The organism is Streptomyces sp. NPDC006283 (assembly GCF_040613325.1).
In the GTDB taxonomy this organism is placed as follows: domain Bacteria; phylum Actinomycetota; class Actinomycetes; order Streptomycetales; family Streptomycetaceae; genus Streptomyces.
Genome location: NZ_JBEXRZ010000008.1, coordinates 1 through 57,235, shown reverse-complemented (window position 1 = coordinate 57,235; position 57,235 = coordinate 1). Strand labels below are relative to the sequence as shown.

Sequence of the window (57,235 nt, the reverse complement as noted above, 5' to 3'; positions counted from 1 at the left end):
GGAACTCCTGACGGCACAGCGGGCCGCACCGTATCCGGTGGCCGTGCCGGAGGGGCTGGGCAAGGAGTGGCGGGCGACCTCGGTCACGTTCCGGCGCGAGCAGGCCCACGCGTGGCACCTCGGCTTCCTCGACCCAAGTGATCAGTACGTGGCGATCGAGCAGTCCACCGCGAAGCCCGCCGACAAGTACGTCCGCAAGGTCACCCACCAGGCGGCCAGGACGGAGCAGACCCGCCAGGTGGCGGGTGAGGCCTGGCAGGTGTGGAAGGGCCCCAAGTACAACGCCCTGGTGCTGACGGCCGACGGCGCGACGACGGTGATCACCGGCACGGCGACGCAGGACCGGCTGGCGGAGATGGCCGAGTCGCTCACGTCGCAGGAGCCCGGTGCTGCGGCGTCGGCGACCCCGTCGGTGAAGCCGTCCGCTTCCTGACCCCTGGCCGGCTCCGCCGGTTCCTGACCCCGGCCGGAAGGTCCCGGCCGGGCCCTGACCCCCGGCCGGTGAAGCCCTCCGCCGGCTTTCTCGGCTCTCTTCCGTCATGCGCGCGACTCCGGCGTACCTGCCGCCCGGGGGAGCGTCGGAAGTACGGCGAAGGCCGCCGCGCCCTTTCGGGTGCGGCGGCCTTTCGCGTGGGCGCGTGGGCGCGTGGGCGCCTGGGCGCGCGGCGCTCAGACGGTGGTGACGACCTCGTCGTACGACAGGCGCGGGGAGCGCGGGAACCAGGCGTCGTCGCCGGGCTTGCCGATGTTGACGACCATCAGCGGAGCGTGGTCGTCATCCAGGAACTCCTTCTGGATGCCGGCGGCGTCGTAGCCCGTCATCGGGCCGGCGGCCAGACCGGCGGCGCGGACGCCGACGATGAAGTACGCGGCCTGCAGGGCGGCGTTCAGGCCGGCGGCCTGCTCGCGGACCGGGCGCTCGCTGAAGAACATGTCCTTGGCCTGGGGGAAGTGCGGCAGCAGGGCCGGGAGCTCCTGGTGGAACTCGTTGTCGGCGGCCAGGATCGCGACCAGCGGCGCGGAGGCGGTCTTGGCCTGGTTGCCCTCGGCCATGTGACCGACGAGGCGCTCGCGGGCCTCGGCGGAGCGGACGAGCACGACGCGCAGCGGGGACTGGTTGAAAGCGGTCGGGCCGTACTTGACCAGGTCGTAGATCGCCTGAACCTGCTCCTCGGTCACCGGCTCGTCGGTGAACGTGTTGGCGGTGCGGGCCTCACGGAAGAGGAGGTCCTGGGCGGTGGGGTCAAGAACGAGGGACATCAGACGAGCCTTCCGTAGTGCAAAGGGGGTCGGTGCTATGAGCAACGACTTCACCGTACGACGGTTTAGGTTAACGTTCAACTAAATCCGTCCCTCGGTGATCCGACTCACAGTCCCGCCCATTACGCCGATCCCCGCCCGGCTCGCCTACGCGTCGTCCTCGGCCTCGTCCTGCGCCTCCGGCTTCGCCAGCGCCGCGTCCAGCCGCGCGCGTGCCCCCTCGAGCCAGTGACGGCACACCTTCGCCAGCTCCTCGCCGCGCTCCCACAGCGCCAGCGACTCCTCCAGCGTCGTGCCGCCCGCCTCCAGGCGTCGTACGACCTCGATCAGCTCGTCCCGGGCCTGCTCGTAACCGAGCGCGGCCTCTTCCGTCTTGGCAGCCATGCATTCCACCCTATGTAGGAGATACGACAACAAAACCGGCGATCGCCATGGGCGTCACTCGGCGACCCGCACCGCGAACTCGCCCTCCGCGACCCGCGCCCGCAGCCCCTCTCCGGCATCGACCTCGTCCGGGGAGCGCACCACCGTCCCGTCGGCGCGCTGCAGCACCGCGTACCCGCGCTCCAGCGTCGCCGCCGGAGAGAGCGAGACCACGCGCGCCCGGGTGTGCGCCAGCTCCGAGTCGGCCCGGTCCAGCAGATGCCCCAGCACCCGCCGGCTCCGGGCCACCAGCGCGTCCACCTCCGCCTCGCGCTCCTCGACCATCCGCTGCGGATGCTCCATGCACGGCCGGGCCAGCGCGTGGGCGAGGCCCCGCTCCTCCCGGTCCAGCAGGCCCTGGACGGTCCGCAGTGCCCGGTCCCGCAGCTGCCGCACCCGGTCCAGCTCCTCGCCCACGTCGGGCACGACCTTCTTCGCGGCGTCCGTCGGCGTCGAGGCGCGCAGATCGGCGACCAGGTCCAGCAGCGGGGAGTCCGGCTCGTGCCCGATCGCCGACACCACCGGCGTCGCGCACGCCGAGACCGCCCGCACCAACTGCTCGTCCGAGAACGGCAATAGGTCCTCCACGCTGCCGCCGCCGCGCGCCACGATGATCACGTCGACGTCGTCCAGCTCGTCCAGCTCCTTGACGGCCTGGACGACCTGCGCCACGGCGTGCACGCCCTGCACCGCCACGTTCCGCACCTCGAAGCGGACGTGCGGCCAGCGCCTGCGCGCGTTCTCCAGCACGTCGCGCTCGGCCGCGGACGCCCGCCCGCACACCAGGCCCACCCGGTGCGGCAGGAACGGCAGCGGCTTCTTGCGCTCCGGCGCGAACAGCCCCTCAGCGCCGAGCGTCCGCTTCAACTGCTCCAGCCTGGCGAGCAGTTCACCGATGCCCACCGGCCTTATCTCCACCGCCCGCAGCGACAGCTGCCCCCGGGGCGCGTACCACTCCGGTTTGGCGTGGACCACCACCCGGGCGCCCTCCGCCACCACGTCGGCGACCGCGTCGAAGACCTGCCGGAAGCAGGTGACGCTCACGGAGATGTCGTACGACGGATCGCGCAGCGTCATGAAGACGACGCCGGCGCCCGGCCGGCGCGACAGCTGAGTGATCTGCCCCTCCACCCAGACGACCCCGAGCCGATCGATCCAGCCACCGATGAGCCGTGACACCTCGCCGACCGGCAGAGGGGATTCCGGGGACGTGTTGAGAGCCATACGGGCGAGCGTAACGGCCACATCCGACAACCCGGCCACGGCGCGAAGCCACCATGGCCGGCCCGGCTTCCACCGATCCGCTGCCGGCCTGACTCCTACCGATCCGCGCCCGGCAGTCCGTCGCGCCGCCCCCACTGCACCGCCAGCACAATCAGCCCCACCCCCAGCCACACCACGCCCACCATCTGCGCCGACCCCGCCGCCTCCACGATCACCGCGAGGAGCACGCCCATGCCCAGCACCGGCACCACCAGATGCCGCAGCCTGTCGGGCGTGCCGCCCATCCGGCGGACCACGAACCAGCCGATCACGCTCGCGTGCAGCAGCACGAACGCGCTGAGCGCGCCGATGTCGACCACCGAGACCAGATGGTCCAGGCCGTCGTCCCGCTGCGCCGCCCACACCGCCGCGATCATGGTCACCGTCGCCGCCAGCAGCAGCGCGAGCCGCGGCACGCCCGAGTCCGTGCGGGCCAGTACGTGGGGCAGCCGCCGGTCCCGCGCCATCGCGAACAGCAGCCGCCCGGCTGCCGCCTGACCGGCCAGCGCCGCGAACGCCGCTCCGACCGCCTTGCTCGCCGCCACGAGGTCGTGCAGCCACGTGCCGACGGACGCGTCGACGGCGTCGTAGAACGCCGAGCCCTGCCGAGCCGGTTCCGCGGCCAGCTGCGCGGAGGGGACCGGCTCCAGCAGTGCCACCAGATATGTCTGCGCCACGAACAGCACGCCCGCCAGCGCCAGACAGAACAGCACCGCCCGAGCCACCTGCCGCGAACCGCCGGTCACCTCCTCGGCGAACGAGGCGATCGCGTCGAAACCGAGGTACGACAGCACCGCCACGGACACCGCGCCGAGCACCGCCGCCGTCGAGAAGCCGCTGTCACCGGTCAGCGGCGTCAGCCAGCCCCGCTGGGCCCCGTCCCGTGCCAGCACCGTGATCGCGGACACCAGGAACACCAGCAGCACCACGATCTCCATCGCGAGCACCGCGAAGCCGACCCGGGCCGCCGCCCGCACGCCCCACAGGTTCAGCAGCGTCGTCACCACGACCGCGATCCCGGTCCACACCCACCGGTCGACCTGCGGAACCAGGGCCTCCATCGCGATACCGGAAAAGAGATAGGCGACGGCGGGGATCAGCAGGTAGTCGAGCATCGCCATCCACCCGGCGACGAACCCGGGCCCCTCACCGAGCCCTTTGCGCGCGTAGGCGAACACCGAACCGGCCTGCGGCGCGACCCGCACCATCTGCGCATAGCTCGAAGCGGTGAAGGCCATGGCGATCGTGGCAACGAGGTAGACGAGGGCGACAGCACCGCCCGACTTGGCGTCGAGCGTCCCGAACACTCCGACCGGCGCCATGGGCGCGATGAACAGCAGCCCGTAGACGACGAGATCACGGAAGCCGAGCGTGCGCCGCAGCCCGGTGTGGTCCCCCACCCCCTCGCGGCGGCGGTCCTGGGCGGCGGCTCGCCTCACTGCGTCCTCCCTCGCTCGCGTAGCGCCCAGTCTGCTGCCGGTGGCTGATCAAGCGGCTCATCGACGCGGCCTTACGATGGGGGGCATGACTGCTACGCCTCCTGCCCGACGCGTCCTCCTCGCCGCCCCCCGCGGTTACTGCGCAGGTGTGGACCGTGCCGTGATCGCCGTGGAGAAGGCCCTGGAGCAGTACGGGTCGCCCATCTACGTCCGCCACGAGATCGTCCACAACAAATATGTCGTGCAGACCCTCGAGCGGAAGGGCGCGATCTTCGTCGACGAGACCGCGGAGGTCCCCGAGGGATCGATCGTCATGTTCTCCGCGCACGGCGTGGCGCCGACCGTGCACCAGGAGGCCGCCGAGCGGAAGCTCGCGACGATCGACGCGACCTGCCCGCTGGTCACCAAGGTCCACAAGGAAGCCGTGCGGTTCGCGAACGAGGACTACGACATCCTCCTGATCGGACACGAGGGCCACGAGGAGGTCATCGGCACGTCGGGGGAGGCCCCCGACCACATCACGCTGGTCGACGGCCCGGACGACGTGGCGAACGTCGAGGTCCGCAATCCCGACAAGGTCGTCTGGCTCTCCCAGACCACCCTCTCCGTCGACGAGACGATGGAGACCGTCGACGCCCTCAAGACCAAGTTCCCCGGCCTTGTCTCGCCCCCGAGCGACGACATCTGCTACGCCACGCAGAACCGCCAGATCGCCGTCAAGCAGATGGGCGCGGAGGCGGACCTGGTCATCGTCGTCGGCTCCAAGAACTCCTCGAACTCGGTCCGTCTCGTCGAGGTCGCTCTCGGCGCCGGCGCCCGCGACGCGCACCTCGTCGACTTCGCCGAGGAGATCGACGAGGCCTGGCTCGACGGCGTCTCCACGGTCGGCGTCACGTCGGGCGCGTCCGTGCCGGAGGTCCTGGTCGAGGGCGTGCTGGAATGGCTGTCGCAGCGCGGCTTCGAGGACGTCGAGATCGTGAAGGCGGCCGAGGAGTCGATCACCTTCTCTCTGCCGAAGGAGCTCCGCAGGGACCTGCGCGCGGAGGCCGCCGCGCTGTCCGCGAAGCCGTCCGAGCAGTAGCCGCCGCGCTGTCCGGCAAGCCGTCCGGGCAGTAACGGTCAGTTCCTCCCTTTCACGCCGGGCACCTCTAACGTGGTGTCCATGAACGTCTTCGGAGTGGACATCGGCGGATCCGGGATCAAGGGCGCTCCCGTGGATCTGGAGCGCGGCGATCTCGCACAGGAGCGCCACAAGGTCCTGACACCGCACCCCTCGACGCCGGACGCCGTGGCCGACGGCGTCGCGGAAGTGATCGCTCACTTCGGCTGGACCGGTCCGGTCGGCATCACGTTCCCCGGAGTGGTCACCAGCGGCATCACCCGCACCGCGGCCAACGTCGACAAGGGATGGATCGACAAGGACGCCGCCTCGCTGCTCGGCGACCGCCTCGGCGGCCTGCCCGTCACGATCCTGAACGACGCCGACGCGGCGGGTGTGGCGGAGATGACGTTCGGGGCGGGGCGCGGCCGCAAGGGCACCGTCATCCTCCTGACGTTCGGGACGGGCATCGGCAGCGCCGTCTTCATCGACGGCCGCCTGGTCCCCAACACCGAGCTCGGCCACCTCGAGCTGAACGGCCACGACGCGGAGACGCGCGCGTCGACGAAGGCCAAGGAGGACGAGGACCTCAGCTGGACGCACTGGGCACGGCGGGTGCAGAAGTACCTGGCGCACGTGGAGATGCTGTTCTCGCCCGAGCTGTTCATCGTCGGCGGCGGCGTGAGCCGCAAGGCGGAGAAGTTCCTGCCGCTGATCGAGGACGTGCGCGCGGAGATCGTCCCGGCGGAGCTGCAGAACAACGCGGGCATCGTGGGCGCGGCGATGGCGGCGGCGAGCCGCTAGACCAAGGCCCGGGGCGACCCGCTCGACCTGCGGACCCGGCCGGGCCCCTTCGGCCCGAGGTGCTCAGTCGCGACGGGTGGTCCCGGCGGGGCCCTGCGGTCCTCGCCTCCGGCGATGCCGCCGGGCCATCGTCCGCACCTTCCGTACGCAGGTGATGAGCCCGGCCACCAGCGTCCCGCCGTACAGCCAGCCCGCGTGCACGGCCAGCGACGTCACCACGGCCATCGTCTGGCCTCCGACGCCGCCGGTGCCGCCGGAGATCGGCACGATCCCGATGGCGAAGGCGATCGGCACGATGATCGGTGCGATGACCACGTCGGCCTCGCGCACCCAGAGCGCCGTCAGCGCGCTGACCGGCAGGAACAGCAGCCCGTAGACGATCGCGGACCCGTCGAGCAGCAGCTGGTCCAGACTGCCCAGCCCCAGCATCGTCGCCGCCCCGAACAGCCCGGCGCCGAGCCCCGTCAGCCGTGGGTTCGGCAGCCGGCGCAGGGCGAGGACCAGCGGCGGAACGGGCCGAGGCGGGCGGGCCGGCACCGGATAGACGGTGGCGTCGGCAAGCGTGCTCGGCGCGGTTACGGGGGTCTGCGGCCGCTGCCGCGGTTCGGGCGGGCCTGTCCTGTGCTGCTCCACCCGCACAACGTAGGTCGCGGGGAGGGAGGAAACCGGCACTAGACACGCCCTTTGGACGACCTTGGGGCTGCGTTCGACCCCGGGCGGCCGTAGCGGGGCTTCGTGGGCCGTCGCAGGTCCGCTCGGCCCGCCCGTAAACTGGTGGATCGGCCCCCACCCTCACCGGGCTGTACGGCCCGCCAGTCCTTCACTCTCTCCACTCTCCACGTCAGGAAGTCGCCAACGTGTCGCTCACGATCGGAATCGTCGGTCTGCCGAATGTCGGCAAGTCGACCCTGTTCAACGCCCTGACCAAGAACGACGTGCTGGCGGCCAACTACCCGTTCGCCACCATCGAGCCGAACGTGGGCGTCGTCGGGGTGCCCGACTCCCGCCTCGCCGTCCTCGCGGACATCTTCGGCTCCCAGCGGGTCCTCCCGGCCACGGTCGACTTCGTCGACATCGCCGGCATCGTGCGCGGCGCGAGCGAGGGCGAGGGCCTCGGGAACAAGTTCCTGGCGAACATCCGCGAGTCGGACGCGATCTGCCAGGTCATCCGCGCCTTCAAGGACGAGAACGTCGTGCACGTCGACGGCAAGGTCTCGCCGAAGGACGACATCGAGACGATCAACACGGAGCTGATCCTCGCGGACCTGCAGTCGGTGGAGAAGGCCGTCCCGCGCCTGACCAAGGAGTCCCGCCTCCAGAAGGACAAGGTCGCCGTCCTCGCGGCGGTCGAGTCGGCCCAGAAGATCCTCGAGTCCGGCCAGACCCTGTTCTCGGCGGGCATTACCAAGGGAACCGAGCAGGGCGACCTGCTCCACGAGCTCCACCTGCTGACCACCAAGCCCTTCCTCTACGTCTTCAACGTCGACGAGGACGAGCTGGTCGACGAGGACTTCAAGAACGAGCAGCGCGCCCTGGTCGCCCCGGCGGAGGCGATCTTCCTCAACGCGAAGATCGAGTCCGAGCTGATCGAGCTGGACGACGACGAGGCTCTGGAACTCCTCCAGTCGATGGGCCAGGAAGAGCCCGGCCTCGCCACCCTGGGCCGCGTCGGCTTCGACACCCTGGGCCTCCAGACCTACCTCACGGCAGGCCCGAAGGAGACCCGCGCCTGGACCATCAAGAAGGGCGCGACGGCTCCCGAGGCGGCCGGTGTGATCCACACCGACTTCCAGAAGGGCTTCATCAAGGCCGAGGTCATCTCCTTCGCCGAGCTGGTCGAGACCGGCTCGGTGGCGGAGGCCCGCGCGAAGGGCAAGGCGCGCATGGAGGGCAAGGACTACGTCATGCAGGACGGGGACGTGGTGGAGTTCCGCTTCAACGTCTAATCCGTCCGGCCAAAGGCCGTCTGACCTGCGGCGGAGCGGGTCGGGCGGCCTTTGCGGTCCGCGCGGAGTCCGCAGCGTGCTGACTTCGGTCAGCGCGCGGGGGAGCGGTTATGCCGCTTCGTCGACCTGTGGCCGGGCATCGGCGGACTGGTCCGCGTACGCCTTGTCGACCGCGGCCCGGGTCCGCTCCTCGGAGTCGGGCCACAGGAGGGTGTAGATGTTCAGCGTCATGGCCGCGTTGGTGTGGCCGAGGCGCTCGGAGACGGTCTTCACCGACTCGCCGTGCTTGATCAGCAGGCCGGCGTAGTGATGCCGGAGGGCGTGGGGACCGGTGCCCTTCGGTATGCCGGCCTTCGCACAGGCGGGCCGCCAGGATCCGTCCATGAAGTGCGGGTAGACCACGGGCCCGCCTTGGGGCGCCGTGAAGATCCAGCTCCCGGGCCCATCGGCGGGGAAGTGCCACAGGTGGGCCTTCATCGCATCCACCGCCATGCGGGGGAGCGGGACCGTGCGGTGCGAGCGAGCGGTCTTGGGCGGGCAGACGTACACGCCGTGCTTGGCAGTCTGCTGGATCTGCCGCTCGACCGAGACGGTCGCGTGCAGCAGGTCCACGTGCCGGAGCCGGAGGCCGAACAGCTCGACTCTTCTGCTGCTGGTGAGGCGGGCCCGGGCCTGTCCTGCTGTCGTTCCACCGTCACTCAATCCGCCGTGCGTTCGCCGGTGCCAGCAGGCGGCGCAAGGCGGTCGGGGTGTGGCCGAGGTGGCGGCGGAAGGTGCGGGTGAGGTGGGCCTGGTCGGCGTAGCCGAGGTCGGCGGCGAGGGTGCTGAGGCTGGTCTCGCCGCCCTCCAGACGGTCCAGGGCGCGGCCGATGCGGACGCGGTGGCGGTAGTGGGTCAATGAGACACCCAGTTCGCGCGGGAAGGCGCGGCTCAGGCGGTAGGGAGAGCTGCCCAGGAATTCGGCGAGGGAGAAGAGGGTGGCGGAGGCGGGGTGTTCGTCGGTGATCGCTTCGCGGGCCGCCGCGACGAGGGCGCGGTCGCGGGCGGCGGGTCCGCCGCCCGCGGGTGTCGGCCCAGGCATCGTACTGGTGACGGCGGTCGCCAGCAGGGCCAGCAGTTCCTCGGTGGTGGCGTAGTCGACGTCCTGGGAGCGGGCGGCCGCGAGCAGGCGTCGGTGGGCCAGGTCGAGCGCGGGGTCGACGTAGATCGTCCCTGTCGCTGCCGCGGGCCCGTCTCCGGCCAGGGAGCGCCAGAGCGCGGGGGTGACGCTGATCGACGTGCAGTGGTCGCCGCCGCATGGGTGGGCGAAGCTCTCCTCCTCGCCTGGGGTTCCGAGGTAGGCGAGGCTCGTGTCCAGGTCGACGGCCGATCTGGCGGTACGGCGGCGGAAGCAGCCGCGCCGCACCAGCACCACGCGGTAGGAGCCGCAGATCTCGGGAGCCGACCAGAGGGTGTGGTCGCTGCGGCAGGCGACCGCGCTGATGTCGAAGTCCGGTCGGGTGGCGACGGGTTCGGCGGAGAGCATGGTTCGCACCGTACGCGGCGGGTCCGACAGTCCTGTCGCCGCAAGGATGTTCAAGACCGGGGCGGGACGACAAGGGCAGGCTCTTCACCGAAGCCGATGAGGCTTTCGGTCATTCACGAATTTGGGGAGTCCGCTCATGCCCGTTCTCGAACAGCTCACCACCGTGGTCGTCGACTGCGCCGACCCGGTCGCGCTCGCCGCGTTCTACCAGAAGGCCACCGGTTGGGAGCTCACCTACAGCGCCGAGGACTTCGCCTCCCTCAGCGCGGACAGCAGGGGGCCGGGACTGGCCTTCGTTCGCGTCGAGGGCTACCAGGCACCGAAGTGGCCTGAAGGGGACAAGCATCTGCACCTCGACTTCACCGTCCCCGACCTGGACCGCGCGGTCGAGGAACTGCTCGCCCTCGGAGCCTCCAGGCCCGTCTTCCAGCCGGGCGAGGGCCAGTGGGTCGTCCTCACCGATCCCCAGGGCCACCCGTTCTGTCTGATCCCGGCCACGACCGCCACTAACTGACCATCCGAGAGAAACGGAGAGCCGTCCATGGCAACTGTTCATCGAGATGTCCTGATCGATGCCGATCCCGAAGAGGTCTGGGCGGCGATCCACGACTGGGGCCAGGTCCACCGCAGACTCGCCCCGGGCTTCGTCGTCGACACCCGTGTCGAAGGCGACGTCCGGGTGGTCACCTTCGCGGACGGCACGGTGGTGCACGAGCTCATCGTGTCGCTGGACGACGACGCCCGGCGCATCGCCTACTCGGTGGTGGGCGGATCCCTGGACGTCGTCCACCACCACGCCTCCATGCAGGTGTTCGCCGAGGGCAGCGGTCGCAGCCGCTTCGTCTGGATCATCGACGTACAGCCGCACAGCCTGGCGGAGCCCATCGCCGCGATGGTCGACCAGGGGACACAGGTGATCCGGCGGACCCTGAGCACCGCAGCCGCCCCCGCTTCCTGACTCCTTCGAGGGCCTGGAATCACGACTACGGCCGACCCGGGTGACGGAACTCGACCGTCCGCCCTACGAGTTCGACACGCAGCCGGCGACCCGTCCGCGGGCCCGAATCCGGGTCCGCGGCGCGGTGTTCGCGCGAACGGCCTGACAGTCAGTTCCAGCGCAGCAGGTACGTCAGGTGATGAGGAGCGTCGGCGGGCTCCTCCACGTCGGCGATCTTCACCGGCTCGCCGCCGGGGACGAAGTCGGCACGGAACAGTCCCGTCCTGCCGTTCTCTCCCTCGGAGAGGAACGCGAAGCTCTTGCCGTCGGGGGCGAGGACCGGGTCCGAGTTGGAGCGGTCGTTCGCCGGGATCAGCTGCTCGGTCTCCACGACCTTCTTGTAGTCGGCCGAGAAGGTGACCTGCTGGAACTCGTCGCAGACCAGGGTGGTGGCGTCCCGCCAGAAGACCGGCTTGCAGCCGAGCTCCGGGGCGTCGAGGCCCACCGTCTCGATCGGTTCCAGGAAGTCGTTCGCGCCGACGCGGCCCTCGGCCTTGACGCGGGAGAGCCACATGCCGTCCCCCGACCCCGCCGGCCACGATCCCCCGTCCGGGGCGGCCACGTAGTCGCCGTCATCGGTGGCCAGCACGGTCGTCGCGGTGGGCCCGTCCTGCTTCATCAGATCGCCGAGCTTCTCATAGGCGACCCTCTCCTCGGACGTCAGGCCCGCCTTCGGGTCGTGGGAGGCGACGTCGTCGCTGGACTGGTAGTCATGCTCCCCCATGTCGTACCAGAGCCGGCCGGTGACCGGGTGGAAGGCCACCCCCCGGTTCTCCGGGCGCTTGCTGAAGGCGTCCGGGTCGGGCGCGCCGACCTCCTTGCCGGTCTCGATGTCCCAGGCGCCGGCCCGCGACATGCCCTTCATCCCGGCGACGAGCGTGTAGTCCTTGTTGAAGGCGAGGGTGACCTGGTGCTGCGGACCCCCGCTCTCGCTGGTGGGGCAGCCACGCGCCGGCTCCACGCCGTTCGGCAGGACGGTGCTGCGCGTGGCCACGATCGAGCCGTCCTTGAGGGAGAGCGACTCCACGGTCAGCGCGTAGTCCCACCCGCCGCCGCCGTACTCGATCTTGTGGCAGAAGGAGAGGGTGACGGTGTTCGGCTGCGCCAGCGACGCCGTCTTGACGTCGCCGCCCCCGGCCTCGCCCTTCCCACCCCCGGCGCCGCCGGAACCGGAACTTCCGGCCGTGGTCGGGTCCGTGCCTCCGCCGCAGGCGGCGAGCAGCAGCGCGGCACTCGCCGCGAGTCCGGCCTTGGCTATACGTCGTCCCATGTCAGGAACCCCCGTGCAGGTCGCAGCGCCGGGTCGAACCCGGCCTCGCAGTCGAACTCGGGGAACGCCCGCCGCCGTTGACAGTGTCTTATCAACAAGCTGAAGCAGACGATCAGCAAACAGGATGGGTCGGCGCTACCGAATCCGGTGTCCGGGGCCCCCTCCGGTGAACAGCTCGGCACGGGCCAGGAGATCACGCCGCCCGACCCGGACGCCTTCACCGAGCGCGTGAAGAAGACGGGTGCCGCCATCGACCCGGTCAAGGGTCGGCTCTGGTATGCGGAGCAGCCCCATGGCTTCGAGTCGAACGACCCCGTCGTCTCGCGTGACCCGAAGGCCGGCTACGCGACCGCTCACCAACATCGCCCGCGCGGCCGGCGGCATCGGGGCGACCCCGCTGCAGCGAGCGCTGGAGCTGCTGGCGGACAAGCGGATCGTCGCCGGGGAGCTACCCGTGTCGCTGCGCCCGTCGAAGGACCGCCGCTACCGGGTGACAGATCCCTACCTGCGCTTTTGGCTGCACCTGCTCGGTCCGTCCATGGAGGAGATCGAGCGGGGGCGGGGTGATCTGACCTTGGCGCGCATCCGGGAGAACTGGACCAGCTGGCGCGGCCGAGCCGTCGAGCCCCTTGTCCGCGAGGCCTTGGGGCGGCTACTGCCTGACGACCGGCTCCCCGCGGCGCCCGCGATGGGCGGCTACTGGACCCGCACCAACGACGTCGAAATCGACATCGTCGGGGCCGAGCGCGCCCCCATTGCCAAGGAGCTGCTCTTCGTCGGCTCCATCAAGTGGCTGGAGCAGTCGCCCTTCGACCGGCACGACCTGGCGGCCCTCCATCGCCACCGGGCTGCGCTCACCACCGAACCCGTCCCCGTGGTGGCGGTCTCGCGCAGTGGAGTCGACTGTCCGGGCCTCGACACCGCCTACGGCCCAGACGATCTGCTGGCCGCATGGTCGCTGTGAACAGCGTTTGGGAGTGGCACCACGGTTGACGCTGGGACGAGCGACTCGGCGACCGGGGCAGTCGCATGAGGACCTGCGCCGAGGTTTCCCCGGGGTGCTGGGACGGAACACCCGTGCTGGGATGCCGGGCGGTGCCCCGTGCCGCGCCGTGCACCGTGCGGTGCTTGGGGAGGGGCGGGGCGTCGACGACGTTTGCGGCGATACCCCTACCCGCCGCGGACTGCACGGCGGAGCTTCGTGAGGCGCTCGTGCAGGGTGCGTTCCCCGCCGTGCTGCGTGGGACGGTAGTAGTCCTTCCCCACCAGTGCGTCCGGCGGGTACTGCTGCTCCAGGACTCCGTCGGACACGGCGTGCGGGTAGCGGTAACCGACCCCGTTGCCCAGCTCCGCGGCGCCTGCGTAGCGGCTGTGTCGCAGGTGAGCGGGCACCTCGCCGACGGCGCCCGCTCGGACGTCGGCCATGGCCGCGTCGATACCGGCGATCACCGCGTTCGACTTCGGCGCCAGGGCCAGATGCACGGTGGCCTGCGCCAGGGCGAGGCGGGCCTCGGGCATCCCGATCAGCTGGACCGTCTGCGCCGCGGCGACGGCGGCCTGCAGCGCTGTCGGGTCGGCCAGCCCGACGTCCTCACTGGCGTGCACCAGAAGCCGCCGCGCGACGAACCGCGGGTCCTCCCCGGCCACGAGCATGCGGGCCAGGTAATGCAGCGCGGCGTCGGGATCCGAGCCGCGGATGGACTTGATGAACGCGCTGATGACGTCGTAGTGCTGGTCGCCCTGCCGGTCGTAGCGCACAGTGGCCTCGGCGACGGCCCGCTCCACGGCCGGCACGTCAATCACCGTGCCGCCCGTGTCGGCCACCCCGTCGGCACTCGCCTCCAGCGCGGTCAGCGCGCTACGGGCATCGCCGGCGGAAAGACGCGCCAGGGCGTCCTCGGCCTCGGCCGACAGCGAGACCGAACCGTCGAGGCCGCGCTGATCCGTCACCGCCCGCCGCAGCAGCTCGCGGACCTCGTCCTCGCTCAGGCACTGGAGCTGCAACACCAGCAACCGCGAGAGCAGCGGCGAGACCACCGAGAACGACGGGTTCTCCGTGGTGGCGGCAACGAGCAGCACAAGCCTGTCCTCGACAGCCCCGAGCAACGCATCCTGCTGGGTCTTGGAGAAGCGGTGCACCTCGTCGATGAACAGCACGGTTTGCCGGTTCTGGCGGTCGTGGCGACGGCGCGCGTCGCTGATCACCTCGCGCAGTTCCTTGACTCCGCTGGACAGCGCCGAGAGGGCGACGAAGTACCGGGTGTCGGCGGTGGCCAGCAGGCGCGCAATCGTGGTCTTCCCGGTGCCGGGCGGGCCGTAGAGCAACACCGACGCCGCCTCGCCGCCCTCCACCAGCCGTCGCAGCGGCGCGCCGGGACGCAGCAAGTGCGCCTGGCCGACGACCTCGTCGAGCGTGCGCGGCCGCATCCGCACCGCCAGCGGCGCGGTGGCCCGCACGGGCTCAGCGGGCGGGGTGTCGGACAGAGTGCCGGACGTCGGTAACTCGAACAGTCCCTCCTCCGCGGCAGTCATGCCTCCACCCCGCCATCGACACGGAACACACCGTGGTGTCGGAGTGGGCCGCGAGTCCGAGGACCTCGGTCGCCTCGGCCCACCGCGGTATGAACGATCAGTCGTGCCCCGAGACGATCGGCGGCAGATGCTCCGCTTGACACGCGCGGTGGCCCTTCCTCTGTGGGTCGGCAACTCATGAACGGGACCCTATGTCTGCCGCTACGACTACGCGTACAGCGTTCCCCGGGCGACGACGACGGCGGACCCCGCCACCTGGACCGACTCGATCCGTTCCGACGTACCCATGACCCGGGCGCGCATCGTCGAAGGACGGCCGATCTCGACACCCTGGCGGATCTCGATCCATTTGCCGAAAGGGATCAGACCGTGCCGGGCCAGGTGCACCGCGAGCGAACCGGCGGCCGAGCCGGTGGCCGCGTCCTCCACTACGCCATAGGCGGGCGAGAACATGCGCAGCCTCCATCGCGAGCCCGATCCCGCGAAGCAGTTGGCGGCCATGTCGGGCAGCCTGGCGAGAATCCTCTGGTCCGGCTCCACACCGGAGAGCGCAGCCACGCTGTCCAGGCCGACGAACACGTGCCGCGGTCCGTTGCAGTAGACCTCGACCGGCAGGGTGCAGTCGGACGCCGCCAGATCGAGACCGGCGAGCAACTCGTCCGCGTGGTCGTAGAGCTCCCAGGTCGGGACGGGTTGCCACATGCGAGCCGCGCCGGCCCGGCCGTCGCCGGCACGCTCGAGATCGAACGGGACGGTGCCCATCGCGGTCTCCATCCGGATCGTCTCCGCCGCGTTCGACTCGCCGAGCACAATGGCGGTACCCAGGGTGGGATGCCCGGCGAACGGCAACTCGTTCACCGGGGTGAAGATGCGGACCCGCACATCACCGTCGTCTTCCGCGGGGAGGACAAAAACGGTCTCCGAAAGGTGCATCTCCTGCGCGATCTGCTGCATGCGCGCGGGGGAGATACCGGCGGAATCCACGAAGACCGCGGTCGGGTTGCCTTCCAGCGGGACGTCGGTGAAGACGTCGGCCACCACGTAGTCATAAGTACCCATGGGTATCCGTTCTCGACGTTGGGCAATCGCGGCTCATGCGTTGAATTTCGGACGGGGATCGCGCCGGTCACGCCGCCGACTCGGCGGACCGGTATCGGGTCAGTGGGTGTCGAACAGGGTCTGGTACCGAGCGACTGCTTGTTCTGTGGCCGCACGCTCGTCGGAGGTGGGGGCGAACGGATCGGCGGCAGGGGGCAGTGCGCCGAGTTTGAGCAGCGCGGCCATGAGAAGCATGCGCGCTTTCGTCGCTGTGAGGTTGTTGCCCGAGATGAACGTCGGGTCGGTCCGGTATGCCATGCCTCCGGTGTTGCCGCGGCCGGTGCGGACCACCGGCATGCCGGCGAAGACGGCGACGCTCAATGCCGCGTTCCTCGTCGGGTCGGCCATCCCGAACGGCGACATGCCTTCACATACGAAACCGGCCAGTGGGGCCCCGGCAAGGTTGGCTGTGATCCGTGCAAGGATCTCGACTTCGTCGTCAGGGACGGGCGGACTGTCGGTGCGGGTCCCCGTTGCTGCGTACCGGCTGTACTTGGTGATCGTGACGTGCGGCATGGCGGCGGGTACGAGTCCGTCGGTGTCCCTGGTCGAAACGTCGACCAGGGACACGCCCGTGTCCAAGGTCCCAGCGACGCCGCTCACCTGCTCGGGAAGAACGGTGAGGCGCAGATCCGAGCAATGAGTGTGTTTACGGGCGGGGAGGTACGTGAGTTGAGGGGGACCGTAGCCACCCAGGTCGGCAACAACGCCCCCATGGCCGCCGGTGACTTCGTAACCCCCGGGTCGGGCGTCGACCTTGGTCACGTCCCGGGCTGCGTAGACGAGTTCGTCGACGATCACGCAGGCACCGACGCGGTCTTCGCCCCTTTCGTTCAGGGCGACGCCCGACGCGATGTACTTGACGCCGTCCAGCACGTTGCGGTCGCCGTCGGCGCTCGACGACTGGTGACGGCGTTGGGCCGCGTGTCCGACGAGTGGCACTGTCGTATCGACAACCAGTCCGAGCCAGTACAACGTCTCGTCGACGGTCGGACTCCCCTCCAGCCATTGGACGCCGGCGTGTTCTCCCGTGGCCAGGACGGCCTGGACCTGGTTGGTCGCCTGGGCGAGGTTCGTCAGGCCGGGTTCGCTCTGCAGGTGGTACGGGTAGTAGACGAAGAAGTCCTGCCCATGGCGCTCGGAATCGGGGTCCGCGGTGTATCCGCCCGACGGAGCAGCGCGGAAGAAGTCGAAGTCGGCGATCGACCCCAGCTCAACGGGAGTGCCGTGGTCGGCAAGGCCGAACCGCTCGATCTCCTCGTAGAGGCGGCGAGCATCGGGGTAGAACGTCTGTCGAGCGGCTCCCGGTGGTGCGAACGGTGCGCTCGCGGTTTCCTCCCAAGCGGACCCATCAGCCTGTCTGGCCATGTAGGGGAGGGGATAGAGACCGTCGTCGGGATGCAGTTCGACGACATGCACCGGTGTGGCGTCGTCGCACGGCTGCTCATCGTGGAATGTGCCGTCTTTGTCGATCCAGCCGTCCGCGGGGGCGTACAAGCGGGCTGCGTCTCGTTCGAGCGGGTGCGCGCTGAACGCTTCGATGTATACCGTCACAGGTGCCGCGAGCCGCTGAGGGCGTAGGACGTCGAAGTGAGAGGGCCGGAGTGGGAGTCCGTGACGTGTGCGTGCCTTGTTCGATGTAATCAGGTCCGGTGAGTTCAGAATCGTCGCCGTCGGCCCGGCGAACACAGCTATCCGCGGTCGCGGCGCGCCGCCCGGATGAATTTCACGCATCACAGCGGGCGAAGGTGCTCGACGGTGACGTGGTACCGCTCGGCCAGCCGCTGTGCGACCAACGACCGGTGGCAGGCCTCAGGGTCGCGCTCGACACAGAACAGCGCTGCGATCCCGCTGGTCGGCAGCGCCGACACGATCGGCGCGAGGTCGGCGCGGTCGAGGATCTCGTTCGTGTAGCGGCGGGTGTACTCGGCAGCGAGCTCGCGGCGCGAGCGCTTACCGACCCCGCGGCGGTCGTCCTCGGCGTACTGGAGCTGACGCAACTCGGTTGTCGGGGCGAGTTCGGGGTGGTGCTCGTAGGCGATTCCGGCATCGGCGAGGGCCGCCTGCAGCCGGCGTGAGTTCGCCCAGGCGTACTCCGGTCCGCGGACGCCGCGGCGCTGGCGTACATCGAGCAGCAGGCGAACGTTCGCCTGCCGCAGTCGTTGCAGGTAGGAATCGCCGTCGAAGCCGTAGACGCCGATTGTTGCCATCTTGAGCACCGGAGATCTCCCGTCCGCCTCATACTCGTGCCCCATCCGACGGTTGTGCATCGCCAGGTGATTACGGATGTTTCTGATGTTGCGACGGGGTGCGTGGCGCAGCGATCAGGGCGGTTGTCTCCATGGGCAACTCGCCGATCCGCTTGATGTCCAGGCCCGCCCGGTCCAGCAGCGCTGTGATGCGGTCAAGGGTGCGGTGCTCGCCGCCGGTTGTCATCAGCAGGTGCAGATCCCACAGTGCGGGCAGCACGGTGGAGTTCTCGTCCTCGACAAAACGATCGAGGACGAGCAGTCGCGACGAGGCCGCCATGGCGCGGCGGCAGTTCTCGAAGACGTTGACGACCGCGTCGTCGTCCCAGCCGGCCAGGACTCGGCAGAGGATGTAGACGTCCCCGCCCGCCGGGACGTCTTTGAACATGTCGCCCCCGACGAGTTGGACGCGGTCCGGTCCGACTGCGGCGGTCAGGTGCTCACGCGCTTTGGGCATCATGTGTTCGCGGTCGAAGAGCGTGCCTCTGGCATCTGGTGCGGCGCCGAGAATCGTCGCGAGCAGGTGCCCGCCCCCTCCGCCCACGTCCACGACCATCTTGCCGCCGGAGAAGTCGAAGATCTCGGGAACCTGGTGGAAGAACATGCTTCCGGCGTTCATGGTGTGCTGGAACCGCCTGGCGGTGGCCGCGTCCTGACTGAGATAGTCGTAGAACGACTGACCGTAGGCGACTTCGAAACCCGAGCTTGCCGTGGTGATGGCGTGGTGGGCGTGCCCCCAGGCGGAGTAGAACTCCTCGCCGTACAGCAGGCACATGTCGCGTAGGGACTGGGGGCCGTCGCTGAGTGCTTCGCTCACACGCGTACTTCGGTAACCGGTCGACTCGTTGCCCTTGAATATGCCCATGGCCACCAGAAGGCGCATCAGGCGGTGAATGCCCCTTTCATTCGCCCCGGTCGATGCGGCGAGTTCGGCGCAGGTGGTCCGCCCGGCCTCTATATGGTCCGGCAACCCGAGTTTGACGGCGGTGTAGAGGGCCTGCGCCCTCCATCCACCGGTGATGATGTCGACCACGTCTCGAGTGGCCCGCACGTCGACTGTCATTGAGACCTCCCCATCCCGACCTCGCAACCGCTCGGCCCACTTCGTCGCGGTCTTCCACGGCACGGCACAACGGTCCGCGACACGACTGCCTCCTTGTTCCCTCACGACGAGGCGGCCGGTCACTTCCGCGCGAGGCGTCAGCGCAGCACTCGCACGAGCACCGGGGCCCGAAGGCGCCCCGGTGTGCAGCGGAGCCATCAGACGGGCTCCACCTCACACCGGGAGCCCCTCACCTTTCACCCGCCGGCCCGCCGGCCCGCCGCGACGCCTCGGCCTGGTCGGCGCCGTCCCTTCCGCGCAGCCGGAACCTTGCGCGGAAGGGGTGTCGCCCGATCCGGTCCAACCTGTCGTCCAACTCGTCCGTCATCGGTTCGGGGCTCCTTCGTACACAGTGGCCTCGTGGCCCATCAGGACTGCTGCTGGGTGATGTTGACCATCCAGGTGATCCCGAACCTGTCCACGAGCGAGCCGGCGTCGTCACCCCACGCCTGCTTCTCCAGGGGCATCGTCACGGTGCCGCCGACGGACAGCTTCTCGAAGTGGTCGCGGAGTAAGGCGTCGTCGCCGCCGAGGTACAGCGCAACGTTGTTGCCCGGATTGAAGGGAACCCGCTCCGGGACGTCCCACGCCATCACGGTGTAGCCGTCCGAGGTGACGAGCGCGGCGTGCATGATCTTGTCGGCGTTGGCCGTGTCCGGCGAGCCGAACTCGCCGAACGTGCCCATCTCCAGCTTGCCCCCGAGAACTTCCTGGTAGAACTCCATCGCCTGCCGTGCGTTCCCGTTGAAGGCGATGTACGGGTTGAGTTGAGATCCCATCTGATACTCCTTGATGTGAGTGCGGACAACGTGAACGTAGCAACGGGCACCGACAATCGTCCGAGCCCGTTCGTTGAAAGCGGAAGGAAATCTCTACGTGGGGATGCCGCCGCGCTTGATCGTCGGTACTTCGATCCCCAACGCACGCAACTGCTGGAACGGGTTCATGAACTCGCGGTTCCGCTTGATTTTTCCGTTCTCGAGCAGGAACGAGTGTATGAAGTGGTTCCTGTAGTAGCCGGGCGGGTAGTCCGGATAGCCGATCTGTCCCTCTCCGTCACACTCGACCCAGAACCTGTTCGGGTCTTGTGTGTCGAAGATCTCCACGTTCTTCCATTCCCAGTCGGGGAACATGCGCAACGACCACTCGCCGTGTGCCTTGAGTTTTTCGTGACCCTGCGAGACGACCGGTTCGCCGGTATCAGTGGTGTACAGGCCGGCGCTACCGTCTTCGGTGAACAGCAAATACCGCGTCAAGCGGTTCTCGCCCTTTCGGCTCATGTAATCCGCGACGACCTCACGGTGCCGGCGGCGGAGTTCGACGTCGGTGCCGAATCCCTCATGCTGCGTACTGGTGTCTGCCATCTCGAATCCCCGTACTCCATGATGTGACTGCCCAGTTGACCTGTTCTCGCTGCTTGGCGCACGGCCCTGCGCCGCCGCCCGCGTTCGAGTGAAGCGAGCCGAACGCGGGCGGCGGCAGGGCTTCAGGACCGCGTGGCGACCGCTTCGACCTCGAACAGGATCTCGGGCATGGCCAGGCCGGCGACCCCGATGACGGTTTGCGTGGGCGGCTTCCCCGCGCCCCCGCTTGCCACGGCTTGGCCGATTGCCCCGAGCTTGTCGAAGTCGGGGTTCACCACGTACGTCCTGAGCTGGACGACGTCGGTGAGGTCGAGCCCGTGGGCGGCAAGGGCCGTGGCGAGGTTGCTGAACGCTTGCTTGACCTGCTCGTTGAAGTCCTTCGAGACGACCATGCCGTCCGGGCCCGATCCGTACTGACCCGAGACGAAGACCAGCTCCGTGCCGGCCGGGACGGCGGCGGTGTGGCTGTAGCCGAACGGGCCCGGGTCGTGCAAACCGTCTGGATTGACGATCGTGTGTGGCACTTGAATTACCTCTCTTGTGGGACGGGTGTTTCCTGTTCCGGCAATCAGCCGGGCGCGGCCGGAGTGGTTCGTAACGATCCACGCGTTCGCTCCCGGGTTTCGCCGCGGATGTCGCCTCGGACTCCTTTTCGAGTCCTGATGCGGTGTTCCGTATGGCGACATCGAGAGTGGGCGGCCTCCATTTCTGACGGCATGGAGGTCGTCAGTGCAGACGGAGCTCGGGGCGGTAGATGTCCAGCCAGGTGCTCAGGTCGAGTACTCGCTCCATGCCGTTGCGGACATCGATGGGCATCGCGTCCGAGTCTCGCCGCGTAATGTCCTCCAGCCAACTGCGGTCGACCAGTTCGAACACCGGATCGTCGGTCGTGAGCAGTTCCTTGCACTGTTGTAGCAGAGCGCCGGTGTAGAGCGGATCGAGAGTGGCCGGATAGGGAGCCTTGGCCCGATCCAGCACCGACCGGGGCAACAGGTCGGCAGTCGCGGCGCGGAGAAGACTTTTCTCCCTTCCGTCGAAGGTCTTCATTGACCACGGGGTGTTGTAGACATACTCCACGAGTCGGTGGTCGCAGAAAGGGACCCGGACCTCCAGCCCGACGGCCATGCTTATCCGGTCCTTGCGCTCCAGCAGCATGCGGACGAAACGAGTCAGGTGCAGGTAGCACATCACCCGCATCCGCATCTCGTGGTCGCTCTCACCGTCGGCGCGCTGGACCTCGGCAACCGCGCCGGCGTAGCGGTCGCGAATATAAGTAGGCAGGTCGAGGGCAGCGGTGATATCGGCATTGAACCGATCGGACACTTGGGCCCGCGCGCCGCTGACAAAGACGGCCATCCAGGGAAAGGTGTCCGCGGCCTGTGCCTCCGGCTGGTGGAACCACCTGTACCCGCCGAAGACCTCGTCGGCGGACTCCCCGGACAGGGCAACGGTGGAGTGCTCACGGATGGCTTGAAACAGCAGGTACAGCGAAGCGTCCATGTCGCCGAGGCTGAGCGGACTGTCCCGCGCGGTGATGACTGCACGGCGCACCGCCGGGTCGGCAATCGCAGCATGGTCGAGCACGATGGCCTCATGCTGCGAGCCGACGTGCAGGGCCACCTCACGCGCGTAGGGGGCGTCTGACGTGGGGCGCAGGTCGTCGGCAACAAAATCGTCCTCGCGCCCGACGAAATCCACCGCAAAGCTACGCACCTTGCCGCCGTGCTCGCCGTGCTCGCCGTGCTCGCCGAGCCTGGCGGCAGCCAGTGCGGTGATCACGCTGGAGTCCAGCCCCCCGGACAGCAGGGTGCAGCGCGGCACGTCGGAGACCAGTTGACGGTCCACGATGTCCTCGAGCAACGTGCGCACGGTGGCGACGGTGGTCTGCCGGTCATCGGTGTGAGCACGGGTCGGCAGGGTCCAGTAGCGGCGCTCACGCAGACCGCCGCGGTCGACGGTGACCACGCCGCCCGGTACCACCTCGCGCATCCCGCACCACACCGCAGCCCCTGGCGTCTGGGTGAAGCTGACCAGTTCACGCAGTCCGTCGAGGTCGACCGCGCGGTCCGCCAGCGGGTTGGCGAGGATGGCCTTCGGCTCGGAGCCGAACAGCACCCCGTCATCGGTACTGGAGAAATAGAGCGGCTTGACGCCCAACCGGTCGCGGATCATCACGAGCTTGTCCGTCCTGGCATCCCAGACGGCGAAGGCGTACATGCCGTTGAGCCGTTCGGCGACCGCTTCGCCCCACTCCAGGTAGCCGTGCAGCACCACCTCGGTATCGCTGCGGGTCCGGAACCGATGTCCACGACGGAGCAACTCACTCGTGAGCTCGGGGAAGTTGTAGACCTCACCGCTGTAGGTGATCGTCACCGCGCCGTCGTCGGTGTGCACCCCCATGGGCTGGGTGCCACCTTCGATGTCGATGACTGCCAGTCTTCGATGGCCGAGCGCCGCATGCCGGTCGAGCCAGGCGCCTTCGGCGTCCGGCCCCCGGCAGGCCATGGTCGCTGTCATCGCGTCCAGGTCCGCGCGCTGCTGAGTCAGATCCCGGTCGAACGAGACCCAGCCCGCAATTCCACACATCGATCTGCCTTCTTCCTCTGGAGTGCACTGTTCAGGGCGCGGTCAAGGTTGGAGCCGGCCGGCACGCCAGCCGGGGCCGTCCCGCTCGTAACGCAGCCTCTGGTGCAACCGGTCCGGGTCGGCCTGCCAGAACTCGACCGACGCGGGCTCCAGCAGATAGCCCAGCCAGCGGGCAGGGCGAGGCAGTGCCGAGCCGGCGCGACCCAGTTCCAGGGCCTGCTTCCTCAACGCGTCCTCGTCCAGCAGCGGCGCGCTCTGATGCGAAGCGACCGACATCGGATGCGTGCCGACCGGCCGGGCGGCCCACAGGGCGTCGGATTGCTCGTCGGGCAACGGACGGGTCGGGCCGGCCACGATCACCTGGCGGCCGGCCTCGCGCCAGTAGAGGACGCCGGATGCCCAGCCCGTCTCAGCCAGGTCCCGGCCCTTGCGGCTGTCGGCGTGGCTGGCGAACACCAATCCCGTGTCGCGAACCGCGAGCACCTGCACGATCCGGTTGGAGGCGTGGCCGCGGGCATCGGCGGAGGCCAGCGCCAGCGCGCCCGGCTCGCGGACGGCGTTCGCGACCGCGCGGTCGAACCAGGCCTGGAGCAGGCCCATCGGTTCGGCGGGAGGGGCGGAGAACTCGTGGGCCTGCGGGGGTTGGGTCGATGCGCTCACGACGACTCCTTGACCGCTCCGAAGGCCAGTCCGTGATCGGTTGGTCGGCCGGAGTGGACACCTTCGACGATGGCTTCGACGGCGGTCGTCATTCGGTGGGTCGGCGGGTATCCGATGAGCTCGGTGGCCCGGTTCGGCGGCATCGGTGCCGTCGGGTCGGCTGTGGACTCCCACAGCATCACCGCGCCCCAGCGGTTGGTCTGCCGGTCGGAGATCCAGAACTTCAACCGCAGCCCGTGGATCTGCGCCCACGGCTCCACGCCCTCGTCCCGCAGGTAGACGCGCAGGGAGTCGATGGTCTGGTCGGACCCGGAGAGATCCCACCAGGAGATGGTGGCTTTCATGCGTTCAGTACCTCCTCGGTCTTCGTCAACGGCGCCAGCAGCTCTCCCAGTACGCGCTCCCCGTCCTGGGTGAGCACCGATTCGAGGTGGAACTGCACCGAGCTGAAGTGCGGCCCGCGCAGGGCATGCACCTCGCCCGTGCCGGCGTCCAGGCCGACCTTCACCCTGCCGACGCCAGGCACCTCCAACTGCTCGGCTCGCGCGCAGGCCACGTAGGAGTTGTAGAAGCCCACCCGTTCCCGCGAGCCGAACAGGTCGATCTCGCGCTGGGTGCCCTGGTTCGGGATCTCCCGGCGCCTCAGGCCGAGCCCGAGGTGCCGGCACAGCAACTGATGGCTCAGGCACACAGCCAGAAAGGGGACGCGCCGGGACAGCAAGTGCTCGATCGCCGAAGTGAGGCGGGCCATCCTGGGATGGTCGGCCTCCCGCGGGTCGCCGGGACCGGGGCCCAGCACGACGAGATCGTGGTCGTCGAAGCGGTGGGGCGCGTCGAAGCGGGTGAGCTGCACCGTCAGCCCGATGGCGCGCAGCTGGTGGGCCAGCATCGAGCTGAAGGTGTCCTCGGCATCGATGATCAGCGCCCGGCGGCCGGCCAGCACCGGGTGCGGCTGTGTTCGCGCGTCGGTGTCGCTGAGCCAGAAGCGCGCGATCGTCCCGTTGCGCCTCCCCAGAGCTTCCTGGATCAGCGGGTGCTCGTCGAGCCGCTCGTCGGCGCCCAGCGCCGAGAGCAGGCCCGCGGCCTTGGTGCGGGTCTCGGCGACCTCGGCGTCGGGGTCGGAGTGCCGGACAAGGGTTGCGCCCACCCCGACCTCGACGTGACCGCTGTCGTCGAGGTCCGAGGTACTGATGTCGGCGGTGCGGATGAGGATCGCGGAGTCCAGGGTGCGGGCGCCGCCCGCGTCGCGGCCGATGAGGGCCGCGATGCCCCCGTAGTACCCGCGGCCGCGCGGCTCGTAGCGGGCGATCACCCGGCAGGCGTTCTCGAGCGGGCTGCCGGTCACTGTGGGGGCGAACATCGTTTCTCGCAGGATGTCCCGGGGATCGAGGTCGCTGCGCCCCTCGATGATGTACTCGGTGTGCGCAAGCCAGGCCATTTGCCGCAGGAACGGGCCCACCACCCGGCCGCCCCCCTGGCAGACCCGGGCCATCATTTTCAGTTCCTCGTCCAGGACCATGTACAGCTCGTCGGTCTCTTTGCCGTCGGTGAGGAAGTCCATGACCTCCGACAGGACCGGTCCTGTCGGCGGGTAGCGGTAGGTCCCGCTGATCGGGGTCATCGCCGCGACGCCGTCTCGCAGGCTGACGTGGCGCTCCGGCGTGGCGCCGACGAAGGTTCGAGTGCCGGTGTGCACGAGGAAGGTCCAGTAGGCGCCGGTCTCCCGGGTGAGCAGTCGGCGGAACAGGCTCAGTGCGCTGCGCGTGGAGTACCCGGTGATGGTGGTGACGAACGAGCGCTTGACAACGAAGTTCGAGCCTTCTCCGGTGCCTATCTCGTTGTCGAGCACCGCGCGGACCGTGTCGGCGTAGGCGTTGTCCTCGGTGTCGAAACGCCCACCGGTCAGGGCGATCGGCTCGTCCGGCAGGCATCTCAGCGCATCGGACGTGGCGATCTGGCCCTGGTCGGTCACTGACATCACGAGAAGCGGTGAGCCGTCCGCGGCGGCGGCGAAGCCGCGCTCGGTGATCTGCTGGTGGGGCACCAGGACCAGCGCTTCCTGCCGGGCCTCGCCGGGTCGCCCGGTCCGGTCGGTCAGCGGGATGTCGGCGAGCCGGGCCGGGGTGCCGACCTGGCCCAGCAGGATCTCCATGCGGTCCGGGCCCAGGGTCTCGGGGCGGTGCAGCAGGGCGAAGGCGCCCGGATCGGCTCCCAGCACATGCTCGAGCAAGTGCGGCGAGTTCATTGGAAGACCTCCTCGGCGGTGGTGACCACCGAGCAGCGAGCGGCCGCGTAGTCGAGGGCCAGCCGGTGGTACTCGGCGGAGAAGTCGCCAACGGCGTCGGCGACCAGGAACGGCTGGATGTCGTTGGTGAACGCCTCGAGGGCGGTCACCAGTACACCGATGTGCGCGTACACCCCGCAGACGATCAGCTGGTCGCGGTCCTGGTCGCGCATCTGCTCCAGCAGGTCCGAGCGGAAGAACGCGCTGTAGCGCCACTTGGTGAGCACCCGGTCCGCCGGCCGGGGTGCGAGCTCAGCGACGATCAGACGATCGAGGGGGTTCTCCCTCATGCCCGGACCCCAGAAGTCCTTCAGCAGCCCGCGTTCCTGCTCCGTCATGCCACCGGGTTGCGCGGTGTAGAACACCGGGACCGCGAGCGCGGCGCAGCGCTCCCGCAGCAGTACGCAGTGGCGCACCAGCGGGTCACGCACCGACGAGGGGAACGGCCCGAGGAAATAGCGCTGCATGTCGTGCACGAGCAGCACCGCCCGGCGCGGGTCGAGGGTCCACTGCGCGGTGCCGACGGGCAGTTCACCCCTCGTCGGCAGAGGGTAGGCCGGGATCGGCGCTATGCCCGGCATGGTTCCTCCTCGGCCCCGTTCGTCATCATCTGCGTCTGCCAGGCCGAGACCACCGACACCGCCTGGCGAGGGTTGAGTCGCGGATCGCAGAACGTCGTGTAGTTCTCACCGATCCGGTCGGTGCCGTATTGGGCGTCGACGCATTCGGTCACGTCATCGGGGGTGGTCTCCAGATGTATTCCGCCCGGTATTCCGCCGGCTGTGCGAACGGCGACCTGGAACGCCGTGACCTCTCGGACAATCGTCTCCACGACTCGGGTCTTGCGTCCCTCGGCGGTGGTCACGGTGTTGGCGTGCATGGGGTCGACCAGCCAGATGACCGGGTGCCCGGCGGCGCGCACGGCCCGGACCAACGGCGGCAGCAGATCCATGGTCGCGTCAGCACCCATACGAGCGATCAAGGCAAGACGGCCCGGCTCCTGTTCAGGGTCGAGCCGCGCGCACAACCCGAGCAGATCGGCGACCGTCATACGCGGCCCGACCTTGCACGCGACCGGGTTGACCACATCTGCCAACAGCGCGACATGGGCCCCCTCGAGTTGGCGGGTCCGCTCGCCGATCCACGGCCAGTGGGTGGAAGTGAGCACGACCCGACCCACCCGATCCCGACGCAGCATCGGGATCTCGTAGTCGAGCAGCAGAGCCTCGTGGCTGGTCCACACGGCCGGCTCGATGCGCGCCAGTGGCGTCGGGCCGAGGTTGGCCATGAGCCGGCTCGCCGCCCGGTAGCCCGCCAGCAGGCGCCGGGGATCGGGCCGCCGTGCTTCCGGGTCCGGCTCCGGACCGTTCACCATGTGCCCTCGGTACACCGGGATTTCGACGCCTTCGACCCACTCGGTGCGCGCCGACCGGGGCTTGGCGTACTGGCCTCCGATCCGGCCCACCCGCACCACCGGCTGATGAGTGATCGCGTTCATGACGCCGGCGAGCACGTTGAGGAGTCCCGTCTTCCGCTCCACGTCACCTGCGGTGCATTCCGCGGGATCCTCCGCGCAGTCACCCGCCTGCACCACCTGCGCCTGCCCGGCGGCAACTCCGGCGAGCAACCCCCGGAGCCTGCACAGCGATTCGGTCTCCACGAGCGGGGGAAGGGCCGCCAGCACATCCCGGACCTGCTTGACCTGTGCCGGGTCTCCCCATTGAGGCTGCTGCCGCGCAACCGGGGCCTGCGAAACTTCGAGCGAGGTGACGTTCAAGTTATCTCCAGACCTCGAACATGTCGGCAACTCGCTATCCGTGCATCAACCGATGGCCCGCCACCAATGGCCCATGGCGAAGTCCAACAAGGCGGCAGGGGTTGCCTCGAAAATGCTTGATTTTCGATACGGGCGAATGGAAATCCCGTTTGTGCAGCCGGCTCGCCGACCAGTCGGCCGAGCGCAGACGAGACCGCCGAGGCAGCCCGGTCAGTGGTGGGCCGATGTTCCGCTGCCGTGGGGCGGGTACGGGTTGTCCTGGACGTACAGCCACGTACCATTCGGCTGCTCTTGCACGGTGTCGCAGAAATTCCCGGTGAAGCTCTCACGGGTGCCGTCCGGAGCGGTCTGCTCCAGGGAATAGTCGCCCATTATGGCCGCCGTGCGGCTACGCACCTTGGCGTTGCCTGCGCGCTTTCCTCCCGCCACCACGGTCTGGCGAGGGTTGACCGTGAGCACCGGATCCGACTTGAACCACTCGACGTAGAACGCCCGGATTTCCTTGTGGCCCCTTACGATCGATCCGTCGTAATTGACGATCGCCGCGTGGGGCTCGTGGAGAGCGATGATGCCGTCCACGTCCTTGGTCACGATCCTCTCGCCCAGGAGCTGCAGCAGTTCGGCAGGGGTCTGGGCGGCGGCCCGCTTACCGCTGATGTCCGCCGGGATCGTGGTAGCAGTTGATTTGCTCGCGGCCGTCGATTCATTCGCCGTCTTGGCCTGAACGGAAATGGCTGTCGCGCCGACGAGGCTCCCAGCCGTCAACACAATGGCTATGCCGGCGACCGGCAGTGCACGCTGGATTCTGGTCATGACATCTCCCCCACACCGAGATGGCAATCAGGTGAATACAACGCGCCTGCGGCGTTGGATCCCCGGACCCGCTTTCCGACGGAATGCTCAATTCCGTCTGCTGGCGGGTATGGTCCCCCGGGCCCGCTTCTCGACGGAATACTCAATTCCGTCTACTGGCGGGTGCAGCCCCCTGATCCCCCGTTTGCCATCCTGTCCCCTTGATGGCAGTCATATAACCGTCCGAAACTGGCCCCTGTCAAGCTGGAGAAATGCATGGGAGTCAATGCACGACTCTCCGACTGTGCAGTACTAAACTAATATGACGGCTGTATTTCTTGATCGCCGAAGCGTTGGGGCTGGTCAGCGGCGCCGATTTCGGCAGGGGAACGGCCGCTGTGATCATGAATGTTTTGGCGACATCGCCGTTTCCCCGCACATCGTGGGGGGTGATCCGCCTTTCTTGCACCGTACGACCAGCACCAGGCTTGAACCCTCGCACCGCTCTGTCGCGCTCCTTCAGGAGGACCTGTCCATGTCGATCACCGAGCGCTCCCTCGACCTGCAGGACAACCTCGTCCAGCTTCGCCGGGCCCTGCACCGGGAACCGGAGCTGGGCCTTGTGCTGCCGAGGACCCAGGAAAAGGTCCTGGCCGCCCTCGACCACCTGGGGCTGGAGGTCACCACGGGAGAGCAGCTCTCGTCGGTGACCGCCGTGCTCCGCGGCGGCAGGCCCGGCGGAGCCGTGCTCCTTCGCGGCGACATGGACGCACTGCCGGTCCAGGAGACCACGGGCCTCGACTACGCGTCCGAGCTCCCCGGAGTCATGCACGCCTGCGGACACGACCTGCACACGGCCGGCCTCGTCGGCGCCGCCATGCTCCTGAGCGAGCGGCGGGAACACCTCGACGGCGACGTCGTGTTCATGTTCCAGCCGGGCGAGGAGGCCCACAACGGGGCCGGCCTCATGATCGAGGAAGGTGTCCTGGACGCCGCGGGCAAGCCGCTCGACGCCGCGTACGGACTGCATGTGGCGTCCGCGATCCTGCCGAACAACAAGTTCGGCGGACGCCCCGGAACACTGCTGGCGGCTTCCGACAGCCTGTATGTCACCGTCCGCGGCGCCGGCGGGCACGGCTCCTCGCCGCACCGCGCCAAGGACCCTGTGCCGGCGCTCTGCGAGATGGTCACCGCGCTGCAGACCCATGTCACCCGCACCTACGACGTCTTCGACCCCGTCGTCGTGTCGGTGGGCAGGCTGCACGCCGGCACGCAGCAGAACATCATCCCCGAGACGGCGGAGTTCGAGGCGACCGTGCGGAGCTTCTCCGAGGGGGTCAGGGAGAAACTCCGCACGGCACTTCCGACGCTGATCAAGGGGATCGCCCAGGCCCATGGTCTTGAGGTGGAGGTCGAGTTCCGGCTGGTGCTTCCGGTGACCGTCAACGACGACGCCGAGTTCGGATTCGTGCTGGAGACCTCCCGGGAGCTGTTCGGCGACGACCAGGCGTGCGTCGTTCCCACTCCCGTGGCCGGCGCGGAGGACTTCTCGCTCGTCCTCAACCAGGTGCCCGGCGCGTTCCTGTTCCTCGGTTCCTGCCCACCTGGGGCCGACCCGGCGACCGCCCCGATGAACCACTCCCCGTACGCGGAGTTCGACGACTCCGTCCTGCACAGAGGCTCGGCCCTGCTCGCGGAACTCGCCGTGCGCAAACTGGCCACCACGGGCGAGAAGCGTCACGGCGAACTCCCGTAGTGGCCGCGGCAATGGCCGCGTTGGAGACGCCCGGCCCCTGGCATGATGGGCCCGTGACCAGCGAACCCACCCAACACGGCGCCAGGAAGTACGTCCTCTTCGACGTCGACGGCACCCTGGTCGACGCCGTCGCCAACCAGCGCCGCATCTGGCGCACTTGGGCGGAGCGGTACGGGCTGGACGCCGACGAGGTCTACCGGGTGGCGCTGCGGACGCGGCCCGTCGAGACCTTCGCAGCCGTCGCCCCCGACCGGGATCCGCGGGAGTGCCTGGCCGCGTTGCACGAGTTGGAGGACGAGGACGTCCGGACGGGCGTCTACGCGGCCTTCGACGGCGCCGCCGAGATGCTGAAGGCGCTGCCGCACGGAGCGTGGGCACTGGTGACGTCGAACTACGAGCACCGGGTGCGGGGCCGGTTCGACCGGACCGGTCTGCCGGTGCCGCCGGTGGTCGTCGACGCCGCAGCCGTGTCCGAGGGCAAACCGTCGCCCGCTCCCTACCTGCTGGCCGCCGAGCGCCTCGGCGCCGAGCCGCGGGACTGCCTCGTCGTCGAGGACGCTCCTTCCGGGGTGGCGTCCGGGCTACGGGCCGGCATGACGGTGTGGGGCGTCAACGCCCCCACACCCGTGGACGGGGTGCACCGTCACTTCCGCACCCTGCGTGAAGCGGTCCGGGACATCGGCGCCTTCGCGTCCGGACCGCACGGCACCTCGGCCATGGGCACCCCGGATGTCGGACCGGCCGGCCGATCGGCCGGATCGTCACAGTGTTGACGTCGACGCCCTCCGGTTGCGCGACCGCCCACACGATCGGACAGGCGATCCGGCCGGCCGTCAGCACGGCTCAGTGCGCCAGGCCCGTCTTCAGCCCCGCCCCGCACAGCGGCACCGCGGCCGTGCGGTCGGTCCAGGCGCCCGCCGCCGCCCAGCACGCCACTCCCGTCGACTCGACGAAGAGCCCGCGCGCGGCCAGGTCCCGCTGCGCGGCCCGGATCTCGTCCTCGGTCACGGTCAGGAACGTTCCGTCCCAGTCCCGTACCGCCCGCAGGATCTGCCGGGCACGCGGCGGGTTCGGGATGGCGATGCCCTCGGCGAGAGTCGGGGCGACAGGGGGCGCGGCGAGCAGCCCGTCCGCGCCCGCGCGGAACGCCGCCGCGAGCGGCGACACCGCCTCCGCCTGGACGGCGATGAGCTGGGGGCGCGAGTCGATCAGCCCGTGCGTGTGGAGCTCGGTGAGCGCCTGCGCCGCGCCCAGCAGCAGGGTGCCGTTGCCGACGGGGACGACGATCGCCTCGGGCAGCCGGCCGCCCAGGTCCTCCCACATCTCGTAGACGTACGTCTTCGTCCCGTGCAAGAAGTACGGGTTGTAGACATGGCTCGCGTAGAAGACGCCGGGCAGATCCGCTGCTGCGCGGGCGGCGTCGGCGGTGGCCTCGCGGTCGCCGGGGACGAGTTCCAGCCGCGCGCCGTGCGCCCGGATCTGCTCGACCTTCTTGGCGGAGGTGGCCTCGGGGACGTACACGGTGCAGTCCAGTCCCGCCCGCGCGCAGTACGCGGCGACGGCCGTGCCCGCGTTCCCGCTGCTGTCCGCGATCACCCGCGCGATCACGCCCTGCGCCTCGAGCCGGCGGGCGAGTTCGGCCAGCATGACCGCACCGCGGTCCTTGAAGGACAGCGTCGGTGTCAGGAAGTCGAGCTTCGCGGAGACGGTCCCGGTGAGCGGGACGAGCGGTGTGCGGCCCTCGCCGAGGGAGGTCGCCGGCGCCGAGAGCGGCAGCGCCTCCTCGTACCGCCACAGTGAATTCACCCTGCCCGGAAGGGCGGTGAGAGGTACGGGCGAGGCGGTGAAGTCGAGGTCCCAGGGTCCGCGGCAGTTCGGGCAGCACCAGGTGGCAGAATCGACCGGCGAGATGGTCCCGCAGCCGGGGCAGTGGTAAGCCGTCATGATTCGCCAGCATGGCAGTCGTGTGGCGTGCCCGTTACGTGCGGGTCGGGCCTCTTGTGGGATTCCTATGGATAGGTCAATCTTTTCGCTCGACGGACGCATGCACATGACGCGGACTTGGAGCCGCGGATTGGCATGCTCCTGTCGTCAACCCCCACAGCAACGCACCACCTATGAGGAGGACCCCTCACATGTCTGTGATGCGTGACTCGCGGCGAAGACTCGCCGCGGCCAGCGCCATAGCCGTCGCCGCGCTTGCGCTCGGCACCGCCTACGCCCTTCCGGCCACCGCGCTCGAGCCTGCGCCGCAAGGCGTCATCGAGAACGCGGGTGCGCCCGGAGCCGTCAAGGGCAGCTACATCGTCACGCTCGACGAGTCCGCGGCCGACGCGGGTTCCAGGGCGGGCAAGCGGCTCGCGGCGAAGTACGGTGCGAAGGTCAAGAAGACGTACAACGCCGCGCTGAACGGCTACTCCGTCCAGCTCTCCGAAGCGCAGGCGAAGAAGTTCGCCGCGGACCCCGCCGTCGAGTCCGTCGTGCAGAACCGCGTCTTCAAGATCTCTGGCTCGCAGCCGAACCCGCCCTCCTGGGGCCTGGACCGGATCGACCAGAAGGCGCTGCCGCTGAACCAGAACTACATCTACCCCGACAGCGCGGGCGAAGGTGTCACCGCGTACATCCTCGACACCGGTGTGCGCATCTCCCACAGCGACTTCGGCGGCCGGGCGTTCAACGGCTACGACGCCATCGACAACGACAACACGGCGCAGGACGGCCACGGCCACGGCACACACGTCGCCGGCACGGTCGCGGGATCCGCGCACGGTGTGGCCAAGAAGGCCAAGATCGTCGGCGTCCGTGTGCTCGACAACGAGGGCTCCGGCACCACCGAGCAGGTCGTCGCCGGCATCGACTGGGTGACGCAGAACGCCGTGAAGCCGGCTGTCGCCAACATGAGCCTCGGCGGCGGCATCGACTCCGCCCTCGACCAGGCGGTGCGCAACTCCATCGCCTCCGGCATCACCTACGCGGTCGCCGCGGGCAACGACGGCTCCAACGCCTCCAACTACTCGCCCGCCCGAGTCTCCGAGGCCATCACCGTCGGCTCCACCACCAGCTCCGACGCGCGCTCGAGCTTCTCCAACTACGGCAGCGTGCTGGACATCTTCGCCCCCGGCTCGTCGATCAAGTCGACCTGGAACACCAGCGACACGGCGACGAACACCATCTCCGGCACCTCGATGGCCACCCCGCACGTCGCCGGTGCGGCCGCGGTCTACCTGGGCCAGAACAAGACCGCGACCCCCGCCCAGGTCGCAACCGCCCTGACGACCGCCGCCACCAGCGGTGTCGTGGGCAACCCGGGCTCCGGCTCCCCGAACCGCCTGCTGTACGTCGGTGACGGCGGCAGCACCGAGCCGCCCGGCGACAGGTTCGAGAACACCGCGGACTACGCGATCAACGACCGCGCCACCGTCGAGTCGCCGATCACCGTCAGCGGTGTGACGGGCAAGGCGCCGACGGACCTGCGCGTGCCGGTCGACATCAAGCACACCTACATCGGTGACCTGCGGATCGACCTGGTCGCACCCGACGGCTCCGTGTACAACCTCAAGGCGTACGGGTCCGGCGGCAGCGTGGACAACGTGATCACCACCTACTCGGTGAACGCGTCCTCCGAGACCGCCAACGGCACGTGGAAGCTGCGGGTCAGCGACAACGCGTCGTGGGACACCGGCAAGATCGACTCGTGGGCGCTGCAGTTCTGAACGCGTAGTCCACGAAGTACAGTTGCGCGCTACGAGCCGGTAACCGGCTGAGCACGACGAGGGGGCGGTCGCCACGCGGCCGCCCCCTACGCCATGCTGTGCCCGCGCGTGAACCGACGCGACCCGCCGATCCGACGAGGAGCAAGTGGCCGTGGACCCCTCCGCCCAGGACCGGCAGCCGTACATGCCGCAACAGCCCTACGCGCAGCATCAGCCGTACGCGAGGCCGCCGCAGAGGCCGGCTGTGAACGGGCTCGCCATCACCTCGCTCGTCGTGGGAATCGTCTGCTGTCTGCCGCCGCTCGGGCTCGTTCTGGGCGCTGTCGCCCTGGGGCAGCTCCGCCGGAAGGGCGAGAGGGGCAAGGGCATGGCTGTCGCGGGCATCGTCCTGTCGTCGCTCAGTACGCTGCTCGTTCTGCTCATGGTCGTCACGGGCGAGGCACGCGAGGCGTGGAACGGAATGCGGGACGGCTTCAAGGAAGCCGCCCGGTCGAAGAGCACCCAGGACCTGCGCAAGGGTGACTGCTTCGGCGTGCCGGGCAGCGATCTGGAGGGGGAGGTCGTGGACGTCGACGTCGTCGACTGCGACGAGGAACACGACGCGGAGGTCACCGGCGCGTACCGGCTGAAGAAGTCCGACCCTGCACCCGGCAGCCCGACGGGTGAGGCGTTCGCCGCAGAGCGCTGCCTCGAGATCAACGACGCCTACGCCCCCGACTCATGGGCCCTTCCGAAGGACGTGCAGTCGTACTACTACCTCCCGACGGAGGAGAGCTGGGCGCGGGGCGACCGGACGGTGACCTGCTCGCTCGCCGGTGGGCGGCTCGAGGGGTCGCTGCGCGTGGACCCCGAGACCCATGACCCGGACCAGCTCTCATACATCAACGCGGAGCTGGCGGTGGAGAACGCGACACTGCACGGCGAGCCCGACGCGGAGTTCCCCGACGACCCTGCCGCCCACCGCAGCTGGGCCACGCGGACGGCGTTCGTCCTGCGCGAGAAGGCGCTGGCGCTGAACGCCCGTTCCTGGCCGCAGCAGGCGGCTCCGGTTCTGAGGGCGAGGGCGAAGCAGTTCGAGGCGGCGGCCGGGGAGTGGGACCGGGCGGGGAAGGCGAAGGACGAGGACGCGTTCCGGGCCCATGTGACGGCCGCGAAGGAACGGGTGACCGTGCCGGCTCGGGTAGCGGCACGCGACGCGCTCGGCCTGAGCACGACGCCGCCCGCCGACGACGAGTAGCCCGGCACCTGACCCGCACCCGGTCGACATTCCGGCTCCCCGGCCGCCCCGGGCTTCCCGGCCCGTGGGCCCGCTCCCGTGCCGCTCCCCTCGGGGACTCCTGGGCCGCGGCCCCGCCCTCCCGGGCCGGGCCGCGGTCCTGCCGGTCAGCGGCGGTTCAGCCCCCTGTCCACGGCGGCCATCAGTTCGCCGTCCGCGGTGTCCCCGTCGAGTGACCAGAACATAGCGCCGCCCAGGCCCCTTTCGCGGACGTACGAGCTCTTGGCGCGCAGCACCTGCGGGTCGTCGTACGTCCACAGGGTGGTGCCGTCGAAGAGCCACGCGTGGCCGTTCCGCCGGTCCCGGTGGAGCGTGTACGTGCCGGAGTCGGCGAGCTTCTTGAGGGTCTTGTAGTCCTCGTAGCCGGCCGCCCATGTCGCTGGGGCCGGGCCTGTCGCCGGCCGGCCGAGGCCGTCGCCGCCGCCGGTCACTCCCGTCCAGCCCTGGCCGTAGAAGGGCATGCCGACCACCAGCTTGCGGGCCGGAGCGCCGCGCCGGATCCAGTCGCGGACGGTCTGGTCGACGCTGAAGTCCCCTCGGGCGTAGAGCGCGGACTGCTGGGCGGTGGTCTTCTCGCCCGACACGTGGAAGTCGTAGCCCTGAAGGTTGACGAAGTCGAAGTCCCGCATGACCCGGGCGACTTCGAAGCCCGCGTCGATCTTGGCCGGTGAGGTCGGCACGAAGGCCGAGAGCTCGTAGTGCTTGCGCTTGCCGCCCCGGTCCTTCCGCTGCGACTTCGCGTACGCGTCCAGCTGGGTGCGGAACTCGTGCACCAGCGCCGTGAAGTTCTTCTTGTCCTCGGGCCGGTACACGGTGTCCGTGTCGCCCTCCGAGCCCGGCCACTCCCAGTCGATGTCGATGCCGTCGAACAGGCCCGCCGCCGCGCCTTCGCCGCCGCGTGCCCCGTCGACCGGCAGGTTCCCCTTGATGTAGAGATCGATGCAGGAGGAGACGAGCGCCTTGCGGGATTCGGGTGTCCGGGCGGCGTCCGAGAAGTGGGTCGACCAGCTCCAGCCGCCCAGCGAGATCAGCACCTTGAGATCCGGGTGCTTGACCTTGAGCTCGCGGAGCTGGTTGAAGTTGCCGGCGAGTGGCTGCTCGGCGGTGTCGGCGACTCCGTCGACCGAGTCCGCGGCGTCCAGCGGACGGGCGTAGTCGGCCCAGGCGTCGGCCTCGCCCGGGATGTTGCCGGTGAAGCACCGGCCCTCGGCGTTCACGTTGCCGAAGGCGTAGTTGATGTGGGTGAGCTTCGCGGCCTGACCGCTGGTGTCCATGTCCTTCACCTGGAAGTCCCGGCCGTAGACGCCCCACTGGGTGAAGTAGCCGACGCGCTTGTACGACTGCTTCTGGTGGTGGCCGTGGCCGCTGCCGTGACGCTCGGCCCGGGCGGTGCCGGCAGTGCCGGTCGTGGCGGCGGGGTCGGCGGCCGTGGCGGCCGCGACGGGTGCGAGGGTGGCGACGAGCGAGAGCGAGCAGGCGGCAACAGCCGCCCGGACAAAGGTTCTTCGACGCATCGGACTCATTCCTGTGCGCGGACCGGAAACGGGTTCCCTGGACGGTGTCGTGTGCGCAGGAACGTATTGGTATGGACCATTGGGGTCAAGGGGTGGGGCCGGACAGGTCGGTCCTACCGGCGGTAAACCTCTGCTCACCGGCGAATCATCACTTCGAGTGAAACCTTGGCCCCCGCTTGCGGTCGGCAACCGTCGGTTGCGACGCTGTCGCAGTCTGTCGACCTGTTGGGGAGTGGCCAGTGACATTCGGTGAGCAGCCCGCCTATCTGCGCGTTGCGAGCGATCTCCGCGAGAAGATCGTGAACGGCTCGCTGCCGCCGCACACCCGTCTCCCCTCCCAGGCCCGCATCCGCGAGGAGTACGGCGTCTCGGACACGGTCGCCCTCGAGGCCCGCAAGGTGCTGATGGCGGAGGGGCTGGTGGAGGGCCGCTCCGGGTCGGGGACGTATGTGCGGGAGAGGCCGGTGCCGCGCAGGGTCGCCCGCTCCGGCTTCCGGCCGTCGTCCGGGGCCAGCCCGTTCCGTCAGGAGCAGGCGGAGGAAGGGGTCCGGGGGAGCTGGGAGTCCAGCAGTGAGCAGGAGGCGGCCGCTCCCGAGGTGGCGGCGCGCCTCGGCATCAAGCCCGGCGACCGGGTCATGCGCACCCGTTACGTGTTCCGTGACGCGGGCGAGGCGATGATGCTCTCCACGTCCTGGGAGCCCCTCGAAGTCACCGGCCGCACACCGGTCATGCTCCCCGAGGAGGGCCCGCTCGGCGGCTGTGGCGTCGTCGAGCGGATGGCCGCCATCGACGTCGTCGTGGACAACGTGGTGGAGGAGGTCGGCGCCCGGCCCGGCCTCGCCGAGGAACTGCTGGCGCTCGGCGGCGTCCCGGGCCATGTGGTGATGGTCGTCGAGCGGACGTACTACGCCTCGGGCCGGGCCGTCGAGACCGCGGACGTCGTCGTGCCGGCGGACCGCTACCGCGTCGCGTACCACCTGCCCGTGAAGTGACCCGCAGGCGGACGGCCCGTCCCGGGCCGCCGCTCGCCTCCGAACTTCCCGAGCGGCGCCTCGATCGCCTTCCCGGCGGGCTCATCGCCTGACCCGCCTCGATCCGACCCCCTCGGATCGTCTTGCTCGCAGGTATGCCGACGTGCCGGACGCGCCTGGCCGCGTGCCGAGCGCGCGCCCGGCGCATCTCGGGCAGGAATGGGGTGTATCCGGCCGGATGTGCGCCGCTCTTCTATCTCTTTGTAAAAACCCGTATCCGCTCCGTAAATGCCAGGCGTAGGCTTCGGCATATGCATACCGCGGTTTCCTGGCGATCGTTACGGACAGCCAAGCCGGACGAGGGAGGGGCTCGATGACCGACAGCGGCACGATGCTTCCATGGCTCGTCATACGGCAGGACGACAACGGCAACTGCTACCGCGTCGGCAGGTACGCCACGAAGGACGAGGCGCAGAAGATCGCGGACACCCTCGACGGCCGCGGTCACAAGCAGCTCTACTGGGTCGAACGGATCGGCCGGACGGCCCGCTGAGGGATCGGCCCAAGGGCTTTTCCCGGGCGCTCCGCCGCGCAGTACGCTCCGCCGCATGACTGATCGCGTGGTGGTCGTGGCCGGAGCCGTGTACGACAAGGGGCGGCTCCTCGCCGCGCGGCGCAGTGCGCCCGAGGACCTCGCCGGACGCTGGGAACTCCCGGGCGGCAAGCTGGAGCCGGGGGAGAGCCCCGAGCAGGCGCTGGTGCGCGAGCTGCGCGAGGAGCTGGGCATCGAGACGGAGCCGGTGGAGCGCATCCCCGGCGAGTGGCCGCTGAAGCCCGGTTACGTACTGCGGGTGTGGACGGTCCGGCTGGTGTCCGGTGAGCCCAGGCCGCTCCAGGACCACGACGAGCTGCGCTGGCTGGCGCCCGGCGAGCTGGACGACGTCGACTGGCTCGAGCAGGACCGGCCGGCGGTGGCCGAGTGGGCGCGCCGCCGAAGTGGAACCTCGCAGGAGGGCGTGCGCCGGTGAGATGTGCGCTGTTCGTGCCACGGTGCATCCATTGAGGTCCGAGTGCGGTAACCCAGCCGCAAAGTAGGGTATGTGCCCACTAACCGCCCTAAACGGGACACGGGTCCGCTGGTGGTCTGGGGAAGTGATCGGCGTGATCGGCACCAAAGGCGAATGCGCCGAGTGGAGCTTTCCGGCCGAGCCCGATGTGGTGCGCACAGCCCGCCATGCCGTCCGCGACACCTTGAGAGAGTGGGGAGTGGACCCGTCGGTCGGTGATGTGACGGTGCTCCTGGTCAGTGAGCTCGTGACCAATTCCCAGCGGTACACCCCCGGTCCGATCGGCGTCCGCCTGTTCCGTCAGGACGGCACCGGCGCCACCCCTGTTCTGCTGGTCGAGGTTTCCGATCCGCTTCCGGATCCGCCTGTCGAACGGTCCGCCCGCTTCGAGGACGAGAGCGGACGCGGACTGCAGCTGGTGGCCTGTTCCGCTCGGCGCTGGGGCACGCGGCGGGGAAGGACGGGCAAGACCGTGTGGTTCGAGCTGGCTCTCTCTGGTTAGAAGTGGGGAGGGACGACGATCACGGGCGGCGGCTCAAAATGAACGAGACCTCTCTGTGATCGTGAACGCCGTGCCGGTGGGGGCCGTAGTGCTGAATACTGCGGTCATGGCCGGTCCGGTGCGGTGAGCTGGAGGGGACGGTCGCGTGAGCGAAATACCTGAGACGGCGAGCGATGTCGTGTGGCAGAGCAGCCCGCCTGGCTCGATCTATGACTACATCAAGGTGGCGTCCTTCTCGATCGGCCGTGACGGCCTGGTCGACCAGTGGAGCCACCGAGCCGTGGAGCTGTTCGGCATCACTGCCGCCGAGGTCAGGGGCAAGGACCCGGTCGAGGCCTTCATGCCGGCGGAGCTCCGACCGAGGGGCCACCGCAAGGTGGCGGAGATCCTCGACGGCAAGGAGTGGACGGGACTCGTCCCGTTCCGGATGCCGGGCGGGAGCCGGGCGCACGGCGTCGCCGAGGTCTACGTGATGCCCAGCCGGACGCCCCAGGGTGAACAGGCCGCGCTCTGCATCGTCGTCGACGTGCGCGCACTGCGAAGGATCGAGACCGATCTGGCCGCTTCGCAGGCGATTTTCGGTCAATCCCCCTTCGGGTTCCTGCTCTTCGGTACCGATCTCACCGTGCAGCGCGCCAACCAGCGTTTCGCCACCGTCTTCGGAGGTGCCGCGGACGACCACAGAGGGCGCACCGTCCACGACTACCTCTCCCGCCCGGAGGCCGAGCGGATGAACGCCGCCCTGCGCAGGGTGCTGGAGACCGGCGAGTCCGTCACCGACCTGCAGATCGTCGGCGCGCCCCCGGGCAGCACGGACCGCAGGCACTGGTCGATCAACCTCTACCGTGTGCACGGCGGTTCCGGCCGGCCCGTCGGCGTCGCCGGTCTGGGCACCGATGTCACACGCCGTCATATCGCCGCCCGCGAAGCCGCGAACGCCCGCCGCAACCTCGCACTCCTCAACGAGGCGAGCGCGCGCATCGGCAACTCCCTCGATCTGGAGACCACCGCCCGCGAACTCCTCGACGTCGCCGTCCCGGGCTTCTGCGACCTCGCCTCCGTCGACCTCTACCAGGGGCTGCTCACCGGCGACGAGGCCCCGCCGGGGCAGTGGGGATCCGCCCGCGCGGAAGGCTTCGGCGGAGGCAGCGCCGAACTGCGTCGGGTCGCCTTCGCCAGCGCCGTCTCCGACGGTCCGCTGATGACCACCCCCGGCTGCGCACCCGAAGGGGCCGCCCCGACCGCTGTCGGCGAGGTCCACCGCTACCCGTTCAACTCGCCCTGCGCCGGAGCCCTGCGCACCGCGCGTGTCCGCTCGATCCCCGGCGAGGACGGCAGCCTCGTCCAGTCGACCCTGGCCGTGCCGATGGTCGCGCACGACACGGTCGTCGGACTGGTGCAGTTCTCCAGGACCAAGGGCAGCGAGCCCTTCGGGGAGCGGGACAGGGCGCTCGCGGTCGAGCTCGCCGCCCGCGCCGCCGTCTGCATCGACAACGCCCGCCTGTACCGCAGGGAGCACGAGCGGGCGCTCATCCTGCAGCGCAGCCTGCTGCCGCCCGGCGACCCGGAGGCCGCCGGGCTCGACATCGCCTGCCGCTACCTGCCGGGCACCACCGCCACCGAGGTGGGCGGCGACTGGTTCGACGTCATAGAACTGCCCGGACACCGCACCGCGTTGGTCGTCGGCGATGTGATGGGCCGCGGGCTGCGGGCCGCCGTCGCCATGGGTGAACTGCGCACCGCCGTGCGGACCTTGGCGCTGCTGGACCTCGAACCGGCGGAAGTGCTATCCGCGCTCGACGAGATCGCCCGCGGCCTCGGCAGCCCCGCCAAGAGCGGCCGCTCCGGAGGTGGGGGCGCCCAGGTCCCTTCGCGCGTCGCCCACAAGTCCCGTGAGGCCGACCTCTCCGAGGTCTATCTCGCCACCTGTGTGTACGCCGTCTACGACCCCGTCACCCGGCGCTGCACCTTCGCCAACGCCGGTCATCTGCCACCCGTCCTCGTCGAACCCGGCGAGGAGGCACTGCTGCTGGACGTGCCCCCCGGGATGCCGCTCGGAGTGGGCGGCGAGCCCTTCGAGGAAGTGGAGGTCGAACTCGCCGAGGGCGCGCTCCTCGCGCTCTACACCGACGGGCTGGTCGAGTCCCGCGAGCATCCGCTCGACGAGGGGCTGCGCGCCTTCCGCACCGCGCTCACCGATCCTGTGCGCCCCCTCGAGGACGTCTGCGACCACGTGCTCGGCACGCTCGAGACCAGGCACGGCGAGGACGACATCGCGCTGCTGATGGCCCGCATACAGGGCCTGCCCGCAGAGGCCGTCGGCGACTGGCGGCTGCCGCGCGAGCTCCGCTCCGTGGGCCGGGCCCGCGAGCTGGCCCGTGCACAGCTGATGAGCTGGGACCTCGAGGCCCTCATCGACACCGTCGAACTGCTGGTCAGCGAACTCGTCACCAACGCGCTGCGCTACGGCGAGGGCGAGATCCGGCTGCGGCTGCTGCGTGACCGGACCCTCGTCTGCGAGGTGTGGGACGCGGGCCTCGTCCAGCCCAGGCGCCGCCGCGCCCGCGACACGGACGAGGGCGGCCGGGGCCTGCAACTGGTCGGGCTGCTGAGCGCGGCATGGGGCTCACGGAGGACGCCGCGCGGCAAGACGGTCTGGTTCGAGCTGGCGCTGCCGGACGGGGAGGGGTCGGCGGAGCCGACGGTGGAGCAGCTGCTGAGCATGTTCTGACGCCGGCGGGCGCTGTCCCCGCGGGAAGGAGAGAAAGCCCCCGCGCGCGGCGGGGCGTCGCTAGGCCGCCTTGAGCGCCGCCAGCCTCGCCTCGACCTCCGCGTCGTCGCTCGCGTCGTCCAGCTGCTCGAACTGTGCGTCCAGCGACGACGCCGCGAGCTCCTGCCTGCCCATCGCCCGTGCCTCCTCGCGACGCACCTTGTCCTCGAAGCGGTGCAGTTCGCTGGTCGGGTCGAGGACGTCGATGCTTTTCACCGCGTCCATCATCCGGTTCTGCGCCTCGGCGGACTTCGCGCGCGCCACCAGCTCGTCCCGCTTCGCCTGCAGCTCGCCGAGCTTTGCCTTCATCTGCTCAAGGCCCGACTTGAGCTTGTCGACGACGACCGTCTGGGAGGCGATCGTCGGTTCCGCGGTCTTCGCCTCCTGCTCGGACCGCAGCTGCCTGCCCAGCGCCACCTTCGCCAGATTGTCGAACCTGTCGGCGTCCGCCGTCCGCCCCGAACCGCGCAGCTCGTCCGCCTTCCTGCTGGCCGCCAGCGCCTTGGCGCCCCACTCCTGGGCCGCCTCCACGTCCTCCTGGTGATCCTGCTCCATGAGGCGCAGATTGCCGATGGTGCTCGCCACCGCCTGCTCCGCCTCGGCGATGTTGTTCGTGTAGTCGCGGATCAGCTGGTCGAGCATCATCTGCGGATCCTCGGCCTGGTCCAGCAGGGCATTGATGTTCGCCTTCGCCAGCTGGGCGACCCGGCCGAGAACGGTCTGCTTGGTCATGCCATCGCTCCTTGAACGCCGATCGGGAAACAGGACGCGCGTCAGAAACGGCCGCCGCCCATCCGGCCACGGGTGCCCCCGCCGCCGAAGCTCCCGGGCCCGCCGCCGAAACCGCCACCGAAACCACCGCCATGGCCCCCGCCTCTTCCCCCGCCGCCGAACATTCCGCCGAGGATGATCCCGCCGAGCACCGCGCCCCCGAGACCGCGCCCCCCCGCGCCTCCCACTCCTGTTGCACTGCCCGGCCCGAACGGGTTGCCGAATCCGCGCACATCGTTCTCCGCCAGACTCTGCGCCTGCTGCGCCAGCCAGTCCGCGCGCTGCGCCTCGGCCAGCGCGGCCTGCGGATCGGATCCGGCCCCGCCGCCCGCGGCCAGCGCCTCCGCACGCTCCAGCCGCCGCTGTGCCTCCGCCAGCCGGGTCCGGGCCTCACTGCCGACGGCGCCGCGGTGGGTGGTGATGAAGTCGGCGGCGGCTCCGGTGCTGGAGCGGGAGGCGAGCATCGCCCGCTCCAGCAGAGCCCGGGCACGCCGCGCACCCTGCTCGTTCTCCCGTGCCCCGCCCAGTGCCTCGTCCAGGCCGGCATCGGCCTGCTCCACCCGGCGCAGGGCGTCGATGGGGTCGTACGGCCCCGCCTCCATCGTGCCGCGCACCTCCGCGACCACGGTCTGCGCCCGCGCGATCCGGCCCTGGAGCGTGGCGGTCGACGTGCCTTCCTCCGTGCCCTTGAGCAGTCCACGCGCCTCTGCCAAATCCGTCTCCGTCTCGGTCAGCGCGCCCGGCAGCTTCCCCGCCGCCTCCGCCAGCTCCTGCGCCCGCCGGTCGACGGCCTCGACGAGCCGGACCGCCTGGGCGACGGCCCCCTCCGCGGCCCGTACCTGAAGGGCCGCCGCGCCGTTGTCCTGCGACGCGACCGCCTCCCGGGCCCGGTCGAGGCCGGCCGCCGCGAACTCGAGCCGGTCCTTGGCCTGCTCCACATCGGTCGCGACGGGCGCCGCGGCCGAGGGGGCGTACCGCTCGCGCATCACGCCGAGGGTCGCCTCCGCACTGACGACCCGGCCGTTCACGTCGCCGAAGGCGGCCTGGGCCGCGGCCAGTGCCTGCGGCGCGTTGCGCTCCAGGTCACGCAGCCGGTCGAAATCCTCCGACTCGGCGTCGAGCCGGCGATTGGCCTCGGAGCAGCGGGCGACGATCTCGTCCAGCATCCTGCGGCGGGTGGCGTCGTCCTCGGGGTACGCGTCGTCCAGTTGCTGACGCAGCCGGAACGCGGCGGTCAGCTCGCTCCTGGCCTGCGCCACCGCCTCGGTGAACGGTTTCGCCGCCTCGTCACCGAACTGCGCCGCCGCGAAGCCGAGTTCCTCCTGGCTGGTGCGCACCGCGTCGTCCGTGTCCACCAGGGTCTGTCGCGCCTTCGCGTCGAGCTCGGGGAGCGGCGTCCGCTCCGGCGCCCCCCAGCCCTCCTGACCGCCCCTCGGTGTGGTGCGGGTCGCCGTGCGCCGCTTGCGCCGGGTGTACGCGTAGACGGCGAGCGCGCCGGCGCCGCCGAGCACCGCGATCGGCAGTACGAGGTCGCCCGCGCCCGTCCCGGCACCGACGCCCGCGCCGGGGTCGGTCTCCCCGGGGGTGATGTTCATCGTGGGTACGGGCTCGCCGGCCAGTACAGCGCCGTAACCGTCCGCCGCCCCGATGGCCGCACCCGCCCAGTCGTTCTCCCGCAGCGCGGGCTCCACCGCCACAGCGGCGACCTCCGCGAGCTGTGCGTCGGTCAGGCGTGAGGCATCGTCGACCCAGTAGGCGTACTGCCGGTCGCGGGTCGCCACCGCGAGCAGGGCGTCGTTCTCCCCGAGCCCGTTCCTGTCCGCGGTCGCCGCCGCCCATTGCTGGGCGGAGCGGCCGGAGAAGTCGGTCACGTACACGACGAAGAGCTGCAGCCGCTGCTCCTGGTAGAGCCGGTCCAGGGCCCGGGTCACCGGTGCCTGGCGATCCTCCAGAGCCCCGGCGCGGTCGGTGATCTGGCCCTGGCGGGAGAGATCCACCGGGTCGTCGGCGCCGGCTCCCGCGGCGGCGGGCACGATCAGCCACCATGCCGCCGCGATCGCGACGAGGAGGGCCCGGGTGGCTGTTCGCATCACATTTCGGAGGCTAAGTCGCGCTCTGTCCCGTCGCGACCGGACGCCGTCGGAACCGCAGGCGCCCCGGCGCGGTCTTGCGTCCCATGGGGATCAACAACGGAGCAGCATCAGGCACGCGGCCGCGGGCCCTTTGGCGTGCGGTCATGCGGAGCGGGCGGAGCCGAAAGCTGAAGTGGCCCAAGAGGGTCGCCCTCGCGCTGGCGCTGGTCCTGCTGGTCCCGCCGCTCGCCGGGGCGGTGGCCCTGCGCCTCAACTACGCGGGCGACCTCGAGGAGGGCACCCGCACGCGCGGCAAGGACGCGATATGGCTCGGGCACGCCTGGGTCGACGGCCGCAAGAAGGACGCCGACGTCGTCGCCTTCGCCGAGCAGATCCGGGGCACCGGGATCAAGGACCTGTATGTGCACGCAGGGCCGCTCGAGCACGACGGAACGCTGCCCGCCGACCGCTACCCCCGTGCACGGTGGCTGATCGACGCGGTGCACCGCGAGATGCCGGGCATCCGCATCCAGGCCTGGCTGGGCGACGTGCTCGCCACCGAGGGGCCGAACGGGCTCCACCTGGACGACGAGAAGTCACGGGCGTCGGTGGTGGCCTCCGCCCGGCAGATCCTCGACGCCGGTTTCGAGGGTGTCCACTTCGACCTCGAACCGCTGCTCTCCGGCGACCGCGACTATCTGTCGCTGCTCGACGATCTGCGCGAGCTGACCCGGAGCCGCACGGCGCAGCTGTCGATCGCGGCGCACCAGATCGACCCCCTGCCGGCCGCGCACAGCGTGAACGGCACGATCACCGGCCGCCAGAAGTGGTGGTCGCAGCAGTTCTTCGGCGAGGTGGCGCGGCGGGTCGACCAGATCGCCGTCATGTCCTACGACACCTGGATGCCGCTGGAGAGCCTCTATGGCGGCTATGTCGCGCAGCAGACCACCCTGGCGCTCGAGGTCACACCGGAGAGCACCGATCTGCTGATGGGTCTGCCGTTCTTCCACGAGGACGACTGGGGTCACCACGAGAACGCGGAAACGGTCGCGGCGGCTGTCCGCGGCACCCGTCTCGGCCTCGGACGCACCGACCGCGAGCGCGAGCGGTTCGGGGTCGCGCTGTATGTGGACTTCGCGGCGCTCGACAAGGACTGGGAAGCGTACCGAGAGGGGTGGTGCTGAAGCTCTGGGCCCTGTCCCGGATCACCGTCGTGCACACAGTCGACCGCCTTGTCGGGAAGGCGCGCTCCCTGCAGACGTCACTCCCTCCGCCGCCTGATCTTGTCGCCGAGCCACACCAGAGGGTCGTACTTGCGGTCGGCGGCCCGCTCCTTCAACGGGATCAGCGCGTTGTCCGTGATCTTGATGCCTTCGGGGCACACCTCCGTGCAGCACTTGGTGATGTTGCAGTAGCCGAGACCGTGCTCGTCCTGAGCGGTCGATCGGCGGTCGAGGCCCGTCTCGGAGGCCGAGTCCAGGGGGTGCATGTCCAGTTCGGCCACCCGCATCAGGAAGCGCGGTCCGGCGAACGCCGTCTTGTTCTCCTCGTGGTCCCGCACCACATGGCAGGTGTCCTGGCACAGGAAGCACTCGATGCACTTGCGGAACTCCTGCGACCGCTCCACGTCGACCTGCTGCATCCGGTAGTCACCGGCCGCGACGCCCGAGGGCGGCACGAACGACGGGATCTCCCTGGCCTTCGCGTAGTTGAAGGAGACGTCGGTGACCAGGTCCCGGACCACGGGGAACGCGCGGAGCGGGGTGACCGTGATCGTCTCGTCCCGCGAGAAGACCGACATCCGCGTCATGCACAGCAGGCGCGGCCGACCGTTGATCTCCGCGCTGCACGAACCGCATTTGCCGGCCTTGCAGTTCCAGCGGACCGCGAGATCGGACGCCTGCGTGGCCTGCAGGCGGTGGATGATGTCGAGGACGACCTCTCCGTCGTTCACCTCGACGGTGAAGTCCTCGAGGCCGCCTCCGCCCTGGTCGCCCCGCCAGACCCTGAAGTGGGCTTGGTACGCACTCACTCGGTCAGCTCCTCTTCCGCGAGGTACTTGACCAGCTCTTCCTTCTCGAAGAGGCCGAGCAGGTCGGGACGGATGGGTTCGGTCGTCGTCCGCTCGAGTTCGATCTGGCCGTCCGCCGGATCGGCGGTCGCGGGGCCGCCCGGCTCCTTGAGCCGGCACACCAGGTTGACCCGGCGCCATTCGCGTTCCATGCCGGGGCAGTCCTCACGGGTGTGGCCGCCGCGGCTCTCCGTGCGCTCGAGCGCTGCCCGTGCGATGCACTCGCTGACGAGCAGCATGTTCCGCAGGTCCAGCGACAGGTGCCAGCCGGGGTTGAACTGCCGATGGCCCTCGACCCCGGCACGGCCCGCTCGCGCGCGCAGCTCGGCCAGCTTCTCCAGCGCCTGCTCCATCTCGCCGGCGCGCCGGATGATGCCGACCAGGTCGTTCATCGTCTGCTGCAGTTCCTGGTGGAGCGTGTACGGGTTCTCCGGCGCCGCCCCGTCGGTCGGGCCCTCCGCGCTGAACGGGCGCAGCGCCTCCGCCGCGGCCGCGTCGATCTGCGCCTCGTCGACGGCCCGGCGTGCGGGGAGCCGCTGGGCGTACTCGGCCGCGTGGAGTCCGGCCCGGCGGCCGAAGACGAGCAGGTCGGACAGGGAGTTCCCGCCGAGGCGGTTGGAGCCGTGCATGCCCCCCGCGACCTCCCCGGCCGCGAACAGCCCGGGGACACCGAGCGCGGCGGCGGTGTCCGACTCGACGGCGATGCCGCCCATCACGTAATGGCAGGTGGGGCCGACCTCCATGGCCTCCGCCGTGATGTCCACGTCGGCCAGCTCCTTGAACTGGTGGTACATCGACGGCAGCCGGCGCCTGATGACGTCGGCCGGCATCCGCGTGGAGACGTCGAGGAACACTCCGCCGTGCGGGGAGCCGCGGCCCGCCTTGACCTCGGCGTTGATGGCCCGCGCGACCTCGTCACGGGGCAGCAGCTCGGGGGGCCGGCGGTTGTTGTCCGGGTCGTCGTACCAGCGGTCGCCCTCGTCCTCCGACTGCGCGTACTTCTCCTTGAACACGTCGGGGACGTAGTCGAACATGAACCGCTTGCCCTCGGAGTTGCGCAGCACTCCGCCGTCGCCGCGCACCGACTCGGTGACGAGGATGCCCTTCACGGAGGGCGGCCAGACCATCCCGGTCGGATGGAACTGCACGAACTCCATGTTCAGCAGCGGCGCGCCGGCGAGCAGCGCCAGCGCGTGCCCGTCGCCGGTGTACTCCCAGGAGTTGGAGGTCACCTTGAAGGACTTGCCGATCCCGCCGGTCGCCAGGACGACGGACGGAGCCTCGAGGACGAAGAAGCGCCCGGACTCCCGCTCGTAGCAGAAGACGCCACAGACGCTGCCGTCCATCTTGAGCACCCTGGTGACCGTGCACTCCTGGAAGACCTTCAAACCGGCTTCGTAGTCGCCGAGTTCGCGTTTGTCGTCCTGCTGCAGTGCGACGATCTTCTGTTGGAGGGTGCGGATCAGTTCGAGGCCGGTGCGGTCGCCGACGTGTGCGAGGCGGGGATACTCGTGGCCGCCGAAGTTGCGCTGGGAGATCCGGCCGTCCGCGGTGCGGTCGAAGAGCGCGCCCCAGGTCTCCAGTTCCCACACCCGGTCCGGCGCCTCACGGGCGTGCAGCTCCGCCATCCGCCACTGGTTGAGGAACTTCCCGCCGCGCATCGTGTCGCGGAAGTGCACCTGCCAGTTGTCGCCCTGGTTCACATTGCCCATGGAGGCGGCGATGCCGCCCTCCGCCATGACCGTGTGCGCCTTGCCGAACAGGGACTTGCAGATCACCGCCGTACGCGCGCCGCGCTCGCGCGCCTCGATGGCGGCGCGCAGGCCCGCGCCGCCCGCGCCCACCACGACGACGTCCCACTGCTGCCGTTCGAGCTCAGTCATCAGGACCTTCCATCTAGAACAGCCTCGGATCGTCGAAGGCGCCGGACGCGACGAGATAGACGTAGAAGTCGGCGAACGCGACGCTGAACAGCGACGTCCATGCGAGCAGCATGTGGCGGGCATTCAGCTTGCCGACCCAGCCCCACAGCCGGTAGCGCACGGGGTGCTTGGAGAAGTGCCGCAGTCTGCCGCCGACGATGTGCCGGCAGGAGTGGCAGGAGAAGGTGTACGCCCAGATCAGCACGATGTTGATCAGGAAGACGATCGTGCCGAGGCCCATGTGGCCCCACTCGTAGTGCTCGTCGCGGAAGGCGAGCACGGTGTCGTAGGTGAGGATCCCGGCGACCGGCAGGGCCGCGTAGAAGAAGTACCGGTGGATGTTCTGCATGATCAGCGGGAAGCGGGTCTCGCCGGTGTACTTCTTGTGCGGCTCGGCGACCGCGCAGGCCGGGGGCGAGGCCCAGAAACCCCGGTAGTAGGCCTTGCGGTAGTAGTAGCAGGTCAGCCGGAAGCCGAGGGGGAAGATCAGGATCAGCAGCGCGGGGGACAGGCCCCACCAGCTGCCGAAGATCTCCCAGTTGGGGCCGGACCGCATCGGTACGCAGTTCTCGGCCAGACAGGGCGAGTAGAACGGTGAGACGTACGGCGCCGCGTAGTAGTGGGCGTTCGAGAACGCGCGCCACGTCGAGTAGACGATGAAGGCGAGCAGCCCGGCGGCGGTCAGGGCCGGGGCGAGCCACCAGCGGTCCGTCCGCAGATGGCGGGGGCCGATGGCGGCGCGTGAGGCCCCGTGCACGCCCGTATTGACTTGTGGTGGTTCGGTACCTGTGGCCAACGAAGACTCCGGGTGGAGTGGGATCGGGGGGTGGGCTCCGCTGAGCCGGCCGATTCCTTACGGCCGGCTCCTGCCGTACGTGCCCCCGTCAGGGTGCGTGCCGGTCGCGGACGCCCAGTCCCTCGTCGTCCGAGTCCGTCCACAGGGCGTTGTCGTAGGGGGCGTCCGGGATGGTGACCAGCTCGGGGCGGACCGGGGGCGGCTGCACGCCGGCAGGGGCCGGCCCGGGGCCGCGGAGCTGGTCGACGGTCTGTTCCAGGTGCCCGACGCGCCGGACCAGCTCGTCGAGACGGCTCTGGATCGCCGCCAGGTCTTCTTGCTGTGACATGACTTGCCCTCACTTCCGCAGGGTGCGGTGGCATCGCTCATGCGCCTGCGAGTGTCGCGCGTCACGTCCCCCCTTGTGAAGGGACGTGCAGGGATTCCCGGTGCATGCGCTGTCGCGCGCCCCTCATGGTCGTTGTCTCACTCCCCCCATTTTCGCCCTGTCCGTCACGGTGTGGGGCGATCTCGGTTCGCCCGCACGGGTGGGCTTTGCGGGCATCACGCCGTGCCTCCGCCCCGGACCGCGCCCCGTCCACTTCAGTGAGGGGAATCGGTGTGATCATCGCTAAATTCGACAAAACAGGACGAAGAGGTACAAGCCATGTCCCAGGTCGAAGCCCCCCGCGGGCGGACATGCTCCCGAAGGCTCCGCCCCGTGGCGCTGCTTGCGAGCGGAGTGCTCGTACTGCCCGTCCTCGCCGGATGCAGCTCGGGCGAGGAGGAGAGCCGCGGCAAGCCCCCCGCCCAGGACATCGCGTCGACGGACCGCGACGTCGTCGCCGACGGAGGCACCCTGCGCTGGGCGGTCGACACGATGCCCGCCACGCTCAACGCCTTCCAGGCCGACGCGGACGCCACCACCAACCGGATCGCCGGTGCCGTGCTGCCCGCACTGTTCACGCTCGGCGAGAGCGGCACGCCGCAGCGGAATCCGGACTATCTCGAATCGGCCGAGATCGTCGAGCGCGAGCCCAAGCAGGTCGTGCTCTACAAGCTCAACCAGCAGGCCGTCTGGAGCGACGGCCGGGAGATCGGTGCCGCCGACTTCCTCACTCAGTGGCGAGCGCTGAGCGGAAAGGATTCTGCGTACTGGACGGCCCGCAACGCCGGGTACGACCGGATCGAGAAGGTCGAGCGGGGTGCGAACGACCTCGAGGTCAAGGTCACCTTCACCAAGCCCTACGCGGACTGGCAGTCCCTGTTCACACCGCTCTACCCCAAGCAGGTGACGGCGACCCCGGCGTCCTTCAACGACGGCGCCCGCACCAAGCTCAAGGCGACGGCCGGTCCCTTCCGCATCTCGAAGATCGACCTCAAGGAGGAAACCACCACCCTGGTCCCCAACCCCCGCTGGTGGGGGAGCCGCCCCAAGCTCGACAGCCTGGTACTGACCGCGGTGCCGCACGAGGATCGCGTCGAAGCGCTCGCCGCGGGGCGGGTGGATCTGGCGGACGTCAGCGCCTCGGCGGCGGAACGTATCTCCTACGCCGTGAAGGACGCGGGACGGGGCGGCCGCCCACTCGCCTACGGCCCCGGCACGGACACCACTCCCTCCGCCGCCCTCAAGTCGTGGGCGATCGCCCACGGCTCGGACGATGAGCTGGCCGAGGTCGCGCAGGAGGCCCGCAAGCGGGCGGCCGCAGCCGAAAAGAAGTACGCGGCCGAGCAGTCGGCGCTGGCCAAGTACGAGATCCGCAAGTCGCTGGAGCCCGCGTACACCCAGCTCGCGCTCAACGGCGAGTCCGGTCCGCTCGCCGACGACCGGGTGCGCCGCGCGGTGGCCCGAGCCCTGAACCGCAAGGCGCTCGCAGAGACCGTACTGACACCGCTCGGCCTGCCCGCGGAGCCGCCCGGCAGCCACCTGGCGCTGGCCGGTCAGCCGGCGTACACCGACAACAGCAACGCACTCGGGGAGCAGAACACGCAGGAGGCGCAGGCGCTCCTCGCCGACGCCGGCTGGACGCCCGGCGGACTGCGCGACAAGCCGGACCCGGACCCGGCCAAGGCGGGCGGCGAGGCCGGCACGTCCGACAAGGCCAAGGGCGACGGGACCAAGGACGAGAAGAAGGAGAAGAAGGAGGACAAGAAGGACGAGGGGCAGGCCTCCGCCGAGCCGTCGGCCAAGACATCGGGCGCGACGTCCGACAAGGCATCCGACAAGGCATCCGAGAAGGCGTCAGCCAAGGCGTCCGACAAGAGCGCGGCGAAGAACAACGACGCCGCTGCGGACGACGGCCTCTCCGTCGTCGGCGACAGCAAGCCGGGCGACCGTGGCACGCACATCCTCGCCCCCGGACCCGGCGCCGCTCTCCAGCGGCAGGCCCTCGCGCGCCAGGCCGCTTCGCTCGACGACGGTACGGCCGACAAGGCCGCCCCGGGCAGGGGCGGCATGGCCGGCGCCTACGCCCCGCTCGGAACCGCGGCTCCCGAGGAAGCCGCCGCGGGTGGCCCTCTCGGCAAGGACGGGAAGGCGCTCACCCTCCGCTTCGTCCTCCCGGCCGGCCCCGGCTCCGAGGTGCTGCGCACCGTCGGCGACAAGATCGCGCAGATGCTGGACCGGATCGGCGTCCAGACCGAGATGATCAAGGTCGAGGACGCGAGCTTCTTCAAGGACCACGTCGCCTCCGGCGACTACGACCTGGCCCTGTACTCCTGGCCCTCCAGCGCCTACCCGGCGACGGACGCGCGGCCGATCTACGCGAAGCCGAAGCCCGCCTCGGACGGCTCGCTGCTCGTGGAGCAGAACTACACCCGGGTCGGCAGCGACTACATCGACCAGCTCTTCGCCCAGGCCGTCGGCGAGCTCGACTCCGAGGCCGCCCGCGACCTGATGCGCCGGGCCGACGCCCGGATCTGGGCCGCGGCCGGGTCGATCCCGCTGTTCCAGCGTCCCGAGCTGGTCGCTGTCCGCAAGCAGGTGGTCAACGCGGGCGCCTTCGGGTACGGCGACCCGCGATACCAGGACATTGGTTTCAAGAAGGCAGGGGCCGCCCCGAAGAAGTAGCCGTATCCGAAGAAACCGCAGGTCACAACCTCAGAACTGGCTCAATTTCCTTGCCCGCCGGCGATGCCGGCGGGCAAGCTCGTGCCGACCTCGACCCAGGCTCGCCCCTCGCATGCCCGCTCACCCGTCGTATCCGGCAGCCCCCTCTGCCGCCCGTCGTCCCGCATGGCCCGCACCGCTGGGCACCGCCCCTGGAGCCCGCCCGCACACATCCGGCCCGTCCCCCGGCCGCCGACCCGGCCCGTCCCCCGGCCGCGAACCCGGCCCGACCCCCGGCCGTGAAGCCGGCCAGGAACCCGGCCGTGAAGCCGGCCCGAGCCCCGGCCGTGAAGCCGGCCAGGAACCCGGCCGAACCCCGGCCGCGAACCGGTCCGAAACCGGGCCGGCGCCCGGTCCCGCACGCCACCGGACCCCGCGCCGAGGCCCGTCCCCGCAGCCGCTCACGGCGTGATCCCCGCCTCGTTCGTCCCGGACCCGACAGTTCCGGGAGGTCCTTGTCTCGGCGGCCCCGTACCATGGGACAAGCCGTGGCGTGTCCGCCCGGCGGGCGTACAAGGAACGAACGACGCCGCATCCCACGATCGAGAGAAGCGCCAGCCAGCATGCCCACGCGCCACGACATCCGTAACGTTGCCATCGTCGCCCACGTCGACCACGGCAAGACCACCTTGGTCGACGCCATGCTGAAGCAGGCCGGCGCCTTCGCCGCGCACGCGGCCGAGCACCTCGACGACCGCATGATGGACTCGAACGACCTGGAGCGTGAGAAGGGCATCACGATCCTGGCCAAGAACACCGCCGTGAAGTACCACCCCAAGGACGGCGGGGCCCCGATCACGATCAACATCATCGACACCCCCGGCCACGCCGACTTCGGTGGCGAGGTGGAGCGCGGTCTGTCGATGGTGGACGCGGTCGTCCTTCTCGTCGACGCCTCGGAGGGTCCGCTCCCGCAGACCCGTTTCGTCCTGCGCAAGGCGCTCGCGGCGAAGATGCCGGTCATCCTGTGCATCAACAAGACGGACCGCCCCGACTCCCGGATCGCCGAGGTCGTCGACGAGACGTACGACCTGTTCCTGGACCTGGACGCGACCGAGGAGCAGATCGAGTTCCCGATCGTCTACGCCTGCGCCCGTGACGGCGTCGCCTCGCTGACCAAGCCGGAGGACGGCACCGTCCCCTCCGACAGCACCAGCCTGGAGCCGTTCTTCACCACGCTGCTCGAGCACGTCCCGGCCCCGGAGTACGACGACGCCGCCCCGCTGCAGGCGCACGTCACCAACCTCGACGCCGACAACTTCCTCGGCCGCATCGCGCTGCTCCGTGTCGAGCAGGGCGAGCTGCGCAAGGGCCAGACGGTGGCCTGGATCAAGCGGGACGGCACGATCTCGAACGTCCGCATCTCCGAGCTGATGATGACGGAGGCGCTCACCCGCAAGCCGGCGGAGGTGGCCGGCCCCGGCGACATCTGCGCCGTCGCCGGTATCCCGGACATCATGATCGGCGAGACGCTCGCCGACCCGGAGAACCCGATCGCGCTGCCGCTGATCACGGTCGACGAGCCCGCGATCTCGATGACCGTCGGCACCAACACCTCGCCGCTGGTCGGTCGTGGCGGCACCGGTAAGGGCGCCGACGCGAAGGCCGCCGTCAAGGACCGCAAGGTGACGGCCCGTCAGGTGAAGGACCGCCTGGACCGCGAGCTGATCGGTAACGTCTCGCTGCGCGTGATCGACACCGAGCGCCCCGACGCCTGGGAGGTGCAGGGCCGCGGTGAGCTGGCGCTGGCCATCCTGGTCGAGCAGATGCGCCGCGAGGGCTTCGAGCTGACCATCGGCAAGCCGCAGGTCGTCACCAAGGAGGTCGACGGCAAGCTCCACGAGCCGGTCGAGCGCATGACGATCGACGTGCCCGAGGAGCACATGGGTGCCGTCACCCAGCTCATGGGTGTCCGCAAGGGCCGCATGGACAACATGTCGAACCACGGCTCCGGCTGGGTCCGCATGGAGTTCGTCGTTCCCTCCCGCGGTCTGATCGGCTTCCGCACGGAGTTCCTGACCAACACCCGCGGTACGGGTATCGCGCACTCCATCCACGAGGGCCACGAGCCCTGGTTCGGCCCGCTGCAGACCCGTAACAACGGCTCGCTGGTCGCCGACCGCTCCGGTGCCGTCACCGCCTTCGCGATGACGAACCTTCAGGAGCGTGGCGTGCTGTTCACCGACCCCGGCACCGAGGTGTACGAGGGCATGATCGTCGGCGAGAACTCGCGCTCCGACGACATGGACGTGAACATCACCAAGGAGAAGAAGCTCACCAACATGCGGTCGTCCTCGGCCGATTCGTTCGAGGCGATCGTGCCGCCGCGCAAGCTCTCGCTGGAGCAGTCGCTGGAGTTCTGCCGCGACGACGAGTGCGTCGAGGTGACCCCGGAGGCGGTGCGTATCCGCAAGGTCGTCCTGGACCAGAAGGAGCGCGGCCGCGCCGCCTCGCGCGCCAAGCACGGCTGACGGTTCAAAGCCTCGTCAAAAGCGCTGTACACACGGCCCGGCCCTCCGCAGTCTCTGCGGAGGGCCGGGCCGTTCGTCAACTCGTTTTCTGTGCCCGAGTGTCCGGATATCGGCCACCGCACTCCGGAACATGTGTTAACGGTCCGTTTCGCGGGTGTCTGTCTGGGATCGCTTTGTCCGGATTTCGAACTGGAGACCCTCTCTGATGTTGTCAAAACGAGACCCTTTAGGTGTGGTTTACAAGCCTGTCCTACTTAATAGTTGGCTCCATTGAGCTCGGGTCAATGGGTCATGCGCTGTGGGGAGCGCCGACTCACGAGCACACTCGGGGCACTTGACGAGCGCTGTCAGGGGTGTCAGCGCGCGTAGAAACCGTGCCCTTCTTGTAGTGACAAGTGGACTCATGAGGAGGAACCCATGCGTGGTGCCAAGAGCGCCAAGTGGGTCGCGGGTGCGATCGTTGTCGCCCTGGCGGCCACTGCCTGTGGTGGTGGCAGCGGCGACGAGGGCAAGAAGAACCCGGCGGGCAAGCCGGCCGGCTACGTCTCGATCGACGTCGGCGAGCCGCAGAAGCCGCTTATCCCTGCCGACACGAACGAGACCAACGGCTCGTACGTGATCCAGTCGCTCTTCACCCAGCTGCTGGACTTCGACAGCAAGGGCGAAATCGTCTACACCAACGCCGAGTCGGTGGAGACGACGGACTCCAAGACCTGGACCGTCAAGCTCAAGGCGGGCTGGAAGTTCCACAACGGCGAGGCCGTCACCGCGCAGTCGTACGTCGACGCGTGGAACTGGTACGCCAACATCAAGAACAACCAGCAGAACAGCTTCTGGTTCGGCGACATCGCCGGTTACGACGACGTCCACCCCGAGAAGGGTGACCCGAAGGCCGACAAGATGTCGGGCCTCAAGGTTGTCGACGACACCACCTTCACCATCACGCTGAAGGACAAGGTTCCGTACTTCAACTACAAGCTCGGCTACGCGACGTTCGCGCCGCTGCCGAAGGTCTTCTACGACAACCCGAAGGCGTTCGGCCAGAAGCCGATCGGCAACGGCCCGTACAAGTTCGAGAAGTGGACCCACAAGAAGCTCATCCAGGTCGCCGCCAACCCTGACTACCAGGGCCCGAACAAGGCTGCGAACAAGGGCATCCAGTTCAAGAACTACGCGACCCTCGAGGCCGCGTACCAGGACGTCGTCTCCGGCAATCTGGACATCATCCGCCAGGTCGGCCCGACGGACCTGCCGAAGTACAAGCAGGACCTGGGCGACGGCGCCATCGAGCAGCCCTACGCGGCCATCCAGTCGCTGGTCCCGGCGTTCTACAGCAAGACGTTCAAGGACATCGACCCCAAGGTCCTCCAGGGTCTGTCCATGGCGATCGACCGCAACACGATCACCAAGACCGTCCTGAACAACACCCGTACCCCCGCGACGAGCTTCACGCCGCCGCAGGTCAAGGGCAACCAGGACCTGGGCACGGACGTCTTCACGTACGACCCGGCGAAGGCGAAGAAGCTCATCACCGAGGGCGGCGGCGTCCCGGAGAACAAGCTCTTCATCCAGTACAACAGCGACGGTGGCCACAAGGAGTGGGTGACCGCGGTCTGCGAGTCCATCCGCAAGGCGACCGGTGTCGACTGCGTCGGCGACGCCAAGCCGGACTTCCCGACGGACCTCGAGGCCCGTGACAACGACCAGGTGAAGTCGATGTACCGCGGTGGCTGGGTCGCCGACTACCCGGTCAACGTCAACTTCATCAAGGAGCTGTACCACACCAACGCCGAGTCCAACAACGGTCGCTTCTCCAACAAGGAGATCGACGAGATGATGGCGAAGGCCGACAAGGCGAGCTCCCTGGAAGAGGCCGTGAAGGGCTACCAGGAGGTCGAGAAGAAGCTTCTCGAGGAGATGCCGGCCATCCCGCTGTGGTACTACCGCATCAACGGTGGCCACGGTAAGGGCGTCGACAACGTCGCGGTCGACTTCCACGGTGACC

50 protein-coding genes and 2 pseudogenes (1 of these 52 cut by a window edge) are annotated in these 57,235 nt (G+C 69.5%); 20 read left to right on the top strand and 32 right to left on the bottom strand.

Going from position 1 to position 57,235, the window contains the following annotated elements; translation table 11 throughout:
• Positions 1-433 carry the 3' portion of a DUF4245 domain-containing protein gene (locus tag ABZ070_RS03560; protein WP_356629502.1) on the top strand. It extends 131 nt beyond the left edge of the window, so 433 of the gene's 564 nt are visible here — the last part of the coding sequence; its start codon lies off the left edge, out of view; the stop codon is at positions 431-433.
• 236 nt (positions 434-669) lie between these two features.
• On the opposite strand, the gene ABZ070_RS03555 is transcribed toward ABZ070_RS03560, so the two are convergent.
• From ABZ070_RS03555 to ABZ070_RS03540, 4 genes are all read right to left on the bottom strand, one after another.
• A complete protein-coding gene (locus ABZ070_RS03555) occupies positions 670-1,260 on the bottom strand; it encodes a malonic semialdehyde reductase (protein WP_356629474.1) in 591 nt (196 codons plus the stop codon).
• Between the two features lie 147 nt (positions 1,261-1,407).
• Positions 1,408-1,644 (bottom strand): exodeoxyribonuclease VII small subunit, encoded by a 237-nt coding sequence (locus ABZ070_RS03550; protein ID WP_356629472.1) that lies wholly within the window; start codon positions 1,642-1,644, stop codon positions 1,408-1,410.
• Between the two features lie 54 nt (positions 1,645-1,698).
• Positions 1,699-2,907 (bottom strand): exodeoxyribonuclease VII large subunit, encoded by a 1,209-nt coding sequence (gene xseA, locus ABZ070_RS03545; RefSeq protein ID WP_356629470.1) that lies wholly within the window; start codon positions 2,905-2,907, stop codon positions 1,699-1,701.
• Positions 2,908-3,002: 95 nt separating this feature from the next.
• A complete protein-coding gene (locus tag ABZ070_RS03540; RefSeq protein WP_356629468.1) occupies positions 3,003-4,385 on the bottom strand; it encodes an APC family permease in 1,383 nt (460 codons plus the stop codon).
• Between the two features lie 85 nt (positions 4,386-4,470).
• Here ABZ070_RS03540 and ABZ070_RS03535 point away from each other — a divergent pair, with 85 nt between their 5' ends.
• Both ABZ070_RS03535 and ppgK read left to right on the top strand, forming a co-directional pair.
• Positions 4,471-5,466 carry a 4-hydroxy-3-methylbut-2-enyl diphosphate reductase gene (locus ABZ070_RS03535; RefSeq protein ID WP_356629466.1) on the top strand — a complete coding sequence of 332 codons (996 nt, stop codon included), beginning with the start codon at positions 4,471-4,473 and terminating at the stop codon, positions 5,464-5,466.
• 81 nt (positions 5,467-5,547) lie between these two features.
• Positions 5,548-6,288, top strand: coding sequence for a polyphosphate--glucose phosphotransferase (gene ppgK / locus ABZ070_RS03530; protein WP_356629464.1), 741 nt, complete (start codon positions 5,548-5,550; stop codon positions 6,286-6,288).
• A 63-nt stretch (positions 6,289-6,351) separates the two neighbouring features.
• Here the strand turns inward: ppgK and ABZ070_RS03525 are convergent, their stop codons facing one another.
• Positions 6,352-6,921, bottom strand: coding sequence for a DUF6542 domain-containing protein (locus tag ABZ070_RS03525; protein ID WP_356629462.1), 570 nt, complete (start codon positions 6,919-6,921; stop codon positions 6,352-6,354).
• A gap of 224 nt (positions 6,922-7,145) precedes the next feature.
• On the opposite strand from ABZ070_RS03525, the gene ychF reads away from it, so the two are divergent.
• Entirely contained in the window at positions 7,146-8,234 is a 1,089-nt protein-coding gene (ychF, locus tag ABZ070_RS03520) for a redox-regulated ATPase YchF (RefSeq protein WP_356629460.1), read from the top strand.
• Between the two features lie 108 nt (positions 8,235-8,342).
• Here ychF and ABZ070_RS03515 read toward each other — a convergent pair whose 3' ends face one another.
• Both ABZ070_RS03515 and ABZ070_RS03510 read right to left on the bottom strand, forming a co-directional pair.
• The gene (locus ABZ070_RS03515; RefSeq protein ID WP_356629458.1) at positions 8,343-8,936 is read right to left on the bottom strand and encodes a site-specific integrase; all 594 of its coding nucleotides are present in this window, start codon (positions 8,934-8,936) and stop codon (positions 8,343-8,345) included.
• The gene (locus ABZ070_RS03510) at positions 8,929-9,759 is read right to left on the bottom strand and encodes an AraC family transcriptional regulator (protein ID WP_356629456.1); all 831 of its coding nucleotides are present in this window, start codon (positions 9,757-9,759) and stop codon (positions 8,929-8,931) included. The genes ABZ070_RS03515 and ABZ070_RS03510 overlap by 8 nt, the downstream gene beginning before the upstream one ends.
• A gap of 136 nt (positions 9,760-9,895) precedes the next feature.
• On the opposite strand from ABZ070_RS03510, the gene ABZ070_RS03505 reads away from it, so the two are divergent.
• Both ABZ070_RS03505 and ABZ070_RS03500 read left to right on the top strand, forming a co-directional pair.
• On the top strand, positions 9,896-10,273 hold the full coding sequence (locus tag ABZ070_RS03505) for a VOC family protein (RefSeq protein WP_356629454.1): 378 nt from the start codon (positions 9,896-9,898) through the stop codon (positions 10,271-10,273).
• A 27-nt stretch (positions 10,274-10,300) separates the two neighbouring features.
• Complete coding sequence (locus ABZ070_RS03500; protein ID WP_356629452.1) at positions 10,301-10,717, top strand: SRPBCC family protein; 417 nt, start codon at positions 10,301-10,303, stop codon at positions 10,715-10,717.
• Positions 10,718-10,865: 148 nt separating this feature from the next.
• On the opposite strand, the gene ABZ070_RS03495 is transcribed toward ABZ070_RS03500, so the two are convergent.
• Entirely contained in the window at positions 10,866-12,026 is a 1,161-nt protein-coding gene (locus tag ABZ070_RS03495) for a hypothetical protein (protein ID WP_356629450.1), read from the bottom strand.
• A 355-nt stretch (positions 12,027-12,381) separates the two neighbouring features.
• Here ABZ070_RS03495 and ABZ070_RS03490 point away from each other — a divergent pair.
• Positions 12,382-12,990, top strand: a pseudogene (locus tag ABZ070_RS03490) (DUF234 domain-containing protein); the annotation flags it as partial.
• Between the two features lie 206 nt (positions 12,991-13,196).
• Here the strand turns inward: ABZ070_RS03490 and ABZ070_RS03485 are convergent.
• From ABZ070_RS03485 to ABZ070_RS03415, 15 genes are all read right to left on the bottom strand, one after another.
• Positions 13,197-14,558, bottom strand: coding sequence for a replication-associated recombination protein A (locus tag ABZ070_RS03485; RefSeq protein WP_356629448.1), 1,362 nt, complete (start codon positions 14,556-14,558; stop codon positions 13,197-13,199).
• A gap of 207 nt (positions 14,559-14,765) precedes the next feature.
• Positions 14,766-15,617: a PhzF family phenazine biosynthesis isomerase gene (locus ABZ070_RS03480; protein WP_356629446.1), complete on the bottom strand. Its 852-nt coding sequence runs from the start codon at positions 15,615-15,617 to the stop codon at positions 14,766-14,768.
• 99 nt (positions 15,618-15,716) lie between these two features.
• Positions 15,717-17,153 carry an asparaginase domain-containing protein gene (locus ABZ070_RS03475; RefSeq protein ID WP_356629444.1) on the bottom strand — a complete coding sequence of 479 codons (1,437 nt, stop codon included), beginning with the start codon at positions 17,151-17,153 and terminating at the stop codon, positions 15,717-15,719.
• Between the two features lie 236 nt (positions 17,154-17,389).
• A complete protein-coding gene (locus tag ABZ070_RS03470; protein ID WP_356629442.1) occupies positions 17,390-17,866 on the bottom strand; it encodes a DUF488 domain-containing protein in 477 nt (158 codons plus the stop codon).
• Between the two features lie 70 nt (positions 17,867-17,936).
• Positions 17,937-18,968 (bottom strand): methyltransferase, encoded by a 1,032-nt coding sequence (locus ABZ070_RS03465; protein ID WP_356629440.1) that lies wholly within the window; start codon positions 18,966-18,968, stop codon positions 17,937-17,939.
• A 407-nt stretch (positions 18,969-19,375) separates the two neighbouring features.
• Positions 19,376-19,786 (bottom strand): VOC family protein, encoded by a 411-nt coding sequence (locus tag ABZ070_RS03460; RefSeq protein WP_356629438.1) that lies wholly within the window; start codon positions 19,784-19,786, stop codon positions 19,376-19,378.
• Between the two features lie 93 nt (positions 19,787-19,879).
• Positions 19,880-20,371 carry a PhzA/PhzB family protein gene (locus ABZ070_RS03455; RefSeq protein WP_356629436.1) on the bottom strand — a complete coding sequence of 164 codons (492 nt, stop codon included), beginning with the start codon at positions 20,369-20,371 and terminating at the stop codon, positions 19,880-19,882.
• Positions 20,372-20,493: 122 nt separating this feature from the next.
• The gene (locus ABZ070_RS03450) at positions 20,494-20,895 is read right to left on the bottom strand and encodes a Rid family hydrolase (protein ID WP_356629434.1); all 402 of its coding nucleotides are present in this window, start codon (positions 20,893-20,895) and stop codon (positions 20,494-20,496) included.
• A gap of 202 nt (positions 20,896-21,097) precedes the next feature.
• Positions 21,098-22,957, bottom strand: a complete 1,860-nt coding sequence (asnB, locus tag ABZ070_RS03445) for an asparagine synthase (glutamine-hydrolyzing) (RefSeq protein ID WP_356629432.1) — start codon at positions 22,955-22,957, stop codon at positions 21,098-21,100.
• A 42-nt stretch (positions 22,958-22,999) separates the two neighbouring features.
• Positions 23,000-23,617 (bottom strand): phenazine biosynthesis FMN-dependent oxidase PhzG, encoded by a 618-nt coding sequence (gene phzG, locus ABZ070_RS03440; protein ID WP_356629431.1) that lies wholly within the window; start codon positions 23,615-23,617, stop codon positions 23,000-23,002.
• Positions 23,614-23,961: a hypothetical protein gene (locus ABZ070_RS03435; RefSeq protein WP_356629429.1), complete on the bottom strand. Its 348-nt coding sequence runs from the start codon at positions 23,959-23,961 to the stop codon at positions 23,614-23,616. Before ABZ070_RS03435 ends, phzG begins: the two co-directional genes overlap by 4 nt.
• Complete coding sequence (locus tag ABZ070_RS03430) at positions 23,958-25,862, bottom strand: anthranilate synthase family protein (protein WP_356629427.1); 1,905 nt, start codon at positions 25,860-25,862, stop codon at positions 23,958-23,960. The genes ABZ070_RS03435 and ABZ070_RS03430 overlap by 4 nt, the downstream gene beginning before the upstream one ends.
• Positions 25,859-26,482, bottom strand: coding sequence for an isochorismatase family protein (locus ABZ070_RS03425; protein ID WP_356629425.1), 624 nt, complete (start codon positions 26,480-26,482; stop codon positions 25,859-25,861). Before ABZ070_RS03425 ends, ABZ070_RS03430 begins: the two co-directional genes overlap by 4 nt.
• Complete coding sequence (locus tag ABZ070_RS03420) at positions 26,470-27,678, bottom strand: 3-deoxy-7-phosphoheptulonate synthase (RefSeq protein WP_356629423.1); 1,209 nt, start codon at positions 27,676-27,678, stop codon at positions 26,470-26,472. Before ABZ070_RS03420 ends, ABZ070_RS03425 begins: the two co-directional genes overlap by 13 nt.
• 210 nt (positions 27,679-27,888) lie before the next feature.
• The gene (locus ABZ070_RS03415; RefSeq protein WP_356629421.1) at positions 27,889-28,491 is read right to left on the bottom strand and encodes a hypothetical protein; all 603 of its coding nucleotides are present in this window, start codon (positions 28,489-28,491) and stop codon (positions 27,889-27,891) included.
• Positions 28,492-29,005: 514 nt separating this feature from the next.
• Between ABZ070_RS03415 and ABZ070_RS03410 the strand changes: the two genes are divergently transcribed.
• Both ABZ070_RS03410 and ABZ070_RS03405 read left to right on the top strand, forming a co-directional pair.
• Positions 29,006-30,226, top strand: a complete 1,221-nt coding sequence (locus ABZ070_RS03410; RefSeq protein WP_356629419.1) for a M20 family metallopeptidase — start codon at positions 29,006-29,008, stop codon at positions 30,224-30,226.
• Positions 30,227-30,279: 53 nt separating this feature from the next.
• Positions 30,280-30,999, top strand: coding sequence for an HAD-IA family hydrolase (locus ABZ070_RS03405; RefSeq protein WP_356629417.1), 720 nt, complete (start codon positions 30,280-30,282; stop codon positions 30,997-30,999).
• On the opposite strand, the pseudogene ABZ070_RS03400 reads toward ABZ070_RS03405, so the two are convergent.
• Positions 30,965-31,066, bottom strand: a pseudogene (locus tag ABZ070_RS03400) (short-chain dehydrogenase); the annotation flags it as partial. The gene ABZ070_RS03405 and the pseudogene ABZ070_RS03400 sit on opposite strands and share 35 nt — an antisense overlap.
• Positions 31,067-31,069: 3 nt before the next feature.
• Complete coding sequence (locus tag ABZ070_RS03395; protein WP_356629415.1) at positions 31,070-32,170, bottom strand: pyridoxal-phosphate dependent enzyme; 1,101 nt, start codon at positions 32,168-32,170, stop codon at positions 31,070-31,072.
• A 191-nt stretch (positions 32,171-32,361) separates the two neighbouring features.
• On the opposite strand from ABZ070_RS03395, the gene ABZ070_RS03390 reads away from it, so the two are divergent.
• A complete protein-coding gene (locus tag ABZ070_RS03390; RefSeq protein WP_356629413.1) occupies positions 32,362-33,939 on the top strand; it encodes a S8 family peptidase in 1,578 nt (525 codons plus the stop codon).
• A gap of 151 nt (positions 33,940-34,090) precedes the next feature.
• The gene (locus ABZ070_RS03385; protein WP_356629411.1) at positions 34,091-35,176 is read left to right on the top strand and encodes a DUF4190 domain-containing protein; all 1,086 of its coding nucleotides are present in this window, start codon (positions 34,091-34,093) and stop codon (positions 35,174-35,176) included.
• Between the two features lie 146 nt (positions 35,177-35,322).
• On the opposite strand, the gene ABZ070_RS03380 is transcribed toward ABZ070_RS03385, so the two are convergent.
• Positions 35,323-36,729, bottom strand: a complete 1,407-nt coding sequence (locus ABZ070_RS03380) for a glycoside hydrolase family 18 protein (protein WP_356629409.1) — start codon at positions 36,727-36,729, stop codon at positions 35,323-35,325.
• A gap of 239 nt (positions 36,730-36,968) precedes the next feature.
• Here ABZ070_RS03380 and ABZ070_RS03375 point away from each other — a divergent pair, with 239 nt between their 5' ends.
• From ABZ070_RS03375 to ABZ070_RS03355, 5 genes are all read left to right on the top strand, one after another.
• Positions 36,969-37,721, top strand: coding sequence for a GntR family transcriptional regulator (locus ABZ070_RS03375; protein WP_356629407.1), 753 nt, complete (start codon positions 36,969-36,971; stop codon positions 37,719-37,721).
• A gap of 352 nt (positions 37,722-38,073) precedes the next feature.
• Positions 38,074-38,253 (top strand): SPOR domain-containing protein, encoded by a 180-nt coding sequence (locus tag ABZ070_RS03370; RefSeq protein WP_356629405.1) that lies wholly within the window; start codon positions 38,074-38,076, stop codon positions 38,251-38,253.
• Positions 38,254-38,308: 55 nt separating this feature from the next.
• Complete coding sequence (locus tag ABZ070_RS03365) at positions 38,309-38,728, top strand: (deoxy)nucleoside triphosphate pyrophosphohydrolase (RefSeq protein WP_356629403.1); 420 nt, start codon at positions 38,309-38,311, stop codon at positions 38,726-38,728.
• A gap of 124 nt (positions 38,729-38,852) precedes the next feature.
• Positions 38,853-39,269, top strand: a complete 417-nt coding sequence (locus tag ABZ070_RS03360; protein WP_356629401.1) for an ATP-binding protein — start codon at positions 38,853-38,855, stop codon at positions 39,267-39,269.
• A 145-nt stretch (positions 39,270-39,414) separates the two neighbouring features.
• Positions 39,415-42,000, top strand: a complete 2,586-nt coding sequence (locus ABZ070_RS03355; protein ID WP_356629399.1) for a SpoIIE family protein phosphatase — start codon at positions 39,415-39,417, stop codon at positions 41,998-42,000.
• Positions 42,001-42,060: 60 nt separating this feature from the next.
• Here the strand turns inward: ABZ070_RS03355 and ABZ070_RS03350 are convergent, their stop codons facing one another.
• Together ABZ070_RS03350 and ABZ070_RS03345 are read right to left on the bottom strand one after the other, a co-directional pair.
• Positions 42,061-42,771 (bottom strand): PspA/IM30 family protein, encoded by a 711-nt coding sequence (locus tag ABZ070_RS03350; protein WP_356629397.1) that lies wholly within the window; start codon positions 42,769-42,771, stop codon positions 42,061-42,063.
• Positions 42,772-42,812: 41 nt separating this feature from the next.
• Entirely contained in the window at positions 42,813-44,900 is a 2,088-nt protein-coding gene (locus tag ABZ070_RS03345; protein WP_356629395.1) for a TPM domain-containing protein, read from the bottom strand.
• Between the two features lie 146 nt (positions 44,901-45,046).
• On the opposite strand from ABZ070_RS03345, the gene ABZ070_RS03340 reads away from it, so the two are divergent.
• A complete protein-coding gene (locus ABZ070_RS03340) occupies positions 45,047-46,066 on the top strand; it encodes a hypothetical protein (protein WP_356629393.1) in 1,020 nt (339 codons plus the stop codon).
• Between the two features lie 77 nt (positions 46,067-46,143).
• Here ABZ070_RS03340 and ABZ070_RS03335 read toward each other — a convergent pair whose 3' ends face one another.
• The 4 genes from ABZ070_RS03335 to ABZ070_RS03320 all read right to left on the bottom strand — a co-directional run bounded on the left by ABZ070_RS03335 (position 46,144) and on the right by ABZ070_RS03320 (position 49,999).
• The gene (locus tag ABZ070_RS03335; protein ID WP_356629391.1) at positions 46,144-46,914 is read right to left on the bottom strand and encodes a succinate dehydrogenase/fumarate reductase iron-sulfur subunit; all 771 of its coding nucleotides are present in this window, start codon (positions 46,912-46,914) and stop codon (positions 46,144-46,146) included.
• A complete protein-coding gene (locus ABZ070_RS03330; RefSeq protein WP_356629389.1) occupies positions 46,911-48,836 on the bottom strand; it encodes a fumarate reductase/succinate dehydrogenase flavoprotein subunit in 1,926 nt (641 codons plus the stop codon). Before ABZ070_RS03330 ends, ABZ070_RS03335 begins: the two co-directional genes overlap by 4 nt.
• Before the next feature lie 13 nt (positions 48,837-48,849).
• A complete protein-coding gene (locus ABZ070_RS03325; RefSeq protein WP_356629387.1) occupies positions 48,850-49,671 on the bottom strand; it encodes a hypothetical protein in 822 nt (273 codons plus the stop codon).
• An 88-nt stretch (positions 49,672-49,759) separates the two neighbouring features.
• Positions 49,760-49,999 (bottom strand): hypothetical protein, encoded by a 240-nt coding sequence (locus tag ABZ070_RS03320; protein WP_356629385.1) that lies wholly within the window; start codon positions 49,997-49,999, stop codon positions 49,760-49,762.
• A gap of 318 nt (positions 50,000-50,317) precedes the next feature.
• Between ABZ070_RS03320 and ABZ070_RS03315 the strand changes: the two genes are divergently transcribed.
• From ABZ070_RS03315 to ABZ070_RS03305, 3 genes are all read left to right on the top strand, one after another.
• Positions 50,318-52,720, top strand: coding sequence for an ABC transporter family substrate-binding protein (locus tag ABZ070_RS03315; RefSeq protein ID WP_356629383.1), 2,403 nt, complete (start codon positions 50,318-50,320; stop codon positions 52,718-52,720).
• A gap of 602 nt (positions 52,721-53,322) precedes the next feature.
• Positions 53,323-55,230, top strand: a complete 1,908-nt coding sequence (gene typA / locus ABZ070_RS03310) for a translational GTPase TypA (RefSeq protein ID WP_356629381.1) — start codon at positions 53,323-53,325, stop codon at positions 55,228-55,230.
• A gap of 417 nt (positions 55,231-55,647) precedes the next feature.
• A partial coding sequence (locus tag ABZ070_RS03305) for an ABC transporter substrate-binding protein (RefSeq protein WP_356629379.1) occupies positions 55,648-57,235 on the top strand: 1,588 nt, incomplete at its 3' end.

Bases quoted from the DNA above. Each gene is read 5' to 3' on its own strand.
- ABZ070_RS03535 (WP_356629466.1), top strand. From the start codon at position 4,471: ATGACTGCTACGCCTCCTGCCCGACGCGTCCTCCTCGCCGCCCCCCGC.
- ABZ070_RS03390 (WP_356629413.1), top strand. From the start codon at position 32,362: ATGTCTGTGATGCGTGACTCGCGGCGAAGACTCGCCGCGGCCAGCGCC.
- xseA (WP_356629470.1), bottom strand. From the start codon at position 2,907: ATGGCTCTCAACACGTCCCCGGAATCCCCTCTGCCGGTCGGCGAGGTG.
- ABZ070_RS03460 (WP_356629438.1), bottom strand. From the start codon at position 19,786: ATGGGATCTCAACTCAACCCGTACATCGCCTTCAACGGGAACGCACGG.
- ABZ070_RS03350 (WP_356629397.1), bottom strand. From the start codon at position 42,771: ATGACCAAGCAGACCGTTCTCGGCCGGGTCGCCCAGCTGGCGAAGGCG.
- ABZ070_RS03340 (WP_356629393.1), top strand. From the start codon at position 45,047: ATGCGGAGCGGGCGGAGCCGAAAGCTGAAGTGGCCCAAGAGGGTCGCC.
- ABZ070_RS03505 (WP_356629454.1), top strand. From the start codon at position 9,896: ATGCCCGTTCTCGAACAGCTCACCACCGTGGTCGTCGACTGCGCCGAC.
- ABZ070_RS03380 (WP_356629409.1), bottom strand. From the start codon at position 36,729: ATGCGTCGAAGAACCTTTGTCCGGGCGGCTGTTGCCGCCTGCTCGCTC.
- ABZ070_RS03500 (WP_356629452.1), top strand. From the start codon at position 10,301: ATGGCAACTGTTCATCGAGATGTCCTGATCGATGCCGATCCCGAAGAG.
- ABZ070_RS03480 (WP_356629446.1), bottom strand. From the start codon at position 15,617: ATGGGTACTTATGACTACGTGGTGGCCGACGTCTTCACCGACGTCCCG.
- ABZ070_RS03510 (WP_356629456.1), bottom strand. From the start codon at position 9,759: ATGCTCTCCGCCGAACCCGTCGCCACCCGACCGGACTTCGACATCAGC.
- ABZ070_RS03315 (WP_356629383.1), top strand. From the start codon at position 50,318: ATGTCCCAGGTCGAAGCCCCCCGCGGGCGGACATGCTCCCGAAGGCTC.
- ABZ070_RS03550 (WP_356629472.1), bottom strand. From the start codon at position 1,644: ATGGCTGCCAAGACGGAAGAGGCCGCGCTCGGTTACGAGCAGGCCCGG.
- ABZ070_RS03410 (WP_356629419.1), top strand. From the start codon at position 29,006: ATGTCGATCACCGAGCGCTCCCTCGACCTGCAGGACAACCTCGTCCAG.
- ABZ070_RS03365 (WP_356629403.1), top strand. From the start codon at position 38,309: ATGACTGATCGCGTGGTGGTCGTGGCCGGAGCCGTGTACGACAAGGGG.
- asnB (WP_356629432.1), bottom strand. From the start codon at position 22,957: ATGTGTGGAATTGCGGGCTGGGTCTCGTTCGACCGGGATCTGACTCAG.
- ABZ070_RS03430 (WP_356629427.1), bottom strand. From the start codon at position 25,862: ATGAACTCGCCGCACTTGCTCGAGCATGTGCTGGGAGCCGATCCGGGC.
- ABZ070_RS03470 (WP_356629442.1), bottom strand. From the start codon at position 17,866: ATGGCAACAATCGGCGTCTACGGCTTCGACGGCGATTCCTACCTGCAA.
- ABZ070_RS03415 (WP_356629421.1), bottom strand. From the start codon at position 28,491: ATGACCAGAATCCAGCGTGCACTGCCGGTCGCCGGCATAGCCATTGTG.
- ABZ070_RS03320 (WP_356629385.1), bottom strand. From the start codon at position 49,999: ATGTCACAGCAAGAAGACCTGGCGGCGATCCAGAGCCGTCTCGACGAG.
- ABZ070_RS03425 (WP_356629425.1), bottom strand. From the start codon at position 26,482: ATGCCGGGCATAGCGCCGATCCCGGCCTACCCTCTGCCGACGAGGGGT.
- ABZ070_RS03455 (WP_356629436.1), bottom strand. From the start codon at position 20,371: ATGGCAGACACCAGTACGCAGCATGAGGGATTCGGCACCGACGTCGAA.
- ABZ070_RS03370 (WP_356629405.1), top strand. From the start codon at position 38,074: ATGACCGACAGCGGCACGATGCTTCCATGGCTCGTCATACGGCAGGAC.
- ABZ070_RS03345 (WP_356629395.1), bottom strand. From the start codon at position 44,900: ATGCGAACAGCCACCCGGGCCCTCCTCGTCGCGATCGCGGCGGCATGG.
- typA (WP_356629381.1), top strand. From the start codon at position 53,323: ATGCCCACGCGCCACGACATCCGTAACGTTGCCATCGTCGCCCACGTC.
- ABZ070_RS03330 (WP_356629389.1), bottom strand. From the start codon at position 48,836: ATGACTGAGCTCGAACGGCAGCAGTGGGACGTCGTCGTGGTGGGCGCG.
- ABZ070_RS03465 (WP_356629440.1), bottom strand. From the start codon at position 18,968: ATGACAGTCGACGTGCGGGCCACTCGAGACGTGGTCGACATCATCACC.
- ppgK (WP_356629464.1), top strand. From the start codon at position 5,548: ATGAACGTCTTCGGAGTGGACATCGGCGGATCCGGGATCAAGGGCGCT.
- ABZ070_RS03555 (WP_356629474.1), bottom strand. From the start codon at position 1,260: ATGTCCCTCGTTCTTGACCCCACCGCCCAGGACCTCCTCTTCCGTGAG.
- ABZ070_RS03495 (WP_356629450.1), bottom strand. From the start codon at position 12,026: ATGGGACGACGTATAGCCAAGGCCGGACTCGCGGCGAGTGCCGCGCTG.
- ABZ070_RS03395 (WP_356629415.1), bottom strand. From the start codon at position 32,170: ATGACGGCTTACCACTGCCCCGGCTGCGGGACCATCTCGCCGGTCGAT.
- ABZ070_RS03485 (WP_356629448.1), bottom strand. From the start codon at position 14,558: ATGACTGCCGCGGAGGAGGGACTGTTCGAGTTACCGACGTCCGGCACT.
- ABZ070_RS03435 (WP_356629429.1), bottom strand. From the start codon at position 23,961: ATGAAAGCCACCATCTCCTGGTGGGATCTCTCCGGGTCCGACCAGACC.